The sequence below is a fragment of the Acinetobacter sp. YH12235 genome, assembly GCF_013417705.1.
Classification (GTDB): domain Bacteria; phylum Pseudomonadota; class Gammaproteobacteria; order Pseudomonadales; family Moraxellaceae; genus Acinetobacter.
This window is the reverse complement of sequence record NZ_VPDL01000010.1, coordinates 57,672-112,713: the sequence shown is the minus strand read 5'-3', so window position 1 is coordinate 112,713 and position 55,042 is coordinate 57,672. Positions and strand designations below refer to the sequence as shown.

The window sequence follows — 55,042 nt, the reverse complement described above, 5'->3', positions numbered from 1 at the left end:
AAGTGAAGGTAAAGAATGTTGAAGGGTGCAATCTAAATTTTCAGATAAAGTCATAAAAAAATGAGCGTATTTACATACACTCATTTTTACTACATTTTACTAATATTTGCTTAACTGACTGGCATTACTCTCTATGAGCGGTTTTTTATTGCAATATTATTAGCGAAGCATTTGAGGATTACTCTAGTAAAGACTCAAGTTAAGCTTTTCGGTAGTCTGGTTCCAGCCCCATTTTGGCCTCAAGGTGGTCATAGCACCACTGGAAAATAAAGGTATACACCAGAATACATAATGTCATCGCCAAATCCAGAAGAAAAGCCTGCGCCAGACTGATCTGCAATGCATAAGCTACCATCGGAATCGTGGCCAGCATCAAACCACCCTCAAATCCAATCGCATGAGCAATCCGCACTTTGATGGTTCTTTTCAGACGATGTTTGGCTTCAAACTTTTCAAAATAATGATTAAACAGCATATTCCAGAACATTGAAGTGACAGCCATCGCAATTCCGAGAGCGCCTGTGACCTCAAGCGGCATATGCATGAGCGTACTCAGTAATATGGCAATCACCACCAATAAAATGCCTTCATATAAGGTGGCATGAATCAGTCTTCTTTTTGAAATTAACATTTCAGTTCATCAAGTCAGGAGATAAGGGAATTTTATTTCTTTTAATTTGATTATTCGAGTTAGAATCTATCAATAAAAATGAAAGATGGAATGCATGAATATTAATCAAGAACAGCTACAGATGTTTAAACTGGTTATGGAAACTGGCTCCTTCTCTGCTGCTGCGCGTAAACTTGGTAAAGTTCCTTCTGCAGTGAGTATGGCCATTGCCAATCTAGAAATTGATCTTAATCTGGTGCTATTTGAACGCATTGGCCGTGAGCCAAAACCAACTGCACAGGCGAAAGTACTGTATGAAAAAACTGAGCAGCTTTTGGTTGAAATCAACCAATGGAAGCAACATGCCCTAGCACTTAGTTCAGGTCTTGAATCTGAACTGAATATTGTGGTGGTGTCTGAGCTCCTCCATACCCGCTGGACTGATTATATCGTTTTGCTGGAACGGGAATTTCCAGCGCTGCAAGTTAATGTCTTTAGCGCACCTCAGGAAGATGCTCATCACATGCTATTTGAAGGTTCAGCGCAGTTAGCGCTGATGTTTGAGCGGGAGCAATTAGAAACCCGTGAACAGTTTATAGAATTAAAGCGTGAGGTACTGGTTGCTGTGGCGGCCAAACAGCATCCATTAAGTCAATTTCACCAGGTCAGCTATGAACAGATTTTACAAAACCGACAGATTGTTGTTGCCAGTCGTGATCGTAGCATTAAGCCAGAACTGCTCTTTTCCCGGAATTACTGGCGCACTGACAATCATCATTCAGCCTGTAACATGATCCAGCAAGGTTTGGGCTGGGGTGTACTCCCTCTGGAAATGATCAATGAACAGCTACATTTGCAGGAGCAGCTACAGATCTTGCAGCTGCTCGATTTCACCCCAAAATTTGAATATTTTGTCGATCTGGTCTGGAGCCGGGAAACTCGACTGGGTACAGCTGCTCATTTTTTGATTAATCACTTGCGTCAGCAGCGAAAAACCGACCATTAATCACAGAAATTCAACGACAGTCTACTTGGTAAGAGGATGATTTATGATATATAAGAATGCATAAGCAATAACCATAGAACTAGATCGTAATGACATTAACTGCATTAAACCAATTAAAAAACTTGACGACTATTGTGGCAGATAGCAGTGATTTAAGCGCAATTGAGAAATTTCGCCCTCTGGATGCAACCACAAATCCATCTCTGATTACTGCAGCAGCGAAACAACCTGAAAATCAGGCATTGATTGAAGCTGCTTTTCAACAAGCCCAGCAAGAAGGCTATGTGAATAATGCCCTGATTGAACGCACGATTGATATTTTGACCGTCAAATTCGGTGTTGAAATTTTAAAACTGATTGAAGGTCGTGTTTCGACTGAAGTGGATGCCTCCCTGTCTTTTGATACTGAAGCGACCATCGCCAAGGCTAAAGAATTACTCGCGCTGTATGATCAATATGGAATTAATTCTGACCGCATCCTGATTAAGATCGCATCGACTTGGGAAGGTATTCAGGCAGCGAAAGCACTGGAAGAAGAAGGTATCCATACCAACCTGACCTTATTGTTTGGCCAGCATCAGGCCCATGCCTGCGCTGATGCCAAAGTGACTTTAATCTCGCCTTTTGTCGGCCGCATTCTAGACTGGTACAAAAAAGCGGAAGGTGTTGAGTCGTATCCAATTGAAAAAGATCCGGGCGTACTCTCAGTGAAGCGCATTTATGAATTCTATAAAGCGCATGGGATTAAAACTGAAATCATGGGTGCAAGCTTCCGTAGTATTGAGCAGGTTTTGGGCCTCAGCGGTTGTGATCTACTGACTGTTGCACCAAACTTGCTGGAACAACTTGAAAATGATCAGCGTGAAGTTCAGGCTCAGCTTTCAGCCAAAGATATTCAATCTCAAGGTGAACTGAGTCCAATCAGTCATGCCGATTTTGATGCACAACTGAAACAGGACCAGATGGCCAGTGAATTACTGCAAGGTGGTATCGATGGCTTTATCAAGGCACGTGAGCAACTGGCGGCTTTATTAAAGGAAAGTTTTTTGAGCACCACCTAAATTCACAGCGAATTTATAGAGTTTCTCCAGGCCGATGTTGCTATAATGCCGCATCGGCTTTTTTCATTTTTGCGAGTTCTTCGTGTTTGGTATCACAGATCTAACGACCTTTATTATTGGGACAACGTTAATTGTGTTACTGCCGGGGCCGAATTCCCTCTATGTCATGTCAATTGCCTCTCGTTTTGGCATCAAGACCGGTTATATGGGTGCCTTAGGGGTTTATACCGGTGACTTGATTCTGATCCTATGTACGGCGTTAGGCGCAGCCTCTCTACTTCATGCGTTTCCCGTGCTGTTTATTGCCCTGAAAATTATTGGTGCTGTTTATCTCAGTTATCTTGGGATCAAACTGATCATTGCCGCCTATCAGACTTTCTTTCCGAAACAGTCATCACAACGTGTTCAGATTAAAAAGACTACTCCTGAAACTGTCGGGTCGATTCAGCCCTTCCGTACAGCATTAACAATCAGTGTTTTAAATCCTAAAGCGATTCTGTTCTACCTGTCTTTTTTCGTGCAGTTTGTTGATCCTGTTTACCCTTATCCGGCACTGACTTTTGCACTCTTGGCTTTAATCCTGCAACTGATCAGCATGACCTACCTTTCAATCCTGATCTTTTCCGGGGTCAAACTCGCGAGCTATTTCAACCAGAATTATAAATTGACTGCTGGCGGGGTTGCTTCAGTAGGAATTCTCTTCTGCGGGTTCGGCATCAAACTGGCGACATCTACTTTCTAAGAATCAGCAGCTTTCTGGCAAGAGCAGCGCTTTCAAAAATTGTTAAAAACATTGTGTTGATATATGAAAAGCGTATGATTTAAACGCATTTAAAAATAGTGTCATGGATGATGCCTAAACTTTTACAAGATCTCTCCTTTCCTGCCATCATGGCGGGTTTTATTACCTGCATGATTGGGATCAGCGTATCCGCCGTACTGGTCATTGAAGCAGCCCAAAGCCTGGGTGCAAATGCAGCGCAAATCAGTTCCTGGTTATGGGCACTCGGCATAGGTATTGGGGTTTCCGGCTTTCTGCTTTCCTGGAAATATCGTTATCCGATTTCCACCGCCTGGTCGACAGCCGGTCTGGCGTTAATTATTGCCTCCGCAGGCCATTACAGTCTGGCCGAAGCGATTGGCGCTTTTCTGATTTGCGGTATCCTGATTGCCTGTCTGGGATTTTTCGGAATATTTGACCGGATTTTTCAGTTTATTCCACAAAGTCTGACCAGTGCCATGCTGGCTGGTGTCTTACTGAAATTTGGTATTTCAGTATTTGGCAGCCTGCAACAATCCTGGAGCTTTGTGCTTACCGTACTGGCCATTTATCTCATTTCCAAAAAACTGAGTACCCGTTATAGCATTGTCATTACTGTGCTGCTTGCAATTGCACTCTGTCCGTTCTTTATCGATTTTACGCTTCCACATTTGGACTGGAGCATCGCTCAGCCTGTATGGACCACACCAGAATTTAGCCTGCAAGCTATTTTAGGACTGGCTCTTCCGCTGATGGTGATTAATCTGGCTTCACAATATTTACCTGGCCTGGCCGTGATTAAAAGCTATGGCTATCCACCCAAGGTGAATCCAATTTTAGGCTGGACGGGCCTCACTCAGGCACTACTCGCTCCCTTTGGCTGTTTCAGTGTTAATCTTGCCGCGATTAGCGCAGCAGTCAGTCTGGATGCACAAGCCCATCCTGATCCGGCTAAACGTTATATCGCGGGTATGAGCTGTGGACTATTTTATATCCTGATGGGTTTCTTCGCTGCAACCCTGACCAGCTTATTGATGGCTTTTCCGGGTATTCTGATTACGGTTCTGGCTGGCATTGCCCTATTTGGTACCATTGGCCACAACATTGCACTGGCTTTTCAGGACACTCATGACCGGGAAGCCGCACTGATGACCTTTCTGTTCAGTGCATCCAATATCCAGTTTTTCGGCATTGGTTCTGCTTTCTGGGGCCTACTGCTTGGTTTGATGGTTTATTTACTATTTAAGCTTAAACCTCAGTTGGCTTAAATTTATAAAAGTAGAGATGACTTATGTCTATCTTTTTTTAATGCCCTGCTGCTTGAGAAAACATATTTATGACCACTACACCGGAAATAATCAGTGCAATACCAATAAAAGCAGGAAGATCCAGCGCCTGCTTAAATACAATATAACCGACAATGGCCGTGAGAATGATCCCGACACCGGCCCAGATCGCATAAGCAATGCCTAAAGGAATCACCTTAATCACCTGAGACAGCAAATAAAAGGCGATACAGAATAAAACAACCACCGCTAAAGAAGGCCACAAATGGGTAAAGCCTTCAGATTTCACCAGAAATGTAGAGCCAGTGACTTCGGCAATAATGGCCAAACCCAACAAAAAATATGCCCAAGTTGCAGGATTCATTTTTTCACTCTCCAAATTTATCTTTCCTAGACCTAAACTTAGTTATGGTCTTAAGAAATAAATTTTTTATAAGTTTATGCTGAGGGGCGAAAGCTGATGCAAAAAATCCAGCGTCTTGATAAAAGTCTGCTGACTTTCTTTCTTGCCCATAAAGAACTGATATTCATGAATCAGCCAAGCTTTAGATTCGGGATAAAAAACTTCTGTTACTGGAACCTGCTGCGCTTTTAAAGCTTTGATAAAAGGCAAGGATTGGGTGTCGGTCAGAAAATCCTTGTTGCCCCCGCTAATGAATACTGGCGGATAAGATGGCGTAATATACTGGATTGGAGAAATACGTTTTAGAAACTCGGTATCATTTTTACGGTCACCTGTATAAGCCTGAATCAGGCTATATACTCCCCACTCTACGATCTTCATTTCATCAGGTGCGGTACTGGCGAATGACTCCAAGTCATAAATACCACAGTGCAGAATCAGACCTTTAAGCTGGGAAGGTTGCAGATAAGGTTGAAAATCCGATTGTTTGGCAAAGGCGGGATTTGTTAAAAGTGCAGCATAGTGGCTGGCCATATTCGCCCCGGCAGAATCTCCGGCCAGATATAAATTTTCGGCATTAATCTGGTATTCGGCTGCATGTTGAGTAATAAACTCCAAGGCCTGATCAATCTGATGTAACTGGCTTGGATAAATGGCTTGAGGTGCAAACTGATATTGGACCGATACCACATTATAACCTTGCGCAGCCAGAAGTTTAAAATAACCCCGGGCATGTTCTTTGGAACCAGAAATCCAGCCACCACCATGAATCCACACAATGGTTGGTTGCGGGCCGATATTTTCGATATTTTGTGGTTGATACAGATCCAGAGATAGTTTTTGCTGCGGTTCATAGACAATATTCTGATGCACGATGACCGAACCTGGTGCATAGCGATCCATCACCTTTTGCTGCATCCCTGTGGTCAAATTAAAAGCACTGGCAATGACCCGGCTGTTCTGTACAGTATTTTGACAGCCTGCCAGAATAATTGAACAGAACAACAATAAATGAATAGCAAAAAACCTCAAAACCTTCCCCCTCGATCAGCCCAAAAATAAGCTCAGGCAGTTTAAACCATCCCCAGAAAAACAGCGTCATTTATCCTGTTATTTTTGATCAATAAAACCTGAATCCCTAGTTTTTTGCTCTGTTTTTTCTTTCATCAAATCTCTGCATTTATGTGAAAATACCTGTAATTTAAAGATTTTTTGCCATTTTTCAGCTTTTTGCAATTGCACCCATGGGTACATTGTGCTATCAATAAATCAGAGCGTAAAAAACACACAACATACGGAGAAAAATCATGGCTTACCAACATATTTTAGTCCCAGTAGACGGTTCAGATATTTCCTTTTCTGCAGTTCGACATGCAGCCAAAATTGCCAAGGCATTTGGCAGTAAACTTTCCCTGATTAGCCTGATTGCAGAAGACCCTTTTACTGAAGCTGACTTCTACTACAGTTCAACGATTATGAAAGAGTATTTTGCTCAGGCTCATGCCAATGCAAAAAATGCCCTAAAAGAAGCCACTGCAATTGCAGGCAGTGAAGGTATAGAAGCAGATTCCCGCATTGTGACTGGCCTGGTGAATGCCGAACATATTGCTGAGACTGCAGAGGAAACCCAGGCTGATCTAATCGTCATGGGTTCACACGGCCGTAAAGGCTTCCAGAAAATGATTCTGGGCAGCTTTGCACAGGATGTTCTTGGCGCCAGTCAAATTCCGGTGTTAATCGTTAAAAAATAATCTGATTTGCGCATCTTCAAGGTGCGCAATTTTTTCAGGCAGTGTTTCTGTCTGAACCCTTCTACAGTAAACCTCCATTTTCTAAATGATCATTTCACTGCATATTCTAAAAATGAGGAAGCACCATGCAAAACTATGAACATATTCTTGTCGCACTCGATGAATCCTCGATGTCCTATGCTGCAGCTGAACATGCCCGTGAGCTGGCCAAAGCTTTTAATAGTAAGGTGACATTGGTCAGTATTATTGCTGTAGACCCATTTAAAGGCGTGGACTTTTATAAGGTTGCTCCCGCAGTCACTGACTATTTCATGCAGGCAGAACAACATGCACTGGATCTTTTAAATGAGATTAAGGCAAATTTTGTGCATGATGGTACACAAGTCACGACCAAGATCATTCATGGTATGGCACCTTCTGAAGGAATTCTTCAGGCAGCGCAGGAAGTTCCGACCGATCTGATTATCATGGGATCACATGGCCGTAAAGGTCTGCAAAAACTGATGCTGGGCAGCGTGGCACAGAATGTCCTTTCCCAGTCCGAGATTCCGGTATTGATTGTGAGACCTTAACGTAACCCAGACAACAAAAAAGCCTGCGATGCAGGCTTTTTTTAGCGAACTTTTTGATTCAGTTCGTTCAGGAAGAGTTCAGCATCCAGCTGGCTATTAAATACTTTTTTGTATTCTCCAGCTTGCTGAATAGAATGCGGTGTATATTGAAGGGAGATTTCAAACAGACCAGTCGCAGCATTTCTGCTGACATGAACCGCAATAATATGCCGAGTATTTAAATAAAAACCATCTTCGATTTTCACTAACATCTTGAATAAGACCTCTAGTATATCAATTTGAAGATTTCTTCATGTTTAATAGAAAAGTATAGTTTTACTTTCCTGTCTAGCCTCTTACTGTAAACCTTTTATGTGACTGATTTCACATTATAGTATTTTAAATGCGCTTAAATTCACCATTTAAAATAAGTCAATAATAAAAAGCCGGATCAGTTGATCCGGCTTTTTACATAACGATCTTATACGCTTAACATACTGTTCAATGTCTCTGAGACATTTTTCGATTTCACCTGTGGTTTTAAAGCTTCAAGTTGTGCTTTGACTTCACTGCGTTGTGGTTCAATCAGGGTATACCAGCGTGAAAGCACCTGAAGTAGACGTGAACCGACAATCGGGTTTTTCTGATCCAGATATTTCGCCAGCTCGATATAATGCTGCACACCAAAGCTCCAGGTATTGACCGGATTGGCATTCAAACCGCCACTCACCGCACGGATACGGTTTGGCACTTTCAAGTCATAATCCGCATGCTCAGTGAGTGCTTTAATTGTTTCTGCAGTCGCTTTTGGATGAGCTGCTTGCAGCATGAACCATTGATCCAGTGCCAGTGCTTCATCTTTAAAGCGGTTATAGAAATCATCCAGGAATGCTTTGGCTTGAGGCGCATCATTCCATACCAGCACACGCAAGGCACCCAAACGTTCAGACATATTGCCTGTATTTTGGTATTGCTGCTCTGCCAGTTCAAATGCACTTTCATCACCTTGACGTGCAATCAGCATCAACATGATATTTTTCAGTGCACGCACACCCATCGCCTGAGAGAAATCTGACTGCAGCTCAGGATCCAGACTCAGATAGATTTCTTTAGCTGTTGCTCCAAAGGCACGTGCCAATTTATGCAGCAAGGCATCACGTTTTTCCTTGATCATGGCTGGATTATAGTCTGTATCAATACGGCTACCCAGGTAACCTTCAGCCGGTACATCAAACAGACGGGAAGCCAATAACGGATCTTTTTGAATCAGATCAGGCAAGGTATTTAGCATTGCCTCGATATAGATTTCAGAAGGTTGATCATCCAACAAAATGCGTTCTAATAAAGTCTGGGTCGCCTGCCACTGGTTAAAACCATTGGTTTCATATTGCAACAGGAACGCCAGTTCTTGTTCAGAGTAATCAAAATGCAGATCAACGGGTGCAGAGAAGTTACGTAGTAAAGAAACCACCGGCTTGCTGGTTAGACCGCTAAACTCGATGGTCGCTTCATCCTGATCAAACAGATACACCCCATCTTTGACGCCATTTTCAAATAAGGCATCAGAGTGCAGGCTCAGCTGCTCGCCTGTAGCCGCATCAAACAAAGCCAAAGCCACTGGAATCGGAACAGCTTTCAGATTCGGATATTTCGGATGAGCTTTCAGACTTTGCTTAAAGCGAAGACGATAAGTTTGTGTATCTGCATCATACTCACCTTTAGCGACCAGTTTCGGTGTACCTGGCTGGTTATACCAAGTCAGGAAGTTTGATAGATCTACCCCTGAACCGGCAGTCAAGGCAGCTACCCAGTCTTCAACCGTTACGGCCTGACCATCATGACGGCGGAAATACTCATCTGTACCTTGACGGAATTTTTCTTTACCGAGCAAAGTCGCCATCATACGGTTAATTTCTGCACCTTTTTCATACACGGTCGCCGTATAGAAGTTATTAATTTCTACAAAATGATCCGGACGCGGTGGATGCGATAAAGGGCCAGAATCTTCCGGAAACTGATGCGCTTTCAGGACTGCCACATCATCAATACGTTGTACCGCAGCAGATTGTAGATCTTCAGAAAAAGACTGATCACGGAATACGGTCAAACCTTCTTTCAGACACAGCTGGAACCAGTCACGGCAGGTAATCCGGTTACCTGTCCAGTTATGGAAATATTCATGGGCAATCACTGATTGCACACGCATGATGGCAACATCAGTTGTATATTCTTCATCAGCCAATACACATGAGGTATTGAAGATATTCAGACCTTTGTTTTCCATCGCACCCATGTTAAATGCGCTGGTTGCTACGATCATATAATTATCAAGGTCGTATGGCAGACCATAATGCTCTTCATCCCAACGCATGGAATGTTTCAACGCTTCCATCGCGATTTTGCATTTTGGAATGTCTTTTTCTTCGGCATAGATTTCCAGTGCGACATCACGACCCTCTGATGTGGTATAGCGATCTTTCATCACTGCCAGATCACCAATCACGCAGGCAAATAAATAGCTTGGTTTTTTGGTTGGATCTTGCCAAAGTGCATAGTGACGGTTTTCATCCACTTCACCAGTTTCGATCAGGTTACCGTTAGCCAGTAGAACCGGATACTTTTTGTCGGCTTCAACACGAGTAGTAAATACAGACAATACATCTGGGCGGTCTGGATAGAACGTGATTTTACGGAAACCTTCCGGCTCATTTTGAGTCACGAACAGATCTGAACTGGCCTGATACAGACCTTCCAGCATGGTATTGCTTTCTGGATGAATCTTGACCACTGTTTCAATAGTCGCCTGATCTGGAGCATTGCTAATCACCAGTTGCTCAGCATCTAGAATATAATCTGATGCATTTAGTGGCTGACCATTTAACTGGATTGATTGCAGTTCCAGGTCACGACCAAGCAATACCAGATCACCTGCTGTTTGACGCTGCATCTCCAGTTTGCTGCTGACCAGCGTATGATCGTCATAGACTTGAATATTCAGGTCGATTGAATCTACAACAAAAGAAGGTTTTTGATAGTCTTTTAAATAAATGGTTTGATCTGCTTCGATCACCGGATTCGCCGCGATATTCATATAATGTCCTGATCCTTTTTGCACAGCTTCTAAGGCAAAAGATTGTCAATGCATTGATCATACGCCTTGATCTTGAACCTGTCTGTGCGTTTCATTTGTATTGTATATGGGAATAATTACTGATCTTTTCAATTGAGCTACATCAAAATATACGATAATCGCCTTATATTTGCCCGATATCTAAAATCCCCATCTCTAAAACAACTTAAAGATAAAATAAAAAAAGCTTTCATCTGCACTGTATGATTCCTCTATGCATGATTCCTGCACATGCAAAGTATTATTCCAATATGAAAAATTACTGCCTGGGTTCAGGACAACCTTATATCTAATTTAGATGCTGGGCGCTGCAAAACCTGACTTCTAAAAGATTAAGTTCTGGTTAATCTGCGTTCCAAATTTCATTTTAAATGCACAAATGACATGCACCAGTTTGAATGCATTTTGCATCACCCAACAGCAATGGCAGGATTCAAAGAAAGATATATGCCAAGTTTTCGGCTAATATCATATTTTTTTACATTTTCTTATGTGCTTGATTTAAAAATATATAATTTATAATTAATAGCAATTCCGAAATATTGATTAAAAAATGAGCATAGTTTTTGCTACAGTTTAAGTGTGTTTTCTCCAAGCGCAAAGACTCCAAAAATAACGACAACAAAGAAATTGAGGTGAGCTATGTATTTAAAACAGCATGTGGTACGGATTGAAAATCTTAAAACACTTCAGGTTCTGGATCAGGCCAATATTGATCATAAAGTTATTGCCCTGTTCATGAGTTCTGAAGGCGTTCAGCTACAGGCGCATGAGGTCAGTGCGATTCTGAATACTTATGATGCACTCGGTGCCAAAAAGGTTCCATCCAAAAAAGTGCAGGCGTTGATTCAAGCGAAACATCAGGGAGAGGAAGACGAAACATTACCCTGCCCCGTTTAAAAACGATGATCTAGTTTTCTTGAATACAGGGCTACTTCGGTAGCTCTGTTCGTTTAAAGGCTCTCTTCTTCTGAAATCTGCTTTATTAAAAATATTGTCAAATGACGCGTGACTTTGATGAGCTGTGTATAATCGCAGTTTCTCTTTATTCTGGAGTTGTGCGCAATCATGGTATTCAACGTTCTGCAAAAACAGCTTGATGAAAGTACGCAGTGCCCGTTATGTAAGGCCTCCATGTACTGGATCGAGGCAGAACAGTATGATCAGGACATTACTTATCATGAATGCAGCCACTGCCAGCATCAGCTCTATACCGACCAGAAACATAACTGTTATTGCGATCAGTGTCTGGCTCAGCGTAAACGTATGCTGAAAGAAGTCCGTTTACAGGAAAACCGGAAATTTCATAAAAAACAGGATCGGCATGAATATGAGCTCAATCAGCTCAGCTTTATTAATAAACTGTTTCTGCTCTCGATTCTGGATGAACAGGTTCAGGAACATAGCCAGCATCAGGAATATATTGACTGGCATGCCATTAAATATTATTCCATCAGCCCGAATTACCTGTATCAGCATGGTCTGGTCAAAAATCTGCTGAAAGACCAGATTCTAGTTCCTAGAGATATTCAACAAGAGAATCAGCAGTACTATATTAATGTACGTCTGGATGGCTATTCTGAGCCAAGCCTGTTTAGTATTACCCAGCAATTGCGTTACTGGTTCTATGAAAATCTGAGCAAAGGCGTACCTTTTAAAAGTGCGGATGAAGTCAAAGATGCACTGTATTGTCTGCTGTATCAGGAAGTCATTCAATTCGCTCAGTTCTATTGCCGTAGCTGGGGTATCCAGATTGCGGGCAATCAAAGTTTTCAGGCTTTCTGCTATCGCCTGCTCGATGTTTTGGCTGTGGGACAGATTTATTATCTGGTGCAATCGGCCCTCGAATATCTGTATCAGCAGAAAGCTTTAAAACCACGAAATGAAAATTTCATTAATACCAATTTACTGAAAAAGACCCTACAGCAATATCGGGAACGTTCAGTGAATGAAAAATGGGAAACCTCTATCCTGCCTCGTCCACCGCAATTGCCTTTGAGCAAAATGAGCAGCATCCTGTTTTTCCGCTTCCTGGGTTATGATGAAAATATTTTCTTCCAGCCGGTCTGGCGTTCATGGCAAAAGATTGAACCACGCCTGAAATTTTATTCACAAAAACGCTGTATGCATTGCGGCTCACAAGAGCTTACTGTTGAATATGATGCCAGCGATTATGTCAGCCTGTTATGCCGTAACTGCAAACATCAAGACCATTATTTTACCCGCTAAGCATTTAGCAGCTCTATTCATATTTGAAAGATCAGGATGATGAATACTTCCGTGCAACAATTACAAAATACTCTTTTCGATCAGATCTGTGAAGCCTGGTCATTGCTTCAAGAGCAGCAACCCTTGGTGCATGTGATGACCAATGCGGTGGCCAGCAATTATGTGGCCAATATCTTGCTGGCTGCGAATGCTTCGCCCGCTATGATTGATAATCCTTTTGAAGCAGAGAGCTTTGTCAAAATTGCTGGAGCACTCAGTTTAAATTTGGGAACGCCGACTACCGAACAGGTCGAGGCGATGCAGATCGCTGCTAAAACAGCACACAGTATCCAAAAGTCATGGGTACTAGATCCTGTTGGTTATGGAAATGTACTGCATTGGCGTTCAGGTGTTGTGGATCAGCTCATGACCTATCAACCCACAATTTTACGGGGGAATGCTTCAGAAATTGGTGCTTTGGCAGGGAAAAATATTGAGTCCAAAGGCGTCAATAGCACTGTCGATAGCTCAGAAGTCTATCTACAGGCGCAGGCCTTACTGGAACAATGTGAATGTATCGCTATTTCAGGTGAGTCTGATTACATCATTTCCAGAGATTATCCGGTGATTCAGGTTTTAGGCGGTTCATATTTACAGCCGCGCGTCACAGCAACTGGATGTGCCCTAGGGGCCCTGATTGCAGCGTATAGTGCAGTAAGTTCTCCTGCGATCGCAGCGCTCTCTGCTCATGTTCATTTTGCAATCGCCGGTCAATTGGCTTTTGCCAAAGCACCGACCTTAGGCCAGTTTAATGCTGCATTTACCGATGAGATCCATCAATTGAATATAGAAACGATCCGTCAATATGCAGACTTTCGGATTTTGGCGGATTAAGCATCAGTCGGGTGTTTTATAATGAACACATAGAACACCCTATTACACTATTCAACTTATTTTTAGATAATTAAATTCAGCCCTAATCTGGCAAAAATAATTTTTCAAGCGCTCAAGCTGAGTATTGTGTAAGCTTTAGATGAGCTTTTGTATCTCGAATTTGACTAATATCTTTCAAAATTACGTGAAATATATATTTTACCACTTAGTCAAATTCACACTTATTTTTAAACTTTATTTAAATTTGTTTAATAATTCTAAATAAAGCATGTCTGGATTTTGATACTTCAGTAAGATTTATTACTTCTAAACCTGTAAAACCTATTACGCATTCTTGGCTTCCGAAATATTCAATACTCCATTTAGCCTGAAGAATAAGCTTAGGTGAGCATTAATATCTAAGTCATAAATAATATTCAATAAAAGAGTCAGTTGCCCTTAAGCAACTGACTCAAAAAATAATCAAGACAGGCGATTAACCCTGATAATGGATACTCACCGACTTAATCCGGTTATTTTCGATTTCCATTACCTTGAATTGAATACCTTGGTAGTTCAGTTCAGTGCCTACCTCGACCACACTATTGGTTTTATCCAGAATCAGACCGGCAACACTGATATAGCCTGCATCTTCATCAATCAGATCCAGCATACCGAGCTCAAGTTCTAACTGGTACAAATCCAGCATACCAGATGCAATCCAGTGTGTATCATCAACTTTGACCAGATCCAGCTGCTCATCGGCATCCGGGAATTCACCGGCAATTGCCTCAAACACATCTAGCGGTGAAATCAGACCTTGTACATGACCAAATTCATCGCTTACCAGCACCAGAGAGCCTTTTGAGGTACGTAAGGTATTAATCGCGTCAATCACCTTCATTCTTTCAAAGATATAGATAGGGCGATGACGCTTGATCAAAGCTTTTAACTCTTCCGGTTCATCCAGTACATCTAACAGCTCTTTGGCACGAACGATGGTAATCACCTTATCCAGACTGCCCCGACAAACCGGAAACAGGCTGTGGGGTACAGACAGGATTTTTTCACGGATTTGTTCCGGACTATCCTCCAGATCGACCCAGGAAATCTGACTTCGTGGGGTCATGATCGATGCTACAGAACGCTCTGCCAAGGTCAATACCCCGCCAATCATATAGCGTTCTTCATCCGCAAAGGTTTCCTGTGCTTCATGCTGAGTAGTACTGGTGGTTTCAAGCTTAGCGCCCATCAGTTGGAGAATACTGTTAGCAGTGCGATGACGCAACGGAATCTTGGCTTCATGTTTCGCAGCATTGCGCTGACTAAACTGGTTAAAGGCTTCAACTGCAATTGCAACGCCAATACCAGAATAGATGTAACCTTTCGGAATATGGAAACCGAAACCTTCTGCCATCAGGCTGATCCCGATCAGTAGCAGGAAGCTCAAACACAGAATCACGACCGTAGGATGACGATTCACAAAGTCAGTCAATGGTTTAGACGCCAATAACATCACGGCCATCGCGATAATCATGGCCGCCATCATGACATAGATATTATCGACCATACCTACGGCGGTAATCACCGAGTCCAGTGAAAATACGGCATCCAGTATGACAATCTGAGCCACAACTGCTGTAAAGCCTGCATATGCCACCTTGGTCGTAACCTGTATTTCAGGCTTGCCTTCAATTTTTTCATGAAGTTCGGTAACAGCTTTATAGAGCAGGAATAAACCACCAAAGAGCAGAATCAAATCCCGTCCGGAGAAGGTCCAGTTAAATAATTGAATAAGCGGTTGAGTCAAGGTGACTAACCAGGAGATCGCGAACAACAGACCTAAACGCATCAGCAAGGCTAAGGATAGACCGATCACACGGGCCTTATCACGCTGTTCAGGGGGAAGTTTCTCAGCCAGAATGGCAATAAAGACTAGGTTATCAATACCTAAAACGATTTCGAGAATAATAAGAGTAATTAAACCAACCCAAATTCCGGGATCTAATAAAAATTCCATTAGAACACCATCCCGTTTGAGTATGTAAGCAACGAATATGGAAGATCAACGCACGGCGAGGGATCCATTTAATTTAACCTTTTCGACTTAAGATGTATCTATTATGCATAAACTTATGATTTTTGAACAATAAAATTTATGAAAAACTGTTGCACCGCTTTGCCTCTCCTCATTCTAAAATCTTTTAATTTTCAAATCATTGGCCTGAATCTGTTATGTTCTACATAACTCATTACAAATTAAAGAAAATTTAGGCTTCTTTTTGACCCTAAGCGCATTAAATCTAACTGATAGAAGCCTGAGATATAAATTACTGTTTCTCTTAATATTCATATCTAATCATGCATCATAAAATATTGAATCATCCACTATCCGACTAAGTCCATTAAATCCACTTATCTAAAGACATATTTTAAATATGGATTTTTTTATTAAAATGGTTCATACACGTTATGAATAGTTAGTCGTGGGATCAAAAAGATGCATAAGTTTCTCATCCAAAACGGTTTTATTCGATGAGTGACCAATTTAAATGTACTCGCTCTAGCTTTCGGTCAGATTTGAGAAATCCGCATCTGCATCGTGCTACAGATTAAAAATGTATCAGAGCATTCATTTAAACAGCATCGATTTTGAATTGTATTTCTGCATACTCACCAAAAGTAAGATATGCGCAGGTCGGCCATTTATCCATATGGTTTGCCAACCCAGCTCTTATTTAGACTCTAAACCTAATCTGGAGCCTTAAGATTTGCATGTCATATCAATGCCATTCATCTGGATAAAGACAGTTACAATTTGCCCCGATTGAGCTACAACATGTAAATCGCCTGATTTTTTGATGTTAAGAAGATCTAACAAATGCAATCTCGTTAACATTTTAAAAATAAAGGTTGAAACATGTATAAACTTTTACATAAAATGTCAGTGCCCTAGAAAAATAAATAAAAGGAACATTTCATGACTAAAAAATATGCAAAATTTTTACCTTGTGCAGAAGACTTTAATTTAGAAAACTTTCCATACTACTGGGTGACTCAAGTCCATGCCCAATATGTCCTAAATGTAGATCATGCACTAAAAAAGTATGGTGTCGATAATTCACGTCGCCGTATCTTGCTTGCTCTTAAAGCCAAACCACATGCCAGCGTTTCTGACCTGTCAGAAATGGTCGTATCTAAAATGTCGACAACCACCAAGATCGTTTATCGCTTAAAAGATGAAGGTCTGGTTGAAACCTATTCCTGTGAAGACGATGCTCGTATTACCCGTGTCGTGCTGACTGAAAAAGGAATGGAAATGACACATAAAATTAATGACCTGACCAATGTTGTACTGGAACAGTCATTTGAAGGGCTAACCCCATTACAAATTGAAAAAACTATGGAAAGCTTACGCCATATCTTTAAAAATTTGGCTCGTTAAGTATTTTTTCAATTTTGAATTTAGCTGGCGAGATCAATAACACCTTTTATAATAATTAACGATCCGCCATTGCTTTCTAGGTTTTAGGAATCAAAAAAGTTCAGCTGTGGACTGGCTTTTTTGATTCTTTCTTTTGGTACATGTGAACATTCGAACTCCTCCACTGGAAATCCCTGTACAAAGCTACGAATATCCGGTTGCGTGAGATTCAGCCATTCATGTAAACGTTCGTGCGGAATCACAATAACTGAACGTTTAATATTCCCCGGCTCATGAAACTCTTTCATCATGGGATGGTCTATTGCATCCATCGTAATCATACTAGCCGAACGTACGATTTCATCCTGCACCCGAGCAATTTCATACAGTGCCGCAATAAAGGTCGCTTTTCCATCTTTACGCCTGACGCCCCAGCGCTGTGGTTTATTATCAAAATACTTTGACTCATAAAATTCCGAGACGGGAATCACCCCAAACTTGCATTTGGCTGTCGCTTCTGCAAAGGTTGGTTTTTGCAGCAAAGTTTCATTTCTGGCATTGTAGGTTTTTGTCCCAATCGTTTTATCCTCTGCCCATTTGGGAATAAAGCCAAAGTTAACCGAGCGCCATTCCAGACCTTGATCAGATTGAAATAACAAGGGGGTAGCATAATTCGGATAGACTTCTTCCGGATATTCAAAGGGAATTTCCGGCAAGCCCAGATCATGTATTTGCTGTGAAGTTAAAGGCTTAAAGTTGGCACACATGCTTAATCAGACAGATCACTTGATGTTCTGATTATAGCTTGATGCCAAGCTTAAACCTGTATGGATTATGGATAAGTTTCTATCATTTAATATTATTCACTGGGTACAGTCAGCCAGTGAGTACGGGTGAATTCCTCAAAAATCCAGCGTCCATTAAAACGCCCAAGCCCAGAGTTTTTCTCTCCCCCAAACGGAGCATTAGCCTGATCTGCCACACTAATACCATTGATATGAGTCATACCGATATCCAGCTGTTCTGTAAAACTAATACCACGTTCAATATTCGAGGTACAAACCGCACTAGATAAGCCAAAACGGGTATCATTGGCCAGCTTTAAGGCATGTGCTTCATCACGAGCTTTCAGTACTGGCAGAATCGGTCCAAAACTTTCTTCCTGAGCCAGTGGAGATTCAGGTGCTACCCCAGTAAAGATATGTGGATAGACCAGATTACCTTCTATCCCCCCTTCGTATACCAGCTCTGCACCCTGCTCTTTTGCACTTTGAATAATCTGCTGATGTTTTTTGATCTGACTCTGATTGATGATCGGCCCAATGATGGTCTCTTCTAGATTTGGATCACCCACAGCAACAGTTTTCACTCGCTCTAAAAGTTTTTCCACATAGGCATCATGAATAGACGCATCGACAATGACCCGATTGGTGCTCATACAGATTTGCCCCTGATGCATAAAGCGTCCCATGATTGTCAGTTCTACTGCCAGCTCAAGATCAGCATCATCCAGAATCACCAGTGGCGCATTTCCGCCCAGTTCCAGCGCCAGACGTTTAATTCGAGGGCTGGCTAAGGCTTTACTTCCTACATTCTGTCCGACTTCAGTAGAGCCCGTGAATGAGATCATTTTTGGAATCGGATGTTCGACAAAATAATCACCGATTTCACTGCCTGCACCTGAAATCACATTGAGCACACCTGCGGGTAAACCAGCTTCTTCAAACAATTTGCCTAATAAGGTTCCACCTGTCACTGGTGTATCACTTGCTGGCTTGAGTACCACACTATTTCCACAGGCAATCGCTGTTGCTACCGAACGCATGGATAAATGAAATGGAAAATTCCATGGGCTAATGACACCAATCACACCCAAGGGTTTACGCAGTACCAGACTTTTACGTTGGGGATCTTTGCTCTCCAGCTGTTCAGTCTTGATCTGCTCCGGAAATTTCTGACTTTCCTGAATAATGGATAAAGCAGCGCCAACTTCCAGACCCGCTTTAAAACGGGTACTTCCAGACTCAAGAATTAACCAGTCAATAATTTCATCTTGGCGTGCCTGAATCACCTGTTGTAGTTTTTGCAGGATTTGCTGTCTTAACTCAACTGATTTAATAGCACCCTGTTGAAAGGCTTTATCAGCTGCCGCATAAGCCGCATCAACATCTGCTGTACTGGCAGCCTGCAAAGTAAAAATCGTATCTTGAGTATAAGGATTCAAATTCTGAATCATTTTCTGGGAACGGCCAGGTTGCCACTGACCCGCAATAAACTGCTGATCCAAATGTTGATATGCCATGCTGTTCTTCCCTGCAATTTATTGATTTGCTTTTACTTTAGCAGAGCCATTTCAGGATGGAAGTGACAGCGACGAATTGTTACGCTTTTATCTTTAACTTTATAAGTAAGTGGAACTTACTGATGCATGATTCTCTTTTATCGCAGTTTAAATCTTCCAGTACATCAGCCAAAATACGATTCTTAGAAATTAAAAATTGCGAATTAAACTGAGTCTTAAATATCACTATCCAAAGCTCTACAGCTACCCAGCATGAGGAACTGTAAACGCTCATAGGAATACCGACTGGCAGATATAAAGCTACTGTTTAACAGATAATTATTATTAAAATTTTCTTCTGTGACATTGTTCTGTTTTAGGTGTTCAGTCAGTTAGTTTACCTTCCAAAAGAACATTTTTATCCTTAGATCTTTTTTAAGAGCAATAAAAAAGCCTCCGAAGAGGCTTTTTTTCAAGTTACAGGATTAGTCACCTGTATAACCTTTAAGTTTTAAACGAGCTGCATGTAGAAGCGGCTCTGTATAGCCTGATGGCTGTTCACCACCTTTGAAGATCAGATCAGAAGCAGCCTGGAATGCAATGCTGTTGTCAAAGTCAGCAGCCATTGGCTTGTACAGTGGATCATTCGCATTTTGCTCATCCACAATTTTCGCCATGCGTTGCATTACTTCTTCAACCTGTTCACGCGTTACAATTCCGTGACGTAACCAGTTTGCAACATGCTGAGAAGAAATACGTAAAGTTGCACGGTCTTCCATCAAGCCCACATCATTGATGTCTGGAACTTTAGAACAACCTACACCCAGATCAACCCAACGAACCACATAACCCAGGATACCTTGGCAGTTATTTTCCAGTTCTTTCAGTTTCTCTTCTTCAGACCAGTTAGTATCAGTTGCAAGAGGTGGAGTTAACAAATCATCTAAAGGCAATGCTTCAGTTGCAAGAAGTTCCTGCTGACGGTTCGCTACATTAATTTGATGGTAGTGAATCGCATGAATCACTGCACCTGTTGGAGATGGAACCCATGCACAGCTTGCGCCTGCTTCAGGGTGCTCAGTCTTAGTCTTGTACATGTCTAACAGCATGTCTGGTTTTGGCCACATGCCTTTACCAATCTGTGCTTTACCACGTAGACCTGTTTGCAAACCTACCATGACGTTACGGTTTTCGTAAGCTGGGAACCATTTTTGGCCTTTGATTTCGCCCTTACGCACGAATGGACCTGCTTCCATGAAGGTATGGATTTCATCACCTGTACGATCCATGAAACCGGTGTTAATGAAGATGGTACGGTCTTTCGCCTGAGCAATACAGTTTTTCAGGTTAACTGAAGTACGACGCTCTTCATCCATGATACCAATTTTCAGCGTTTTAGCAGGTAAGCCAAGCGCCTGTTCAGCACGTTCAAACAGTTCAACCGCAAATGCAACTTCTTCCGGACCGTGCATTTTTGGCTTAACGATGTACATAGAACCGGTACGTGAGTTCTTGATCGTGTTCTCACCACGGATATCAGCCACAGAAAGCAATGGAGTGACCAATGCATCCATAATGCCTTCATAAATTTCTTCGCCATCTACAAGGATCGCCGGGTTTGTCATCAAGTGACCAACGTTACGAAGCAGCATCAATGAACGGCCATGAACCTTGGTCTCACCGCCTTCAACATTTTTGAAAGTACGGTCAGCATTTAGTTTACGGGTAATGGTCTTGCCATTTTTCTCGATAGACTCTTCAAGCGTACCTTTCATCAAGCCTAACCAGTTACGGTAGCCTTCTACTTTTTCTTCAGCATCAACTGCTGCAACAGAGTCTTCCAAGTCCTGAATCGTCGTTACAGCTGCTTCAAGCACAACGTCTTTTACGCCTGCAGCATCTGTTTGGCCAATTGGGCTGTTTGCATCAATCTGGATGATCGCATGCAGGCCGTTATTTTTCAATACAATTTCAGTCGGTGCAGAAGCTTCGCCATTGTAACCAACGAATTTAGAGCTATCCGCAACAGTTGTGGTAGAGCCGTCTTTCAGCGTTACAACCAGTGCATTACCTTCAACTGCATATTTGGTTGCATCAGCATGTGAACCTTGTGCCAGCGGGAATGTTTCATTTAAGAAGTTTTTCGCGAATGCGATAACTTTCTCACCACGTTTCGGGTTATAGCCTTTACCTTTTTCAGCACCATCTTCTTCAGAGATCACGTCGAAGCCGTATAAAGCGTCGTATAAAGAACCCCAGCGTGCATTCGCTGCGTTCAGGCAGTAACGTGCATTACGTACTGGAACTACCAGCTGTGGGCCAGCCAATAGTGCAATCTCTTCGTCTACATTTTCAGTGCTGATCTGGAAATCTTCTACTTCTGGTAATAAGTAGCCAATTTCAGTCAAGAAAGCTTTGTAAGCTTGTAATTCAAATGTGTTATTGCGATGCCATTCATCAATTTTAGCTTGAATATCATCACGCTTAGCCAAAAGTGCTTTGTTTTTAGGGCTAAGATCAACAACGACTTGTTCAAAGTTCTTCCAGTATGTTTCGCTGTCCAAACCAGAACCTGGTAGTGCTTCATTTTCGATAAAATCGTAAAGTTCTTTAGCAATCGCTAACTTGCCTTTTTGAATACGTGCAGTCATTGTCTTTCCTGATATTGCTACTTTTTATACAAGAGATTCTAGTATACCGATTAAAATCTAGCTGAATAGTACTATCACACCGCAAAATAATGAGCATTTTTCTAATAAGAATACCCTCATATTCTTATTAAATGATGTCACACACGATGCAATATCATCCTGCTAAATACCCTCATGACAGTGTATAAAGTTTTTGAAATGTAGAAATTAGACTTAAGTTCAGATTTTTGAATAAAAGTTGTCCGTTCTTTTTATACAAGGTCATATTTAGATCAAGATTAAGCCATGTTTGGCTGAGCTTGTCGATCTTTGACGCAATGGAATGCATAAAAAAGCGCCGGTCATGACCAGCGCTTGTTGTATTTATTCAGGCTCACTTGAAGCTATTTTCTCGATCTGGCGATGTTCTGAATGCAGATATTCATCTGATTGCATCTCTAGCAAACGTGAACGGGTCCGTTCAATTTCGAAAGCCAGTCGCTCACCTTTATAAAGATCAATAATATTATCTTCTGAAGTCAGCAGTAATTTGACTCCACGGTCATAAAATTCATCGACCAGATAAATAAAACGGCGTGTGGCATCATTTAGGAAATCGGTTAAATGCGGCACATTGCTGACCAATACCGTATTGTAGATATTCGCAATTTCAATGAAGTCAGCCGGACTACGCGGTTTTAGGCATAGTTCAGAGAACTCACACCACAACACATCTTCAGTATGTGCCACAGTTTCAACAATGCGGTTATTGATGATGATTGGTTCTTGAGAAGAGGTTTGGGTTTGAGTCAGTGCGGTATAGCGATGTGCCAACCAGTTTTTATTATCATGCGTTAGTGGATATTTGAATAATTGCGCCTGCTTTAAGACACGTAAACGGTAATCCACACCGGCATCTACATTCAGAATGACACAGTTTTTCTTGACCATTTCAATGGTTGGCAGAAAACGGTCACGGTGAATCCCATTTTTATATAAACCATCTGGTGCAATGTTCGAAGTTGCCACCAGCGTAATGCCACGCTCAAACAGCTTCTGGAACAGATCACTCAGGATCATGGCATCTGTCACGTTAGATACAAAGAATTCATCAAAACAGATCACCACAGCATCTTTATAAATCTGATCCGCTACCAGATCCAGAGGATTGCGCTGACCCGAAAGCTTGTTTAATTCACGATGCACATGTTGCATGAAATGGTGAAAGTGCATACGGGTTTTACGGCGAAATGGAATCGATTCATAAAACTGATCCATGAGCCAGGTCTTGCCACGACCTACTCCGCCCCACATATATACGCCTTTTGGCGAAGTCTGACGACGAAAACGGCGAAAGGCTTTTTTAGACGCTTTGAAGCGCTGAATTAATTCCAGCCAGGTACGATTCAGCTCATGTACTGCCATGGCCTGTGCATCATCAGGCATAAACTGTCCTGAAGACAAAGCCTGTGCATAACGTTCTGCAGGAGAGATCGGACTAAAAGCGGTGCTGTGCTGTGAATTAAAATCGGACATAGGTTTCGTACTATTCAGGATCTGTTTAATTATAGCGGAGTTTAGAACGCACACTATAACACTTTGGCATTAACTAACTTAGGCTATTTTATATATTGCCGAGGACTTTGCCCAAACCAACGCTTAAAGGCATGGTTAAAAGCAGCCGGTTCGGAATAACCCAATAACTCTGCAATCATTTCAATCGAATACTGTTTATATTCAATGAGTCGCAAAGCTTTATCTTTAATAATCTCTTCGCGAATCTGTTTATAACTGGTATCGAACTGCTGTAATTGATGGCGTAAAGTACGTTCTGGAATATTCAGAGCCTGAGCCGTTTCAGCCATACTCGGCATCAAACCGGTTTGCAGCTCCAGATAATCCTGTACTCGCTGTACCACAGTCGGGACATCAGCATCTTCCGCCAGACGTTCCAGTTCAGTCAGACACTTTGCTTCATAGACTGCAAAGGTCTCCGCATCTGCTGAAGGAATTCGGATATCCAAAATGGCCTCATCAAACCAGAATGCAGCTCTTGCAGCACCAAACTGTACCTGTGTTCCATAATAATCATGATAGATTTTCTGGGTAGCAGGTTGTTCCGGTGCGGCGAAAGGCAGTTCAATCTGCAAGTCAGGCTTGGACAAACCCATCATCTTGTAAATATCGCGAATGAACTTGAAAGTACCTGAAATCTCAGCTTGCGCGACCAGCATTCCCAGATGATCTTCCGTTTTCTTGGGATAATAGCAAAGCGCACTGCGGTACTCACTTTGCTCCACTCCCAACTGACCGGTAAGATGCGTCAATTGCTGAAAACGAATCACCTGGTGCATCGCATCACGTACAGTAGGACTGGTCACCAACAACATCAGCAAAGGCCCATAACCTGCCAATGCATAATGCTGGCCGATCAATAAACCCTGTTCTGGCTGGATATCCTGACCCACCACCTTGAGCACATCATATTCCACGCTTGGGTGAATAATTGAAGTCGGATCAAGCGCATCAACACGCAAGCCGATATTTTGCAGTTTTTGATCGACCTCTATGCCAGCCTTGCGCATGCCCTGGATCAGATACATCAGACTGAGAACAGAACGTTTCATAACCATACAAATACAATGTGATAGCTCTAGTTGTACTATAAAAATAAGCAGTCGGCTATTGCCGTTTAGATCAATTTTATATCTAATGGCCAGTTAATAAATCAAGATAATTATCCATTATTAAAATAAGCAAGGAATGCGAAGATGCTGGACAATACAAGCCTTACCCACACTCATCCTTATACCAAAGTGGCCATTATCGGTGCCGGTTTTGGCGGGATAGCGATGGCAGTACGTTTACAGCAGCAAGGCATCCATGATTTTATTATTTTAGAAAAAGATAGCGATTTTGGTGGAACTTGGCGCGATAATCAGTATCCGGGAGCGGCCTGTGATGTGCAATTACATATGTATTCCCTTTCCTTTGCTCCCAAAACTGACTGGTCAAAACGCTATGCCGAAGCACCGGAAATTTTTAGCTATATTCAGGATTTAGTCAGTGATTATAATCTTCGGGCTTTTGCTCGGCTGAATACCGAAGTACTTGGGGTTCATTACCAGCAAGACCGATGCTTATGGCAGATCCATCTGCAGGATCAAAGCATTCTGGAAGCCCAGTTTGTAGTATTTGCCTCTGGCCCTTTACATATTCCTCAAATTCCCCATATTCCGGGCATTGAAAAATTTAAGGGCAAAATCTTTCATTCTTCTCACTGGGATCATCATTATGATCTCAAGGGAAAAAATGTCGCATCGATTGGGACAGGTGGCAGTGCAATTCAATATATCCCTGAAATTGCACCCGAATGCAAACAGCTCTATGTCTTGCAACGCACTGCGGTTTGGGTCATTCCACGGGATGAGCGCCTATATCATGACTTGGAAAAAAAGCCGTTTTCCAAATATAAATGGTTCCGCAAGTTACACCGTATTCGGCTGTACTGGTCCAATGAATCACGCGTGGTGCCTATCGTTAAACCAGCTGTCATGAAATATGCTCAGAAACTGGCTGAAGCTTATATTCGTTATCAGGTCAAAGACAAGGAAACTGCCAAGAAATTAACCCCAGATTACATCATGGGCTGTAAACGGATTCTGGTGTCTAATCAATATTTCCCCACCTTTAACCGTAAAAATGTGGAACTAGTGACTGAAGGCATTCGTGAAGTGACCGAAAACAGTATTATTACAGCAGATGGTAAAGAACGTCCGATTGACTGCCTGATCTACGGTACCGGATTTATTACTGATCCTAGAATTTATCTGAAAAATTTTGATTGCACTGGCTTGAATGGCATTCACTTGAATGATGTCTGGAAAGATGGTGCCGAAAGCTATTATGAAATCTGTGTGAAAGGTTTTCCGAATCTGTTCCAGCTATTAGGACCGAATACTGTGCTGGCACATAACTCAGTGCTTTTCATGATTGAAGCCCAAGTAAGTTATATCCTACAAATGATCGCTCTAGTGGATCAATCACATAGTGATGCAATTGTGGTCAAAGATCAGGTACAGGAAAAATTCAATCAGGATGTCCAACATATGCTGGATAATACGGTCTGGCAATCTGGCTGTGTCAGCTGGTATCAACAGGAAGGTGGGAAAAATTTTGCCTTGTGGCCCACTTATACCTGGAAATACTGGCTCAAAATCAAAACCCTTAATGCGGCAGATTACTATTTTTTAAATAAAGCCAGTTAAAAGCCCTTCACATACATAGTGCTAGCGATGGCATAATAAAGACTGATTTATCATACTTTTTTATTATGCAATCGCTTTGGTTAGTATCCCAACTTCTGGTCTGTTTAGCACTTGGCTTTGTTTTTGCGAAACGGCTTCCTGCTCCCTTCACAAAAATCTGCTTTAAGGTTCTTCCTTATTTTAGTTATATCTTACTGATTGCCATCGCTTTTGAGTTTTCTGAACTTTTAGCGGAATTACCTCATCCTGCTCAGATTCTAAATACCTCTATTACAATTGCTTTTCTCACCTCTATTGGGGCATTTGGCTGTTGTTATCTGCTATTTAAATGGGCAGATTTTCAACCTTCTTCTGGACGAGTCTCCACTGAGCTAGTGATTAAATCACTGATCAATATCAGTTATGCGTTCTTCGCCTTAGCCGCTGGCTACTTGCTGCATTATAGTTCCACTCAAATGGGTCTTTCTATTCAAATCAGCACCTGGCATTTATTACTGGTCTTTATGTTTCTGATTGGACTGGATCTTGCCTATTCACCACTTGATCGCTCATGGTTGAACTGGAAAATCCTGCTGGTTCCGGCAGGTTGTATTGCTGGTTCATGCGTGGCAGCAATTGTCTATTCTTTCTGGAATCCAGATATTCATTTAAAAGACCTGATTATGCTGTCGCAAGGTTATGGTTTTTATTCCATGTCGGGTGTTGTCGTCACAGAACTGAGAAATGCAGAACTGGGTAGTATTGCCCTGATGAATGACCTGTTTCGGGAAATTTTTGCGATTTTACTGATGTATTGTGCCGGCTGGCGTTACCCAAGATCAGCAATTTCTGCTGCAGGTGCGACTGCGATGGATGTGACTTTACCCATGGTCAAACAGGCCTGTGGCAATGATTTTATTCCACATGCCATGGTGAGCGGTTTTATTTTATCTGTATTGGCGCCAGTAGCGGTAAGTGTGTTGGCGGTAATTTAAAAATCCCTCCCGACCTCCCTTTTTTAAAGGGAGGAGAAGTCCCCCTTTCATAAAGGGGGATTTAGGGGGATTCAATTAGAAATAAAATAAACTACGGAATATTAAAAATTCAAATCAACCCTACTCAATGAATCTCCTACTGTCTCCATCATCTCTGAAGCGAGTTCTACAATATCTATGCTATCAAGGCCTGACATCCAGTCCCATGAACCCGACTGTGCCTGTTGTTTATATTTTTCCTGCTGTTCGAACTGATCTGCTATTTTTTCCATCTCCAGCCTTTGTTCTAGCATCTTTTGTTCTGGTGTCTTTATTATTCTCATTTGAAATTCCTTTTTATTTTTATACAGCTTTTCTTAATGTATAAAAAAAGCCTTTCATATGAAAGGCTTTTCATCAGGTAACCGGAATTACAATGTTGCCAGAATATCTTTTAGGGTTTGACGAGGATTTTCAGACTTGGTAATTGGTCGACCAATCACCAGATGTGTTGATCCGTCCAGCATTGCCTGCTTTGGTGTCACAATACGTTTTTGATCGTCTGCATTTGAACCTTCAGGACGAATCCCAGGAGTGACCAGTGCAAAGTCTTGTCCAATGGTTTCACGCAGCATTTTCGCTTCTTGTGCGGAACAGACCACCCCATCCAGGCCACTGTCTTTGGTGAGTTGAGCCAGACGTTTTACATGTTCATTAGGCTCGATATCCAAGCCAATATCTTTCAAGTCTTCACGCCCCATTGAAGTCAACACAGTTACCGCAATGAGTTGAGTCTTATAGTTACCTGCTTTTAAACGCTCAACACAGGTCTCCATCATTTTACGACCACCTGAAGCGTGGACATTGACCATCCACACGCCCAAGTCTGCCGCAGCACATACCGCTTGTGCAGTGGTATTCGGAATATCATGGAACTTCAGATCTAAAAACACGTCAAAACCTTTGTCTTGAAGTGCTTTTACAATGATAGGACCTTCATGAGTAAATAACTCTTTGCCCACCTTTACTCGACATAAGGCAGGATCGAGCTGCTCTGCAATCGTTAAGGCATCAAATTGACTTTTAGCATCCAGTGCAACGATGATACTCATGAGAAGACCCTTCAAATTGACAAAATTAAACCATTATACGGATTAGCCCTATAACAACCAAGAATATTTTCGCAAAAATGATTTTTTGATTCAAATTAAGTCATTTATTTATATAATTTTTATATATTTTTTCTAAATATAATTTAACAATAAAAAAACGCCTTAGAAGCTAAGCTAAAAGGCGTTTAATCAAAACAGGCGAAGTAAAAAAATCAGTAGATTACTTCGACTTCTCATTTTTGTCTAAAGCGGTGCCGATGGCCTGTCATTAGAATTAATATCTAATACTGTTTTCTCATGTCGTGTATGAGCTGCCGCTTCTGCTGCCATCATCTTGGCAGTATTCAACTGTTCCTTACGTAGATGTTCAATATCTTTACGTAGTCGTTTAATTTCCCAATTACTCTGAAAAACGCGGAAAACCTGCACACCGAGTAACAAGCCAACCACTATTCCTAAGGAAAGAGTCAAAAGGAGCAATAACCCTAAGCGCATTGCAGGAACTTGAGTAAATAACAAGTCCACTGAGACCTCAGTCCCGTTTTGCAACACCAAAGCTAATGAATAGCCAAAGACGAGCAATAAAAGAATGACCAGAACGTAACGCATGAACACCCCGTAAATATCTTGTTTATTTGTTTGCAGATTCGTTTACTGCATCACGAAGTGCTTTACCTGGCTTAAAGTGTGGAACAGCTTTTGCTGCAACTTCAACAGATTTACCAGTTTTAGGATTACGACCCACACGAGGCTCACGATGATGCAATGCAAAGCTGCCAAACCCGCGAATCTCAATACGGTTATCAGATGATAAAGCTTCAATCATTTGATCAATCATAATTTTAACTGCTTCTTCCACTAAAGGTTCAGCCAAATGCGGATTCTTTAGCGCGATGCGCTCTATTAAGTCAGACTTATTAAGTGCTTCAGTAGTCATCTGCGACCTCTTTAATTATCAAGCTACTCGGGATCTATTTTCCGATAATAACCTGTTTAAATACAAAACGGTAGCGCAATAATTAAATACTACGCTACCGTTTACAGTATTTGTGTAAAAAGTATTACTTAACTTACATTAACAATACAATTCACCATCTACTCTTAGTGATTCATTTGCGCTTTGATCAAGTCACCAATAGTTTTAGGACCATTGTCTTGACCAGCAGCAGCTGTTTTCAGGTTAGCAACAGCTTCTTTCTCTTCAGCTTCGTCTTTCGCTTTGATAGACAAGTTGATAGAGCGAGATTTACGATCTACATTGATGATCTTAGCTTCAACTTCTTGACCAACTTCTAGGAATTTAGTCGCATCTTCAACGCGGTCGCGGTTGATTTCAGATGCTTTAAGAGTTGCTTCAACTTCATCAGCTAACTTAACAGTAGCGCCTTTAGCGTCAACTGCAGTTACAGTACCTTTAACAAGCGCACCGCGTTCGTTAGCAGCTAAGAAATCGTTGAACGGATCGCTGTTCAATTGTTTGATACCAAGGCTGATACGGTTGCCTTCAGCATCTACAGACAGGATAACTGCTTCAACAGTGTCACCTTTCTTGTAACGACGGATCGCTTCTTCGCCTTGTTCGTTCCAAGAGATGTCAGACAAGTGAACTAGACCATCGATACCGCCTGGTAAACCGATGAAGATACCGAAGTCAGTGATTGACTTGATAGTACCTGAAACTTTTTCACCTTTGTCGTGGTTCTTAGCAAACTCTTCCCATGGGTTAGCACGAGTTTGTTTAATACCAAGAGAAATACGACGACGCTCTTCGTCTACTTCAAGAACCATAACATCAACTTCGTCACCGATCTGAACTACTTTAGATGGGTGGATGTTTTTGTTAGTGTGGTCCATTTCTGAAACGTGTACTAAGCCTTCAACGCCTTCAGCGATTTCTGCGAAACAGCCGTAGTCAGTCAGGTTAGTTACGCGAGCTTTAACGATAGAACCTTTAGGGTAACGGCTCATGATCGCTAACCATGGATCTTCACCTAATTGTTTAAGGCCTAAAGATACGCGGTTACGTTCGCGGTCGAATTTAAGTACTTTAACAGTAACTTCTTGACCCACTTCAACAACTTCTGATGGGTGCTTGATACGTTTCCAAGCCATATCAGTGATGTGAAGAAGACCGTCGATACCGCCAAGGTCAACGAATGCACCGTAGTCAGTAAGGTTTTTGATAGTACCAGTAACTGTTTGACCTTCTTCAAGCTGAGCAAGAAGAGCTTCACGGTCAGCTGAAGATTCAGCTTCCATAACAGCACGACGTGAAACAACAACGTTGTTACGTTTAGCGTCAAGTTTGATTACTTTGAATTCTAACTCTTTACCTTCCAAGTGAGTAGTATCACGGATAGGACGAGTATCAACTAAAGAACCTGGAAGGAACGCACGAACTGGACCGATGTCAACAGTGAAACCGCCTTTAACTTTACCAGAGATAACACCAGTAACGATTTCGCCGTCTTCAAAGATTTTTTCAAGTTTAGTCCAAGTCTCAGCGCGTTTAGCTTTTTCGCGAGAAAGAACTGTTTGACCCATACCGTTGTCAAGTGCTTCAACAACTACGTCTACAGTGTCGCCAACTTGAACTTCAAGTTCGCGCTGTTCATTTAAGAACTCAGCACGGTCAACAACGCCTTCAGATTTAAGGCCAGTGTCAACAGTTACCCAATCAGAGTCGATGCTTACTACAACGCCTTGGATGACTGCACCCTTTTCAACGTTGAGGTTTAATTCGCTTTCTTCAAAGAGGGCTGCAAAAGATTCGGTCATGATATATCCGATAAAGTCAGCGGTCTTGGATCAGACAAGGCCGGTTTAATTAAGCATCTACATAGTCCATATAAAACTGATCAAGCTATGCGTCTGCTGAAATAATAGGGTTATTGAGCTAATTGCTGATCCACATATGTGGTCATCAGCTTGAATACTTCATCGATATTCAAATCTGAACTATCGATAATGTACGCATCAGCAGCAGGTTTGAGCGGAGCGACAGTGCGTTCCATATCTCGTTTATCCCGTGCTTCGATATTAGCTAAAATGTCGTTTATTTTAACATCCAGCCCCATACCCTGCAACTGCTTTACACGTCTTTGCGCACGGGATTCAGCCGAAGCTGTCAAATAAATCTTGGCTTGTGCATCTGGGAAGATACTGGTCGCCATATCGCGGCCATCTGCCACTAGACCAGGAGCTTGAGCAAAAGCATGTTGACGGGCCACCAGAGCAGTTCTAAGTTCAGGAATTGCAGCAACTTTTGACGCATACTCACCGACCCGTTCGGTACGGATAGTTTGGGAGACATCTTCACCATTCAGCCATACCTGAACACCTGATTCAGTGCTGACAAATTGGATATCCAAATTTGTTGCAATTTGTACGCATTCAGCCAGTTTAGTATCCAGTTCATCGAGTAAATTATGGTGATGCAATGACAGTCCTAATAAACGATACAAAGCCCCTGAATCCAGTAAATGAAAATGGTAATGTGCTGCCAGTTTTGCAGCCAGTGTGCCTTTGCCAGATCCACTTGGACCATCAATGGTAATAATTTGAACTGTCATTACTTTCCCGTTATTTATACAGATTTTGCAAGTTTTGCGAGGCCTAGTTTAATCCCTGTCTTGAGCTGTGCAAGAATTAATTTACTGACAAATGGAAGACGTGCCTGCAATTCTATCGTATAAGTCACCAGACTTTTGTTATCGTCCAATGCTTCAAACGCAATAATACCCAAATGATGTTTAATCAAAGGATTTTTTACGATCTTGTATTCAATACGGGAGTTCGGCTCTAGCAAGGTAATTTGCTCTTTTAGCGGCTTGACTGGACCTAAACCCATGCTACGCACAGAACCCACACCATCTGGGCGCTCAGGGTCTGCCGAATCCTTAATCCGTTCCACCTGCATTGGTGCAAAAGCCACGTTATAAGCATCGTGTTTAGACAGCAATTCAAAAACCTTATCAATCGCTGCTGGGAATTCTTTTTTTACCTGAATCGCATTTTTCATTTTTCTTTTTCCTGAAAATAAATGATTTTAAAGTGAGCAAAGTTTAACGAATTAGATTCGATTTATTTATGAGCATTCAGTAATTTTTCTTGCAATTTCAGCTGGCGTTTCTGTTCACGGCGTAACTTGAAAAATGCACTCAACTGCTCAGCACATTGCTGCTGCATACAGCCCGAGTCAAATAGAAATACATGATTATAGTAACCAGTCTCAAAAAGCTTGCGTGCACTCACCAAAGAACCTGCTTTGGGCTCAGTTGTACCAAAGACGACCCGTGAAATACGCGAATGCACCAGTGCACCCACACACATGGTGCACGGTTCCAGAGTTACATAGAGGACAGCATCTTCAGGCAGGCGGTAGTTTTTCAGGTTCTGACAGGCTTCACGTAATGCTACGATTTCAGCATGGGCAGTCGGATCATTTAAAGAAATAGGCGCATTGTAGCCACGGCCAATGACCTGATTTTGACTGACAATCACCGCACCTACAGGAATTTCACCCTGCTCAGCAGCAAGTGCAGCCTGCTCATAAGCAAGCCGCATCCAGTATTCATCGGTAAATTGTGTTTCGGACATTCAGACTTAAATCACATCATAGTGCTTGAGTAGCTCATTCCAGCTTTCAATGGTGGTTACCGGTGGATTCTGAGACAGAATGCCTTTCAGGCTTAAATCACTACCCTTTTGCCATTCTGGAGACAGATCTTTATCAACCAGTCGTGCACGTACACCTTCAACAAAATCAGGATGACGGATTTTCCAATCTGAAATCTGGGTTTCCAGTTCAAAAATTTCATTCCATGAATGAACCTGTTTACCCCATTGCCATAATAACCAGCTTAGAGCAGCGGTTGCAGGTGAACCTTTTTGCAGGTTTTCGCTGGCCTGACGCAACCAGTCACTGCGCGCATCACTTAAACCAATAATCGATTCATAATCGTGCTCGAAGTTTACGCCACGACATACACTGTGGATTACATCCAGTGAGTTTTGCAAAGGACCCGGGCCTACCGGACGGTGCATGCTGTTCAAGGTGTCATCAATCGCACGGAAATCCCCAGCTGGATAATGTTCCCAGTCTATATTTACGACCTTATCTAATACTGAATCACGCTGTGCATCACAGATATGAGTCGCCCAGCCAATACCGTAAGCACCCGCAGCAGTCATAATGGAACCCGTTAAACCTGTAAACAGGCCAATCGCTCCACGGTCTGCTAGGAAGCGGGTCGCACCCACATCTGGATATAAACCAATATTAATCTCAGGCATGGCCAGACGTGAATACGGCGTCACCAAACGGAATGGAGCCGCCATAAACAGGCCTAAACCACCACCCATAACATAACCTTCACCCCACACCAATACCGGCTTGGCATAGTTATGCAGCAATAGATCTAGCGCATATTCCTGTTCAAAAAACTTATTAGCGGTTGCCACTTCATCATTAATTACTAACTGACGCAGCTTACGTACATCGCCACCGGCACAAAATGCTTTCGGGGTAGTTGAATCCAGCCAGATCGCTTTTACGCTATCATCTGTATGAAAGTCCTGAAAAACTTCCAGTAGTGCAGAAACCAGAGATTCATCTAAAGCGTGTAATGATTTTGGACGATTCAGGCGTACAATGCGCCAGCCATTGTTGGCTTGTTCAACAATCAGGTCCGGATGGTAAGGTTTAGTTACAGGAGAATAAGTCATGCGTCCAGCTGCCAATCTATAGGCTCAATGCCATGTTGTTTGAGATAATTATTCGTTTTCGAAAAAACTTTACAACCAAAAAAACCACCCCGGTTTGCTGACAAAGGCGAAGGATGTGCTGCCTTTAAGACCAGGTGTTTATTTTGATCAATGCGCTGTCCTTTACGCTGTGCGTATGCGCCCCAAAGAATAAAAACGATATGCTCACGTTGTTCATTCAATACATCAATGACGTGATCTGTGAATTCTTCCCAACCACGTTTCTGATGTGAAGTTGGCTGTGCTGCCTCTACGGTCAGTACAGCGTTGAGCAGAAGTACACCTTGTTCCGCCCAATGAGTTAAATCACCATGTTTAGGGATTTTTACGCCTAAATCATTATGTAACTCATGAAAAATATTACGTAAAGATGGAGGTAATGCAACCCCTTTTTGCACCGAGAAGCTTAAACCATGCGCCTGATTCGGACCATGATAAGGATCCTGACCAATAATCACCACTTTAACCCGGTCTAATGGCGTCGTATTCAAAGCATTAAAAATCAGGTGATTCGGTGGATAAATCACCTTGTCTGCTTTTTTTTCTTCAATTAAAAACGTTTTTAACGCATCCATTTTTGGACTCAATAAAAACTCACTGAGTCCATATTTCCAGCTGTCATCTAACTGAACTTTATTCAGTTTCGCAATTTGCTGTTCATTTAAAGACATGCTTCAATCCTAAATCTATGTCAGTCTGCGTTTATATTCGAATTTTTAAGGCTGGACTTGCAGATCCACAGCCGGATTATGAAATGGAAGACCCTGTTTCAGTTTCGCAAACATCTCTGGATCTGTCCATTCTGCACGCACCTGCTCCGAGAATTCAATCTGTTCCAGGCTAAGTGGACCCATCTGTGTATTTTGAATATCTTCCAGGAAGCTTTGCGCATAGCCGGTATCAGTTTCATGGACAATTACAGAGTAAACTTCAACATCGCCTTCACCATTCTGAGTAATGGTGGATGCCAACACCTGTTGAGCCAGAAAGAAGAAAATACGTGAAAACTGTTCTGCAGATGGCGAAACCGGCAAAGATACCCAGCGCGCGCTAAAATTCTTGCATGCTTGAATATATTCAGGATCATCTTTTTGCCAAAAGCAGATCGCATGGTCAAAAGAATCAAAGAAATCCTTAATCACCCCTTTGAGCAGACCAAAATCATATACCATCTGACCATGATCCAACTTCGACGCTTTCAGCAATAACTCAACTTTATAACTGTGACCATGAATCGAACGTTTGCAGCGATCCGAGGTGCAGTTACGCACAATATGAGCATTTTCAAACTTAAATAACTTACGAATTAACATATGCCGTAATGTCGTCAAAAAATAGGTGAATTAATTTCAATTATAAAGCAAAAGTAAACCTATGAGGATTAATTTTGCAGTTCGTCATGATAGGGAAAAGGGATTAAAGCGAAAACAGATTAAATTCAAGAAATGAGAGCATCCTTAAATGGCGGTATTTTAAAAAGGCGCCATGCTTCGATAGGCAACATAAACCTTCTTGTCCTGCCGCACCAGATCACTACTAAACTGACGTTTACGTTCACTCAGCATCACTTCGATACGTGCTTTAAAGTGATTGGATTGCACTCCAAGCAGGTTATTAAACAGGTTGTGTTTGGCTGCATCCACCTGAGCAAAGGGTTCTAGTGTCCAGAGATCAGCCACATTGGAAAAATATTCCAGATTTGCCTGACGGCGATCCAGCAATTGCTGCACCGTATTCACATCCAGCTTTTCATCCATGCTCGCCAAAAGAAATGCAGATGCGGTATTAATATTGACCATAGTATCTGCTACAGGCGCAGTACTGAGATAAGGTGCAATTAGTTTGTACTTATTTTCTTCAAAGCCTCGTACCAGTTTCAGCTCTTCAACGCTATGAAATTTGGCATTCGGAGGTAGAGAACCATTCGGCAAGCCCTGATAATAATTAGATTCTGCACCCATTGGGCCACTTGGCATTTCATCTTCATCCTGCCAGTCAATCACAGCTTCACTCAACTGCTCTGGCAATCCAGCACGTTTTAATATCAGCTCGAACCAGGCTTTAGCATTTTCATTCACCGTGCCTTCTGCTGTAATCAGGCTATTTAAATTAAACTTACCTGACTCATCTTGCAGTATTCCCGAGACATAACCATCTTCAACCGGAAAAGCCGGCATTGGCTGCGCCCAGGTTTCATTTAAATGATCAACTTCCGCTGCATTCTCTGCGTCATCGACCAGCAATTCAGAAAAAAACGCTTCAGCACTTTTGGCATACATCAAAGACTGGTTTTGTCGCATTAAATAGGCGGTGCTTTCAGCAGTTGCGGCCTGACGTTTAGCAATAGTCGCAGCCAAAATAGTTGCAAGTGCCACCATCACTAGAATGGTAATCAGAGCAATCCCCTTCTGCTGTTTGATCATCATTGCTTTGTTCATCTGCATTTTATTATTCTTTGTCAGGTTAACTTTTGGGTTTCAAGCAGGAAATCTGTATTCAATAAACTGAAAATCCACTCATAACTGACCCCATTAACCATTAAGTTAATTTTAATGCCTTTGGGTAAACGCTGTTTTTGCTCAATCTGATTTAAATCAAAAGATGAGTCTGGCCATTGGGTCATTTCATTTGGATTAAGTACTACGATCTGAAACTGCTCAACCTCGGACAACAACACACTGGATTCAGGTTGATCACGCCCGGTCTGGTTTAAATTCCGGTATTTCAGGCGATAGAGTTTTTGTTCATCTGCCCGGTACTGATATTCAACCCGTTCATCTGGAGAAATCCCCTCTTCCAGAGGATCGGTGACTCCAGTCTTACTAAAGTTAAAACGTCCGTTTTGCAAAACCAGTGCCGGCTGAATATCACCATTAATATTGGCCGTTAAAGGCACCGCCTGCACCGTATCACGCAAGATCTGCTGATAAGTATCTTGCAACTGACTTAAGCGCTGTTCATGCACTGCATTACGGTCTTTGGTTTGTACAATATAATCAAATACTTTCCAGCCTAGAGCAGAGAGTACGGCGAAAATAGCAATAGCAACCAGTAGTTCGACCAGCGTAAATCCCTTAGACTTCATGGCGCTTCATTCATCCGGTGATTAAAGAACATCAAGCTGCTAATTCCATTTTCTGCCTGACCGGTTTCAGTGTTGACCAGACTCACCTGTAATTCAATGCGTTGTACATTAGGACTTACAGTGGGTTCACTGCGCTTATCAATTTGCCAGGTTTCGCCCTGTTGAGTGAGTTGTTTAGATTCTGTACCAGTAAGCCACTGCTGATTAATTTCCATCAGTGCCGCTTCATTCAAGGCAACAAACTGGGCTTGGGTTCTCAAAATGGCATTCGAAGTCGATTGGGTATATTGCATAGCAACTTTAGTCAGGGTCATGGCTGCTGTGGCAAAGATCGCCAGCGCGACCATCACTTCCAGCAAGGTAAATCCTGAGGCACGATTAAGTCGAGTAATCCTCGACCTGAGCGGCATTATCGCGCAAAAAAGTCCGAAAGCTGTGCTTGAGGAGCCGCGATGAGTGAAACGCTGTTTCACCGCTGCGCAAGACGAAGAGCTATACTCGGATTGCGCACGATCAGCATTTGACTTAAATGGCTTGATTACATCAGCTCCGGCACTCTGCTTGAAAACCCTAGCTTTCATGGACTTTACCCAAGTGATCAATTTCAATCGGATTGCCTACTTCACGATCTTCCAGATAGAACTGAATTCTGACCGGTTTAACTTCACCATTGCCTAACCAGATCAGCTTGGGTGCATTGGCTTCAGTAAGATCCCGATTTTGGGCATTATTATAACGCTGCTCTAAAGACTGAATCCGGAAAGAGACCTGCTCCGGTAAACTGCGCAGATTAAACTCCACATAATTTTGCCATTTCTGCTGATTTAAAGTCGATTCTGCCTGATTAGGTGAACGATATTCCACGATCCCGTAGCGAAATGGTGAAACATCAGTGGCAGCCTGAACATCAAGCGCAAGAATACGGGATTGATCATTAGCTTCCCGCAAGATTCTTTGCAAATCCAGTAACAGGACTTCTCGTGCCTGCATTGCCTTGCGCTGATCTACTCCACCAATATTCAATACAACTAGTGATGCCATAATACTCATAATCACAATCACCACCATCACTTCGATTAGAGTGAATCCACGAATGGAGGCGTGATGTGATCTGATCATAGGCAACTCTTAGGCGAACTGCTCGGCAGGATGGACCTGTTTCGGTAAAGCTAAAGCTTGATCAATAAGGGCAACGCGCAAGGTATCGCGTGAACCGAGATAGCGCTGATAAAAACTGGAGTTCAGAATCGCAGCTGCACCATGGGTCATCGACCAAATTGAGGCCAGATAATCACGCACCGACATGCTGCTATTGATTGAAGCCAAATAGCTTTCAGTCATACGGATAATCAAACGTAAGCGCTGTTTGCGCACCTGATAAAGTTCGCTAAACAGGTGCTGAATTCCAACACCTGTTGTAGAAAGACGTTCTTCAATCTGATGAAAAAGGACAGTACGTTCAGGGTGATGCAGATGATGCAACATAAAGAATGCCAGATGTTCAGGAAAAGCCTTATCACTATCCTGGATCATTTCCAGCAACATGCGCTCATTACGGATAATCAGCAATATGTACAATTCATCTTTACTCTGGAAATGCTTATAAAGAGTGCCTTTGGCCAGATCCAGTTCTGCTGCCAGTGCATCCAGGGTCATCCCTGCTTCACCATTTCCTAGCAGTAACTGTTCTGCAACTTGAAAAATCAAGGTTTCTCTTGCTCGAAACTGAGCCTGACGATCCATCTTCACCCTATAACTCTCTTGTACTCTTATCTAACTTTACTTACTTTGAATTCAGAAGATTCTCAAAGTTCTGCTTTGTGATATAAGCCATTTCTTCTAGCGACTTATCATATACATCGCAAAGCGCTTTGGCTACATAAGGAACGTATTTTGGTTCATTAGATTTGCCACGATATGGCATTGGAGCAAGGTAAGGACTATCCGTTTCGATTAAAACCCGATCAAGTGGAACCTGTTTGGCCACGTCACGCAAATCCTGGGCATTTTTAAAAGAAACAATACCGGAGAAAGACACATAGTAACCGCAGTCTAAAACAGCTTTAGCGGTTTCCCAGTCTTCGGTAAAACAGTGCAAAATGCCATGGGTAGATTTCTCTGCACGGATAATATCAACAGTATCGTGCTTGGCAGAACGGGTATGCACGACGACAGGTTTTTTCACAATTTGTGAGGCATGGATATGACGGGCAAAACAGTCTTTTTGCTCGGCAATAAAATCGGTGCTGTGATAATAATCGAGCCCCGTTTCACCCAGCGCCCAGACTTTTTCTGGCTGTGCCAGTTCAACCAGATATTCAGTAGTCGCACGCGCCATCGTTGCCGCATCTTCGCAAGGATGTACACCGACGGTATAACCGACATCAGGATGACGGGCCGCGATTTTAGCCAACTCGATATGATCATCCAGATCCACCGAGATACTCATAAACTTGGATACGCCTGCTTCACGGGCCTGAGCGAGCGCCTGATCCAGATCACCGTTATAAGGTGTTAAATCAAGCAGCGTTAAATGGCAATGAGTATCTACAAACACAATGAGTTCCTACCAAAGGTAAATTAACTACATAGTGTAACTTTTACGTCCATCAGATTTAAGACCCGCAACCAGACGATCTGCTTCATTTTTGAAGAAAACGCCTTTTTCACCGGTGAGCTGAATCCCAAAACCTTGTGGCTTGATGCCATTCTGCTTTTGAGATATCCAGATTACTTTTCCGGTTAATGGAATTTTCTGCGTCTGTTCAGGTAAAGTCGTCAAAACAAAAACTTCTTCACCTAATTTTACTGGCTGCTTGGAAGGAATAAAAAGTCCACCACCTACAACATATGGCATATAACTGGCAAATAACGTTTCAATATCCGGAATATTAGCCTGAATAATACCGCCCATACGTGGTTGCATCTTGTTTTCCCCTTAAACTAAAGATTCATCAGCTTGATACACAATTCATCGAGCACCAGATTACTTTGTACGTTCTGCTCAAGATATTGTTTGGCTCGCTGAAAATCCTCATAAATTTTAAAAAGTGTTTCCAATGAATATTGTTCGGCCAATACATTAAAGTCCAGATCAATGTTTTTTACGGCCTGATTTAGCTTGACACAAATTAAATCGGACAACAAGTATTCAAACATTTGACCAAATTCACCAAAACTCAGGCTTTTATTCCATTTGGTCGCAATTGCCATTGGCATATTTTTTTGAATGACCAGTTTTTTCCAGTCTTCCATGAATTCCTGACGTAATGGCAACCAGGAACTTTGTGCAACCTCAATCGCTTGCAAAGGCATCTGATTGGATAAATTCATTAATAGCTGCTGCTGGCTCGAACCTGCTTCAGGTAACTGCGCCTCTACATATTCACTAAATTGCGCTGATGAAATCCGGTCTAAAGCAAAATGCTGTAAACGGCTGCGAATAGTTGCAGGCAATTTCAGATAATGATCCGCAAGCAGAATAATGACAATATTTTCACCCGGTTCTTCCAGAGTTTTCAGCAAGGCATTAGAAGAAGCAATATTTAATGCTTCAGCGGGTTCAATGACAATGACACGCCAGCCATCGACGGTCTGCTGTACAAAAGGCAGAAGATCACGGATCTTTTCAATTTTAATTTTGGCATTCTGTTTTTTATTGTCTTCATCAGTGCCGATATAGACGTAATTCGGATGGGTATCCGCTTTCAGCCACTGACAACTGCCACACTCACCGCATGGCCCCTTAGGCTGACGGTTCAGGCATAAAACCCAGGCCAGAAACTGCTGGGCAAAGGCTTCTTTACCACAGCCTTTTTTTCCATAGAACAATAAACCATGCCCAAGCTTAGGAAAACGCCCGGTTAGCGTTTCCCAAACCTGTTGCTGCCATGGATAAATCTGTGCATTGACATCAAGCGGCATGGAGAATTCTCAAATTAAGCAAAAGAAGATGGATCCATCTGGTTCAAGCGATCCAGATCTTCCTGCGTATCGACACCTGGCGGTAAATTGGCTTCTGCCACAGCAATGGCAATACGGTGACCATTTTCCAGGACACGTAACTGTTCTAAAGATTCCAGTTTTTCCAGCACACCCATTTCCCAAGTCACATATTCCTGTAATAGTTTCACGCGGTAAGCATATAAGCCCAAATGGCGATAAGCCTGATCATGCAGTTTCTGTTCAGCCAGCTTGGCACCATCACGGTCATAAGGAATCGTAGCACGACTAAAATACAATGCCTGATTGTGCTTAGACATCACAACCTTAACAATGCTGTCACGCTTGAATTCCTCTAAATGATGAATTGGCTCACACAGAGTCGACATTGAGCAAGCCGGTTGATCTTCTAAGAGTTGCGCGACCTGTTTAACTAACTGAGCTGGCAATAAAGGTTCATCACCCTGTACATTCACAATAATGTCATCACTCGCCCAGCCCTTGATTCGAGCTACCTCGCTTAGACGATCGGTACCTGATGGATGATCTGCTGAAGTCAGGACCACATCAACACCTTCAGCACGGCAAACTTCGGCAATACGTTCATCATCTGTTGCCACACACAGGTCATCAAAGCCCTGTACTTTTTTGGCCTGATCCACGACACGCAGAATCATCGGACGACCATGGATTTCCAGCAAAGGTTTACCCGGCAAACGTGAACTGGAGAAGCGTGCAGGAATAACTATATGTTTCATCGTAAATAAACCTTAGGAAATAGAAATACCCTGTTGCTCTAATTGCTGCTGCAATATTGTATAACAGGCAGGTGACAAGACTGCATCGACCGGCACCACCCAGATATCCCGCTGATAATCTGGATACTGTTTGAGTAATGCCATAATTTTAACTGCATCTTTTTCAGTAGTAATGATCGGACTATTGTCATCGAATTGCAGATCTTCAATTTCATAATCATGATGATCTGGAAATTCATGACACTGAAATTGCTGCAGCCCCAGATGTTCTAGTGTTTGATAAAAACGCTGTGGAAAACCGATGCCGACTACTGCATAGAAAGCCGCAGTTGGATCAAAGCTTTTGATAACATCCTGATTTAATAAATACGGCTGAGAGGCTGCAAGATGCATATGCAAAGGCGAAACTGGATTTGCTGCATGTTCAATCACGGTACCTTTTTCCAACCGGGTAACGGGTTCACGCAGATAACCTTCTGGTAAAAGTTTCTGGTTGCCCAAGCCTCGGTTATTATCCAGCACAATCCATTCAATCTGACGATTTAAAGCCCAGTGCTGCAAACCGTCATCACAAATAATTAAATCCAGTGCATGCTTTTCTAGCAGAAGCTCAATGCTCTTTTGACGATTTGGCCCTACAGCCATCGGCACACCAGTCGCTTGGACAATTAAGGCTGGTTCATCACCTACCACTTCAGGCAAGGTATTTAAATCTACATAAGCAGGAAAAGGACCTTTACCACCATAACCTCGACTGATTACACCAATCCGTAGGCCTTTTTCAGTGAGGTAATCCACCAGATGAATCAGTAAAGGTGTTTTACCACTCCCACCTACGGTAATATTTCCAATCACCATTACTGGAATAGGTGCGGTATAGCTTTTTTTAATCCCTTTACGGTAAAGCCAGTGGTTACTGACAAAACCCAAGCGGTAAAGCCAGGACAAAGGACGCAGCACAACCAGCCACTTTGCCTGTGTATTCCAAGCATCCTGAATGATCTGTGCCAAAGCCATGACTTAATGTTCCTCGAAATTACGTTGGTGCAGCTGATAATAAGCACCTTGACGTGCAATCAGCTCAGCATGATTACCCTGCTCTATAATACGACCTTGATCCATTACTACAATGCGGTCGGCATTTTCAATTGTTGATAGACGGTGGGCAATCACAATCGTAGTCCGATCTCGCATCGCCTGATCAAAGGCACGCTGAATAAAGTATTCAGATTCATTATCCAGCGCACTGGTCGCTTCATCCAGAATCAGAATCGGTGCATTTTTCAGAATAGCACGGGCGATCGCAATACGCTGACGCTGACCACCTGACAGATTCAGACCTTGAGCACCTAGTGGCGTATCATAACCTTGTGGCAAGGCCATAATGAAATCATGTGCATAGGCAGCTTTTGCCGCTGCAATGATTTCTTCATCACTCGCATTTTCTAGCTGGCCATAAGCAATATTTTCACGAACAGTACGGTTAAACAGCACTACCTGCTGGTTTACCATCGCGATCTGGGTACGTAAAGCAGTCAACTCATAATCAGTAATCGGTTTTTGATCCAGTAAAATTTGCCCGGATGAAGTTTCCTGATAACGTACCAACAGATTCACCAGCGAGGTTTTACCTGCTCCTGAACGCCCAACCAATGCTACAGTCTCGCCCGCTTTCACTTCTAGGTTAAAGTCATGAATCGCATGGTGACCATCACCATAAACCAGATTGACATCTTTAAATTGAATGTTGCCTTTTAAGGCATCATTGAGTTTGCCGGTATTATGCTCTTCAGGCATATCTAGCAATTCAAACACAGAATGTGCGGCCGCCATACCACGCTGAATTTTTTCATTCACATCAGTTAATGTCTTGATTGGTCGCGCCAACATGCCAGCAGCTGTAATATAAGCAACAAATTCACCCGCAGTCGTATCTCCCAAAATTTGTGGGCGCAATGCAATATACATCACGATACTGAGTGAAACTGACATGATCAGCTGTACCACTGGACTGTTCAGCTGCTGTACTGCCACCATTTTCAAGCCACGGCGTAGATTTTCCAAAGAATTCTGTTTAAAGCGTTCCTGCTCATAAATCTGACCACCAAAACCTTTGACAATCAGATTGGCATTTACCGTTTCCTGAACAACATGGTTCACATCACCCATAGTGTCCTGAACCTGTTGTGATAGCTTGCGCATCCGTTTTGAAGCTTTACTGATCACAAAACCAATCACGGGTCCAAAGATCAGAATACACATGGTTAAACGCCAGTTGGTATATAAAAGATATCCCAATAAGGCAATTGTGATCAGACCTTGCTGAATGATCGTTCTAAGTGCTTCAGTTGAGGCTGCGGTGAGCTGCTCAACGTTATACATAATTTTGGCCGTAATATGACCGCTGGTATTGTCCAGAAAATATTGCGCAGGCAAACGCAATATTTTGGCAAAGACTTCCTGACGAATATTAAATACCAGATTACGGGAGATGACCGCCGTATAATACCCACCGAGGAATAGGCCTAGCCCCCGGAAGAACATCAGTACTACCACTAAGAATGGGAAAAGTAAGGTGAAACCCTGGTCTCTGTTTTGTATCGCCTCAATGATATATTCCAGTAATTTGGCCACAGAAACTTCTGTCGCCGCATTCATAGAGAAACCAAGCAGGACAATTAAGGCTGTGCCCCAAAATGGTTTTAAATAGCTTAAAAGGCGAAGATAGACCTTAAAATCGTGCTTCACTAATAACCTCGAGTTGGTACTTTCGTACTGATGTTGACATTAACAAAGCCAAGTTGCCCTGCAACGTCCATGACACGAATAACATCCTGATGTGTCGCTTTTGCATCAGCGGCAATGACAAACATTAAATCACGACGTTCATTCGAAATCTGTTTAATTGCCGTATTTAAATCTGCTGCATCTTTACTGGCAATAGACTGACCATTCACGGCATAGTGGCCATTGGAATCCACAATCACTTCAATTTTCTGATCAAAATTCTTGGGCGGTACACCTTGCGCATCTGGAAGCGTCAGGTTCATTCGGCTCATCTGGTTAAACGTGGTTGAAAGCAGCAGAAAGACCAAAATAAATAGCAGGCAATCAATCATGGGCGTCAGATTGATATGTACATCTTCCACCTGGTTACGTTTAAATTTCATGCCCCTGCTCCTAGCTTGCTTTCTTGATGCGTTCTTCTACATCATCTGAAGCATTTAAATAGAACAGGTTGGCATGAAATAACGTTGCTTGCTGCTCAAGTTCCGCTACATATTCCTGAACCAGACGCTGGAAATAACGATGTGCAAATAAAGCAGGAATAGCAATCAGCATACCCGCTGCTGTCGTGATCAGTGCTTTGGAAATACCCGGCATCATTAATACTGGGTCACTATTAGTACCGACATCAATCATTAAAAATGATTCAATAATTCCAATCACTGTACCGAGCAAACCGAGTAGAGGTGCTACTGCACTCAAAGTACCCAGAAAATTAATATTCTTTTCCAGATAGCCAATTTCCTGTGAAGCTGCCACTTCCATCTGGGCACGAGCATATTGCTCAGACTGGTGACACGCTTCAAAACCAGCAGTAAATACACGACCCAAAGTACTGTTTTTCAAAGCTGAACTTTGTTGCAGCTTTTGCATAGCTTGGTCTGCATTTTGTGCAGGACCCATCAGAAGTGAGTTGGGCAGTACCAGACTCTTTTTTAAACGAATGAAGCGCTCGACCGAGATCGCTAGCATAAATATCGAACACAATACCAGCGGCAGCATCAACCAGCCGCCTGCTTTAACCAATTCCCACATCTGATTTATTCCCCAATAAAAACAAATTTTAAATTAATTATTCATCGCCCAGGATCGAAAGAATCCCGTCCAGCTCTTCTAAAGAATGATAGCTAATGACCAGCTTGCCTTTCCCTTGCTTGTTGTAGTCAATTTTAACATCCGCACTAAAGCGCTCAGACAGGCGCTGAGTCAACTGCTGAATGTCTGGCGCAATCGCTGCTTTTGGTTTTTCTGTTTTCGGTGCATTGTAGTCGCGTACCAACTGTTCGGTTTGGCGTACTGACAGACTCTTTTCAATGACCATCTCAGCAACTTTAAGCTGATCTTTAGCCTTCAAAGTCAGGATGGCACGTGCATGTCCCATATCCAGCAGGCCCTGCTGCATAAAGTCTTTTACTTCTTCAGCCAGAGTTAGCAGACGCAGTAGATTACTTACTGTAGTACGTGCCTTACCGACGGTATCGGCAATTTCCTGATGGCTTAAACCAAACTCGTCATGGAAACGCTGCAAAGCCATCGCCTGATCAATCGGGTTCAGGTCCTGACGCTGAATGTTTTCGATTAAAGCTAATGCAATTGCGACCTGATCATTCAGCTCACGCACAATCGCAGGAACTTCAGTCAGACCTGCTAACTGTGCCGCACGCCAGCGACGCTCACCGGCAATAATCTCGTATGGATAGCGTTCATCATCGACCGGACGGATCACGATTGGCTGCATGATGCCATGCTTCTCAATCGATGCGGCCAGTTCCTGCAGATCCTGCTCATTGATATAACGACGTGGCTGATATTCACCACGTTTCAGCAGATTGACATCAATCTGTTTCAACTGACCATGATCAAGACCTTGTGCTTCGAGTTGTAATTTTTCTTTTTGAATTGATCCCAGCAAGGCATCTAAACCACGACCTTTGGCGAGTCCACGTTTCTTGACGGTCATGCTTTACTTCCTTTTTTCACTTTGCTTTTCTTTAATACTTCAGCTGCCAGATTTAAGTAAGCAACTGCACCCTTTGAACTTTTTTCAAAATAAATAACCGGTAGACCATGTGCCGGCGCTTCAGCTAGACGGATATTACGTGGAATCACGGTTTCATAAAGTTTTTTACCAAAATATTGCTCTAACTCTTCTGAAACATCACGGGTCAAGGCATTTCGAGCATCATACATGGTACGCAATACACCCACGATCTGCAGGTCTGGATTAAGTGCTTGCTGAATGCGGTCAATGGTTTGTGTCAGATCAGCCAGGCCTTCGAGAGCATAATATTCGCATTGCATCGGAATAATCACGCCATCCACTGCTGCCAGTGCATTCACGGTAATCAAGCTTAAGCTTGGTGCACAATCAACAATGATATAGTCGAATGAGGATTCAATTTCCTGCAAAGCTTCACGCAAAATAAATTCACGGCCTTTTTGCTCAGCAATCGCCAGCTCCACACCAGCCAGGTCACGGTTTGCCCCTAAAACCTTGTATCCAACTTCAGCCTTGGTGATCGCAGTTTCAATCGGCACTTCACCCAGCAATACATCAGTCACTGAATACAGCAGGTCATTTTTCTGAATCCCCGACCCCATGGTCGCATTTCCCTGAGAATCCATATCCACAAGCAAAACGCGTTTTTTTAGCACAGCGAGAGATGCCGCCAAATTTACTGCGGTTGTGGTTTTACCGACACCACCTTTCTGGTTGGCAATCGCAATAATTTGTGCCATGTTGACCCCGATCCTTCAAAAATTTTAAATACGTTTTAATAGAAGTAAATGACGTTGTTCGTCCAAGCGCGGAACCTTCAGTTCAATAATCTGACAGCTAAATTCATCTTTTAATGCTGCCACTTCCTCTTCAGGAATCAAACCTTTCATGGAAGCAATAATACTCTGCTCATGCATATACGGTTTAGACGCATTCACAAAATCTGTCAATGAAGCAAATGCACGACTGGTAATCACATCAAACTGACCCAGCTCATTGATACTGTCTTCATTTTCCACACGGGTTTGTACTGCAATGACATTTTTTAATTTTAGGTCTGCAATAAACTGCTTGAGGAAACGAATTTTTTTACCATTTGAATCCAGTAGTACGCAATCACGCTCAGGCTGACATAAAGCAATGATCATGCCCGGCATACCACCACCAGTCCCAATGTCGAGCAAACGACCTGCAGGCAAATCCTTTAGAATGCTTAGACTGTCAAGCAGATGCTTAACTAGCATTTCCTTAGGATCACGGATTGCAGTCAAATTGTATGCTTTATTCCACAGTACCAAAGCATCCTGGTACTTGAGTAATAAATTTAAAGCTTCATCCGACAGCTCTAAACCTAAAGCCTGGCTACCCTGCTTTAGTTCTTGAAAAAACGTGTGCATAAACAATCAACGCTCGAAAAAGTTAAGTGGAAGTATACCGTTTTCTCTATATTGGCACAGTAGGGAGTGCTTAGTGAATATTCACTTAAGCAGACTTCCCTTCACGGATCATTGAATCCAGTGCATTCAAACGCTCAGGCGTTCCTACATCTACCCAAATGCCTGTCAATTTAGAGGCAGCAATCTTATTTTCCAGCATTGCTGCTTTTAATAATGGTGCCAAAGGACGCTTTCCAGCCTCTAAGCCTGCAAACATTTTCGGATCAAGTACGGATACACCGCTAAACGTCAGGTTTTCACCACTGATCTGCTGATCAAAGGTATAAGCCTTGCCGTCTGCAAGTGTGAAATCACCGTTTGGATGCTGTTCCGGATTTTGTACCAATACCAGATGTGCCAGATTTTCACCCAGCTCAACATTCAATAAAGGTGCAAAGTCCATAGTCGTCCAGACATCGCCATTGACCAAAATGAAAGGCTCATCACCAAGCAGTGGTAAAGCATTAATAATGCCACCGGCTGTTTCCAGACCTTCACCTTCATGTGACCATAAAATCTTGACACCAAACTGTGAACCATCACCCAACGCCTGAGCCAGTTTTTCACCTAACCAAGCCGTATTAATGACAACTTCATTCACGCCCATCGCAGCCAGTTTTTCAATATGCCAGACAATTAGCGGCTTACCACCCACTTCTAGTAAAGGTTTTGGGGTATGCAAAGTTAAAGGACGCATGCGGTTGCCCAAGCCAGCCGCGAGAATCATCGCTTTCATTTAGGCCGCTACCTCGTATGAACCATATTTTGCTTCAAAAGCTGGCATCACTTTTTCATGAATGAACTGCATAAATGGCTGTAATTCAGGATAGTCTTTGGTTTCTTCCAGCAGATACCACATCACACGTGGCAGGTCTTTTAGATAGCCAGATTTACCATCTCGCTCAAACAAGCGGACAAAAATACCTAAAATCTTGATATGGCGCTGAATGGCCATCATATCCGCATCTTTTTTGAACTGTTCGAAATCACGGTCCTGTTTTGCCGCTGCTGGTAACAGGTCATAGAACACTTTAAACCAGCGATACACCCGATCTGCATTCCACTGCACATAGGCATCACGGGTAATCGAAATCAGGTCATAGGTATCAGCACCGATTACTGCATCCTGAAAATCAATCACACCCAGTTCGGTTTCATTTTCGATTTTCATCAGGTTACGGCTATGGAAATCACGATGCACAATGACTTGTGGTTGTGCCAAAGCAGCATTCGCCAGTATCGCAAATGTGCGCTTGATCAGAGCGGACTCTGATTCTGTTGGCTGAATTTTTAGAGCAGGCAGCATCCAGTCAGTCAGCAGCTCCATTTCAGAAATAAGCTTCTCATAAGAATAAGCAGGAAACTGACCTTCTCCAGGAATGGACTGCAGCTGAATCAGCTGTTTAAAACTTTGCTCATAATAGGCATCAACTGTCTGATCATTTAGCAGATTTGATAACAGCACATCACCAAAATCTTCGAGCAGCAAAAAGCCATTTTCCAGGTCTTTGGCCACAATGTGTGGAACACGTACGCCATGGGCATCAAAAAATTCATCAATCGTCACAAAAGGCACACAATCTTCTTTTTCTGGTGGTGCATCCATGAGCATAAATGTTTTATTATTCAGTTTGATTCGTGCATAACGACGAAAACTTGCATCGCCTGCTAAAAAATGTGTTTCAAATTGATCTGAACCGAGTACAGAAGCAATCCAAGATTGTATCAATTGTTCGCGTTGAGTATTCATTTGCAATAAATTCTAGTACAGGCTGAGTTTTTAAAGTGCTAAGTGTAGCTACTTATCAACTTTTTCTCTATGATGCGACAATAATTAATTGCGATAAAAGCATGATTGGTTAATGAGACAAATGAAGCATCACTTTAAAATAAACCCTCTAGCGACTGCGATCTTAACCCTTTTATGTAGTAGCTCGGTCTCAAGCTATGCTGCATCAAATGACTCATCCAATGTAAATGCGGAACAACTCAAACAGCGCATTAATGAGACCTATCCCGGTGAAGCATTCTTCTCACAATATTATGTGGATAAATCTTCACCAGAAGCACAGCAGCGTCAAGGTAAATATCTCAGTTCAGCCTATTGTGAAGGTGCCTGGGTCACTCCTATTGCACCTGATGCACCGACGATTGACCCTGAACAGGCAACTTCAACCATTACTGCAGACTATGGTCATTATAATCCGGCCGGTGATTCCTACTTAGAAGGCAATGTGGTCATTGATCAGGAAGGTCGCCAGATTCGTGCGGAACGCGTGACGATTGATCAGACTCAAACTTATGCTAAGGCAGAAGGTCAAGTCCAATTGGCTCAAGGTGGCTTGATTTCGCAAAGCGATGATATCAATTACAACCTGAAAACCCAGCAAGGTGACTTAAACAACAGTTTCTTCATTGCCGAAGAACAGCATGCGCATGGTCGTGCTGAAAAGATTGCCAAAACCTCTGACGATACGCTTGAACTGGAAAATGCCACCTATTCCACCTGTCCACCTGAACAGAAACCGACCTGGAAAATTCAGGCAGATCAAATCAAGCTGAATCAGGAAACCGGTCGCGGTGAAACCCGTAATACCAAGCTCTATGTGAAAGATGTTCCGGTACTCGCTGTTCCTTATTTTAACTTCCCAATCGATGATCGCCGTACCACTGGGATTCTGACGCCAACTTTCGGATTTACCAATGATGGCGGCCTGGAATTAGGTGTGCCGGTTTATCTCAATTTGGCACCACAATATGATGCGACCATTACGCCACGTTATATTAGTGACCGTGGTGCGATGCTGGATGGCGAGTTTCGTTATCTAACAGAAAACTATGGTGAAGGCCGGATTTGGGGTGGCTACCTGCCATCTGATGAAAGTTATAGCAATAAAGACCGTAAAGACCTGCACTTCCTGCATAACTGGCAAATCAACGATCAGTTCTTAACAAATCTTGAATATAATTACGCATCAGACAAGGACTTTTTTGCCGATCTGGATAATAACCCAGATTCAAAAACAGACCTGAACTTGCGCCGTGCTTGGGAAGTTAATTATAAAAATGGTATCCCCGGCTTAAAAGCTCAATTTAAAGTTGAAGATTTCCAGACGCTTGATCCTGCCGTTCTGGATGAAGACCGCCCTTATGCGCGTTTGCCGCAGCTTTTGGTGAATTATAAGACCGGTAACCCACTGGGTTTACAATACGAATTTAATAACGATACAGCTTATTTCCAGAAAGACATCAGAAATATCGAAAATATTGATACCGGTGATGAAGCCATCTATCAACCAAGTGGTACACGCATCTATAATGATTTCTCGGTACGCTATAATCACTTTACCCCTTGGTCATTCTTCATTCCTCAGGCAACATTACGCAATATCAATACTTTCTATGATCAAGATACTATTGATCGTATTAATAATAATCAAACCAGCTCATCAAGTGAAAATCATTCTATCGTAGTGCCACAATTTACGCTGGACACCGGTTTAATTTTTGAAAAAGATGGTCGCTATTTACAGACCTTGACGCCTCGCCTGTTTTACGCTTATTCACCGTATGAAAATCAGCGCAATCAGCCAAACTTCGACTCTGTCGTAGCCTCAATTAATTATGACCAATTATTTAGTGCACGCCGCTTCTATGGTAATGACCGCTTAGAAGACAATAACTTCGCTTCTTTAGGTCTTAGTTACAGTTTATTTAATGAAGAAGGTTTAGAGCGATTACGCGCCAGTGTGGGACAAAGTTTCTTCTTTGAAGATCGCCGTGTCACATTAGATCGTGAAGCAGATGAATTTGACCGTGAAAGCCATACTGGACCAGTTATTCAGCTTAAAAGTCAGTTAAACAAAAACGTGCATGTCAACCTGAATTCTAGCTGGATGTCGAATGGCTCCAATGCCCAGCGTGATGTACAGGTTTATTATACGGGCGATCAGGGCAATCTGTATAACGTAGGCTATTTCTATCGTAAAGATATTCCAAACCGCCAGGAAAGTTATGATCAGGTGGTTGGCTCATTTATCCAGCCCATTGCCAATAACTGGCGTCTGGTCGGCCATGCGCAATTTGACCTGGATAATAGTGTCGCACGTGAATATTTACTTGGCGTAAACTATGAGTCATGCTGTTGGGGAGTATCTGTCTATGGCCGCTCATACTACAATGACCTAGACGATATCAATGACCCAGATGTGAAAGCGAAACGTGCAGTAATGGCTGAAGTAACGCTTAAAGGTCTTGGCGGGTTGAGCAACAAGCTAACCTCATTACTAGAAAATCGTATTCTAGGTTTTAACAATATCAATCAAACTTGGACAGAACGTTAATGAAGACAAAACAGTTAAAACAAATTTTTAAAGCGACCGCACTTGCGCTATGTCTTTCTTCAGCGATGACGACTTTTGCTGTTGCCCAACCTAAAGATGAAGTTGTAGCTGTTGTCGACAATAGCGCTATTCTGCGTAGTGATCTGGCACAAAGCGTTGCTGAAATTTCTCACCAATTGCAAAAGCAAAACAAGCCTGTTCCCCCGCAACCTTATCTTGAACAACAAGCACTTGAACAGTTAATTGTACGTCAGGCTCAACTGGAACAGGTCAAACGCTACAATATCCGCCCAGATGAAAAATCTTTAAATGAAGCAGTGCTTAAAGTAGCACGTGATTCAGGCTCCCCTAGCTTAGAAGCTTTTCAGCAAAAACTGGATGCTATCGCGCCGAATACGTATGCCTCTTTACGTAACCGTATTGCTGAGGATTTAGCACTTAGCCGTTTACGCCAGCAAGCCGTAAATTCACGTATTCAAATCAGTGATCAGGATGTGAAAAACTTCCTGAATACACCGCAAGGTCAAGCTTTGTTAGGCAGCCAGGTACATGTTCTGCATTTACGTATAACTGGAGAAAATGCACAGCAGGTTGCAGCACAAGTAAGAAATGATTTAAGCAGCAGTAATGATATTCAGGCGATCAGCAAAAAATATTCAACTGGCGATATTAAAGTAGATGCGTCTGATATGGGCGTGCGAAATTTATCAGAAATCCCAGGCGAACTCGCTGCACGTGTTTCTACTTTGCAAGCGGGTCAAACATCTGAACTGATTCCTGCGGCAGATGGCGTGCATGTCCTGAAACTTTTAGAGCGTAAAGGTGGTGAGCAGAAAGCATTGGTTCCTCAGTACCAGACCCGTCATATTCTGATTCAAACATCAGAAGTGGTTAGCCCAGAAAATGCTAAACAGATGATTGATAGCTTATATACGCGTCTTAAGCAAGGTGAAGATTTTGCAGTATTGGCGTCTACTTTCTCTAATGACACAGGTTCAGCGCGTGATGGCGGAAGTTTAGGCTGGGTCAGCCCAGGTGTCATGGTACCTGAATTTGAACAGCGTATGAAAAGTACGCCAGTGGGTCAGATTAGTGAACCGTTCCAGTCACAATTTGGCTGGCATATCCTGCAAGTGACCGATACACGTCAGCAAGATATGACTCAGGAATATCAGGAACGTATGGCACGCCAGATCCTGGGTGAACGCCAGTTTGATGCTGAGCTAGATAGCTGGTTACGTGAAACCCGTAGCAATGCCTATGTAGAAATCAAAGATCCTCAGCTAGATCCTAAACGCGCTCGTTAATTTAAGAAAAGAAAGCCAGCATAATGCTGGTTTTTTAATGGCTCAATTCTTTAAGCAATAAAAAAGCCTCTTATTAAGAGGCTTTTTTATTTCAGATCCGATTAACGATTGTTTTCGTCGTCAGAAGAATCTTCAAATTTTGAATCGTTATCAAAACCAGCGCCTTGACCACCGAAACCAGCGCCTTGACCACCAAAGCCAGCACCTTGACCACCGAAGCCACCTTGACCGCCGAAGCCACCTTGACTACCGAAGCCACCTTGACCGCCGAAGCCTTGACCACCGAAGCCAGCGCCTTGACCGCCGAAGCCACCTTGACCACCGAAGCCACCAGCAGCGCCTTGACCACCGAAGCCACCCGCGCCACCTTGACCACCGAAGCCCGCACCTTGTGAACCAGCAGGAGCACCAGCTGGACGAGGGTTACGTGCAGGTACTACTGTAGAAATCGCGTGTTTGTAAACCATTTGGCTTACTGTATTTTTTAATAATACAACGTATTGGTCAAAAGACTCGATGTGACCTTGTAATTTGATACCGTTTACCAGGAAGATAGAAACTGGAATACGTTCCTTACGGAGAGAATTCAAGAATGGATCTTGTAAAGTTTGACCTTTAGACATGTTATAACTCCAAAAATTTAAAAATCAGCGCAAAAAACTATCTCTATTTTTCAATTAAAAATTATAAAAAAGATAGTACTCAAATTTTGCTTTATCCGTGACAGTTTCGCAAGTCTTCTTGGGCCTGCTCGAGCGTAAAATATGTTGTAAATTTATGCTTTTCTTGCAAAGATCTCAACCAGGTATATTGACGTTTGGCAAGTTGTCGTGTCGCAAATAAAGCCTTATCCTCCATTTCCCGTTGTTTTTCATGACTTAGGTCACCTTTTTTTAAGAATTCTATGGCTTGGCGGTAACCTACTGAACGCATTGAGGGTAAATTTTCGTCAAAATCGTATTTTCCCATTAATCCTTTAACTTCATTTAAAAATCCGTTTTTCCACATAATTTCAAGACGTTTTTCAATACGTTTGTGCAATTCTAACCGATCGGGCATTAAGGCATAATTATGGAAATTGTAACGATATGGTAAATTTTTTGGTTGTTCTGCTTGTAGTTTTGTAATCGGCTCACCTGTTAGCTTAAAAACCTCTAATGCACGGATAATTCTCTGTTTATCACTGACTTTAAATTTCTGGCCTGCTAAGGGATCTACCTGACATAATTCAGCATACACCGCTTCCCACCCTTCACGAGCGGCTTTCTCTTCGATCTGGGCACGTACTGCGTAATCTGCACTTGGCAAATTG

At 42.5% G+C, this 55,042-nt stretch carries 57 protein-coding genes (1 of these 57 running past the window's edge); 14 read left to right on the top strand and 43 right to left on the bottom strand.

Translation table 11 applies throughout. The features are described 5' to 3' along the window. Positions 1-199 precede the first annotated feature (199 nt). On the bottom strand, positions 200-631 hold the full coding sequence (aceI, locus tag FTV13_RS07335) for a chlorhexidine efflux PACE transporter AceI (protein ID WP_034170552.1): 432 nt from the start codon (positions 629-631) through the stop codon (positions 200-202). Between the two features lie 94 nt (positions 632-725). On the opposite strand from aceI, the gene FTV13_RS07330 reads away from it, so the two are divergent. From FTV13_RS07330 to FTV13_RS07315, 4 genes are all read left to right on the top strand, one after another. Next, entirely contained in the window at positions 726-1,616 is an 891-nt protein-coding gene (locus tag FTV13_RS07330) for a LysR family transcriptional regulator (RefSeq protein ID WP_179992455.1), read from the top strand. 89 nt (positions 1,617-1,705) lie between these two features. Further along, complete coding sequence (gene tal / locus FTV13_RS07325) at positions 1,706-2,677, top strand: transaldolase (RefSeq protein ID WP_179992454.1); 972 nt, start codon at positions 1,706-1,708, stop codon at positions 2,675-2,677. Positions 2,678-2,759: 82 nt separating this feature from the next. Continuing rightward, complete coding sequence (gene leuE, locus FTV13_RS07320) at positions 2,760-3,419, top strand: leucine efflux protein LeuE (RefSeq protein WP_179992453.1); 660 nt, start codon at positions 2,760-2,762, stop codon at positions 3,417-3,419. Positions 3,420-3,529: 110 nt separating this feature from the next. Further along, complete coding sequence (locus tag FTV13_RS07315; RefSeq protein ID WP_180011521.1) at positions 3,530-4,705, top strand: benzoate/H(+) symporter BenE family transporter; 1,176 nt, start codon at positions 3,530-3,532, stop codon at positions 4,703-4,705. A 37-nt stretch (positions 4,706-4,742) separates the two neighbouring features. Here the strand turns inward: FTV13_RS07315 and FTV13_RS07310 are convergent, their stop codons facing one another. The 3 genes from FTV13_RS07310 to FTV13_RS07300 form a co-directional block, all read right to left on the bottom strand. Next, positions 4,743-5,087: an SMR family transporter gene (locus tag FTV13_RS07310; protein WP_180011519.1), complete on the bottom strand. Its 345-nt coding sequence runs from the start codon at positions 5,085-5,087 to the stop codon at positions 4,743-4,745. A 66-nt stretch (positions 5,088-5,153) separates the two neighbouring features. Next, positions 5,154-6,158 carry an alpha/beta hydrolase gene (locus tag FTV13_RS07305; RefSeq protein ID WP_180011517.1) on the bottom strand — a complete coding sequence of 335 codons (1,005 nt, stop codon included), beginning with the start codon at positions 6,156-6,158 and terminating at the stop codon, positions 5,154-5,156. A 78-nt stretch (positions 6,159-6,236) separates the two neighbouring features. Beyond that, complete coding sequence (locus FTV13_RS07300) at positions 6,237-6,380, bottom strand: hypothetical protein (RefSeq protein WP_166135019.1); 144 nt, start codon at positions 6,378-6,380, stop codon at positions 6,237-6,239. 53 nt (positions 6,381-6,433) lie between these two features. Here FTV13_RS07300 and FTV13_RS07295 point away from each other — a divergent pair, with 53 nt between their 5' ends. Continuing rightward, positions 6,434-6,877, top strand: a complete 444-nt coding sequence (locus tag FTV13_RS07295; RefSeq protein ID WP_125279008.1) for a universal stress protein — start codon at positions 6,434-6,436, stop codon at positions 6,875-6,877. A 125-nt stretch (positions 6,878-7,002) separates the two neighbouring features. Then, positions 7,003-7,449: a universal stress protein gene (locus FTV13_RS07290; protein ID WP_104425970.1), complete on the top strand. Its 447-nt coding sequence runs from the start codon at positions 7,003-7,005 to the stop codon at positions 7,447-7,449. A gap of 41 nt (positions 7,450-7,490) precedes the next feature. Here the strand turns inward: FTV13_RS07290 and FTV13_RS07285 are convergent, their stop codons facing one another. Together FTV13_RS07285 and pepN are read right to left on the bottom strand one after the other, a co-directional pair. Further along, complete coding sequence (locus FTV13_RS07285; RefSeq protein ID WP_004783945.1) at positions 7,491-7,700, bottom strand: hypothetical protein; 210 nt, start codon at positions 7,698-7,700, stop codon at positions 7,491-7,493. A gap of 209 nt (positions 7,701-7,909) precedes the next feature. Then, on the bottom strand, positions 7,910-10,519 hold the full coding sequence (gene pepN, locus FTV13_RS07280) for an aminopeptidase N (RefSeq protein WP_179992449.1): 2,610 nt from the start codon (positions 10,517-10,519) through the stop codon (positions 7,910-7,912). 681 nt (positions 10,520-11,200) lie between these two features. Here pepN and FTV13_RS07275 point away from each other — a divergent pair. From FTV13_RS07275 to thiM, 3 genes are all read left to right on the top strand, one after another. Continuing rightward, a complete protein-coding gene (locus tag FTV13_RS07275; protein ID WP_004783954.1) occupies positions 11,201-11,458 on the top strand; it encodes a hypothetical protein in 258 nt (85 codons plus the stop codon). A 168-nt stretch (positions 11,459-11,626) separates the two neighbouring features. Further along, a complete protein-coding gene (locus FTV13_RS07270) occupies positions 11,627-12,787 on the top strand; it encodes a hypothetical protein (RefSeq protein ID WP_179992448.1) in 1,161 nt (386 codons plus the stop codon). A gap of 39 nt (positions 12,788-12,826) precedes the next feature. Then, on the top strand, positions 12,827-13,660 hold the full coding sequence (thiM, locus tag FTV13_RS07265) for a hydroxyethylthiazole kinase (RefSeq protein ID WP_166135031.1): 834 nt from the start codon (positions 12,827-12,829) through the stop codon (positions 13,658-13,660). A gap of 475 nt (positions 13,661-14,135) precedes the next feature. On the opposite strand, the gene FTV13_RS07260 is transcribed toward thiM, so the two are convergent. Next, the gene (locus FTV13_RS07260) at positions 14,136-15,659 is read right to left on the bottom strand and encodes a TerC family protein (RefSeq protein ID WP_179992446.1); all 1,524 of its coding nucleotides are present in this window, start codon (positions 15,657-15,659) and stop codon (positions 14,136-14,138) included. 960 nt (positions 15,660-16,619) lie between these two features. Between FTV13_RS07260 and FTV13_RS07255 the strand changes: the two genes are divergently transcribed. Beyond that, positions 16,620-17,084: a MarR family winged helix-turn-helix transcriptional regulator gene (locus tag FTV13_RS07255; RefSeq protein WP_179992445.1), complete on the top strand. Its 465-nt coding sequence runs from the start codon at positions 16,620-16,622 to the stop codon at positions 17,082-17,084. Positions 17,085-17,167: 83 nt separating this feature from the next. Here the strand turns inward: FTV13_RS07255 and FTV13_RS07250 are convergent, their stop codons facing one another. The 5 genes from FTV13_RS07250 to FTV13_RS07230 form a co-directional block, all read right to left on the bottom strand. Continuing rightward, a complete protein-coding gene (locus tag FTV13_RS07250) occupies positions 17,168-17,830 on the bottom strand; it encodes an SOS response-associated peptidase family protein (protein WP_004783965.1) in 663 nt (220 codons plus the stop codon). Positions 17,831-17,922: 92 nt separating this feature from the next. After that, positions 17,923-19,365, bottom strand: coding sequence for an aldehyde dehydrogenase family protein (locus tag FTV13_RS07245; protein WP_179992444.1), 1,443 nt, complete (start codon positions 19,363-19,365; stop codon positions 17,923-17,925). Positions 19,366-19,829: 464 nt separating this feature from the next. Then, entirely contained in the window at positions 19,830-21,995 is a 2,166-nt protein-coding gene (locus tag FTV13_RS07240; protein ID WP_034702314.1) for a malate synthase G, read from the bottom strand. A gap of 363 nt (positions 21,996-22,358) precedes the next feature. After that, the gene (gene zapE / locus FTV13_RS07235) at positions 22,359-23,510 is read right to left on the bottom strand and encodes a cell division protein ZapE (protein WP_104425963.1); all 1,152 of its coding nucleotides are present in this window, start codon (positions 23,508-23,510) and stop codon (positions 22,359-22,361) included. An 83-nt stretch (positions 23,511-23,593) separates the two neighbouring features. Next, positions 23,594-24,601, bottom strand: a complete 1,008-nt coding sequence (locus FTV13_RS07230; protein ID WP_166135051.1) for an AraC family transcriptional regulator — start codon at positions 24,599-24,601, stop codon at positions 23,594-23,596. A 144-nt stretch (positions 24,602-24,745) separates the two neighbouring features. On the opposite strand from FTV13_RS07230, the gene FTV13_RS07225 reads away from it, so the two are divergent. After that, on the top strand, positions 24,746-26,242 hold the full coding sequence (locus FTV13_RS07225; protein ID WP_180011515.1) for an NAD(P)/FAD-dependent oxidoreductase: 1,497 nt from the start codon (positions 24,746-24,748) through the stop codon (positions 26,240-26,242). A gap of 65 nt (positions 26,243-26,307) precedes the next feature. Then, on the top strand, positions 26,308-27,216 hold the full coding sequence (locus FTV13_RS07220; RefSeq protein ID WP_179992442.1) for a lysine exporter LysO family protein: 909 nt from the start codon (positions 26,308-26,310) through the stop codon (positions 27,214-27,216). Between the two features lie 101 nt (positions 27,217-27,317). Here FTV13_RS07220 and FTV13_RS07215 read toward each other — a convergent pair whose 3' ends face one another. From FTV13_RS07215 to FTV13_RS07075, 29 genes are all read right to left on the bottom strand, one after another. Continuing rightward, the gene (locus FTV13_RS07215; RefSeq protein ID WP_005236122.1) at positions 27,318-27,539 is read right to left on the bottom strand and encodes a hypothetical protein; all 222 of its coding nucleotides are present in this window, start codon (positions 27,537-27,539) and stop codon (positions 27,318-27,320) included. Between the two features lie 87 nt (positions 27,540-27,626). After that, positions 27,627-28,307 (bottom strand): orotidine-5'-phosphate decarboxylase, encoded by a 681-nt coding sequence (gene pyrF / locus FTV13_RS07210; protein ID WP_166139453.1) that lies wholly within the window; start codon positions 28,305-28,307, stop codon positions 27,627-27,629. Between the two features lie 243 nt (positions 28,308-28,550). Continuing rightward, the gene (locus FTV13_RS07205) at positions 28,551-28,916 is read right to left on the bottom strand and encodes a lipopolysaccharide assembly protein LapA domain-containing protein (RefSeq protein WP_005236124.1); all 366 of its coding nucleotides are present in this window, start codon (positions 28,914-28,916) and stop codon (positions 28,551-28,553) included. 22 nt (positions 28,917-28,938) lie between these two features. Then, positions 28,939-29,244 carry an integration host factor subunit beta gene (locus FTV13_RS07200; RefSeq protein WP_005097312.1) on the bottom strand — a complete coding sequence of 102 codons (306 nt, stop codon included), beginning with the start codon at positions 29,242-29,244 and terminating at the stop codon, positions 28,939-28,941. Between the two features lie 164 nt (positions 29,245-29,408). After that, the gene (rpsA, locus tag FTV13_RS07195) at positions 29,409-31,085 is read right to left on the bottom strand and encodes a 30S ribosomal protein S1 (protein ID WP_004783987.1); all 1,677 of its coding nucleotides are present in this window, start codon (positions 31,083-31,085) and stop codon (positions 29,409-29,411) included. Positions 31,086-31,195: 110 nt separating this feature from the next. Then, positions 31,196-31,879, bottom strand: a complete 684-nt coding sequence (cmk, locus tag FTV13_RS07190; RefSeq protein WP_179992441.1) for a (d)CMP kinase — start codon at positions 31,877-31,879, stop codon at positions 31,196-31,198. Between the two features lie 14 nt (positions 31,880-31,893). After that, the gene (locus FTV13_RS07185; RefSeq protein WP_180011512.1) at positions 31,894-32,328 is read right to left on the bottom strand and encodes an SRPBCC family protein; all 435 of its coding nucleotides are present in this window, start codon (positions 32,326-32,328) and stop codon (positions 31,894-31,896) included. Positions 32,329-32,390: 62 nt separating this feature from the next. Then, a complete protein-coding gene (gene tadA, locus FTV13_RS07180) occupies positions 32,391-32,906 on the bottom strand; it encodes a tRNA adenosine(34) deaminase TadA (protein ID WP_180011510.1) in 516 nt (171 codons plus the stop codon). 6 nt (positions 32,907-32,912) lie between these two features. Continuing rightward, complete coding sequence (locus FTV13_RS07175) at positions 32,913-34,034, bottom strand: enoyl-CoA hydratase/isomerase family protein (protein ID WP_180011508.1); 1,122 nt, start codon at positions 34,032-34,034, stop codon at positions 32,913-32,915. Continuing rightward, positions 34,031-34,744, bottom strand: coding sequence for a uracil-DNA glycosylase (gene ung / locus FTV13_RS07170; RefSeq protein ID WP_004783992.1), 714 nt, complete (start codon positions 34,742-34,744; stop codon positions 34,031-34,033). Before ung ends, FTV13_RS07175 begins: the two co-directional genes overlap by 4 nt. Positions 34,745-34,789: 45 nt before the next feature. After that, positions 34,790-35,386, bottom strand: a complete 597-nt coding sequence (locus FTV13_RS07165; RefSeq protein WP_180011506.1) for a 6-carboxytetrahydropterin synthase — start codon at positions 35,384-35,386, stop codon at positions 34,790-34,792. A gap of 159 nt (positions 35,387-35,545) precedes the next feature. Continuing rightward, positions 35,546-36,517 (bottom strand): type II secretion system minor pseudopilin GspK, encoded by a 972-nt coding sequence (gspK, locus tag FTV13_RS07160; protein WP_180011504.1) that lies wholly within the window; start codon positions 36,515-36,517, stop codon positions 35,546-35,548. 14 nt (positions 36,518-36,531) lie between these two features. Beyond that, positions 36,532-37,158, bottom strand: coding sequence for a type II secretion system minor pseudopilin GspJ (gene gspJ / locus FTV13_RS07155; RefSeq protein WP_166139440.1), 627 nt, complete (start codon positions 37,156-37,158; stop codon positions 36,532-36,534). Then, complete coding sequence (gene gspI / locus FTV13_RS07150; protein WP_171521873.1) at positions 37,155-37,739, bottom strand: type II secretion system minor pseudopilin GspI; 585 nt, start codon at positions 37,737-37,739, stop codon at positions 37,155-37,157. Before gspI ends, gspJ begins: the two co-directional genes overlap by 4 nt. Next, on the bottom strand, positions 37,729-38,277 hold the full coding sequence (locus FTV13_RS07145) for a Tfp pilus assembly protein FimT/FimU (protein WP_179992436.1): 549 nt from the start codon (positions 38,275-38,277) through the stop codon (positions 37,729-37,731). Before FTV13_RS07145 ends, gspI begins: the two co-directional genes overlap by 11 nt. Before the next feature lie 9 nt (positions 38,278-38,286). Next, entirely contained in the window at positions 38,287-38,901 is a 615-nt protein-coding gene (locus tag FTV13_RS07140) for a TetR/AcrR family transcriptional regulator (protein ID WP_180011502.1), read from the bottom strand. A gap of 40 nt (positions 38,902-38,941) precedes the next feature. Beyond that, the gene (locus tag FTV13_RS07135; protein ID WP_004783999.1) at positions 38,942-39,715 is read right to left on the bottom strand and encodes a TatD family hydrolase; all 774 of its coding nucleotides are present in this window, start codon (positions 39,713-39,715) and stop codon (positions 38,942-38,944) included. 27 nt (positions 39,716-39,742) lie between these two features. Continuing rightward, on the bottom strand, positions 39,743-40,084 hold the full coding sequence (locus tag FTV13_RS07130; RefSeq protein WP_005236142.1) for a PilZ domain-containing protein: 342 nt from the start codon (positions 40,082-40,084) through the stop codon (positions 39,743-39,745). A 17-nt stretch (positions 40,085-40,101) separates the two neighbouring features. Continuing rightward, positions 40,102-41,082, bottom strand: coding sequence for a DNA polymerase III subunit delta' C-terminal domain-containing protein (locus FTV13_RS07125; protein ID WP_180011500.1), 981 nt, complete (start codon positions 41,080-41,082; stop codon positions 40,102-40,104). A gap of 14 nt (positions 41,083-41,096) precedes the next feature. Further along, a complete protein-coding gene (gene kdsB, locus FTV13_RS07120) occupies positions 41,097-41,858 on the bottom strand; it encodes a 3-deoxy-manno-octulosonate cytidylyltransferase (RefSeq protein ID WP_104425952.1) in 762 nt (253 codons plus the stop codon). Positions 41,859-41,870: 12 nt separating this feature from the next. Continuing rightward, positions 41,871-42,875, bottom strand: coding sequence for a tetraacyldisaccharide 4'-kinase (gene lpxK, locus FTV13_RS07115; protein WP_125279030.1), 1,005 nt, complete (start codon positions 42,873-42,875; stop codon positions 41,871-41,873). A gap of 3 nt (positions 42,876-42,878) precedes the next feature. After that, complete coding sequence (gene msbA / locus FTV13_RS07110) at positions 42,879-44,606, bottom strand: lipid A export permease/ATP-binding protein MsbA (protein ID WP_166139429.1); 1,728 nt, start codon at positions 44,604-44,606, stop codon at positions 42,879-42,881. Continuing rightward, positions 44,606-45,028, bottom strand: a complete 423-nt coding sequence (locus FTV13_RS07105) for a biopolymer transporter ExbD (RefSeq protein ID WP_159124000.1) — start codon at positions 45,026-45,028, stop codon at positions 44,606-44,608. Before FTV13_RS07105 ends, msbA begins: the two co-directional genes overlap by 1 nt. A gap of 10 nt (positions 45,029-45,038) precedes the next feature. Next, positions 45,039-45,680: a MotA/TolQ/ExbB proton channel family protein gene (locus FTV13_RS07100; protein WP_179992432.1), complete on the bottom strand. Its 642-nt coding sequence runs from the start codon at positions 45,678-45,680 to the stop codon at positions 45,039-45,041. 37 nt (positions 45,681-45,717) lie between these two features. Then, positions 45,718-46,605, bottom strand: coding sequence for a ParB/RepB/Spo0J family partition protein (locus FTV13_RS07095; protein ID WP_004784018.1), 888 nt, complete (start codon positions 46,603-46,605; stop codon positions 45,718-45,720). After that, a complete protein-coding gene (locus tag FTV13_RS07090; protein WP_004784019.1) occupies positions 46,602-47,384 on the bottom strand; it encodes a ParA family protein in 783 nt (260 codons plus the stop codon). Before FTV13_RS07090 ends, FTV13_RS07095 begins: the two co-directional genes overlap by 4 nt. 24 nt (positions 47,385-47,408) lie before the next feature. Continuing rightward, on the bottom strand, positions 47,409-48,041 hold the full coding sequence (gene rsmG, locus FTV13_RS07085; RefSeq protein WP_166139427.1) for a 16S rRNA (guanine(527)-N(7))-methyltransferase RsmG: 633 nt from the start codon (positions 48,039-48,041) through the stop codon (positions 47,409-47,411). Between the two features lie 85 nt (positions 48,042-48,126). Then, positions 48,127-48,816, bottom strand: coding sequence for an N-acetylmuramate alpha-1-phosphate uridylyltransferase MurU (murU, locus tag FTV13_RS07080; protein ID WP_180011497.1), 690 nt, complete (start codon positions 48,814-48,816; stop codon positions 48,127-48,129). Then, positions 48,817-49,830, bottom strand: a complete 1,014-nt coding sequence (locus FTV13_RS07075; RefSeq protein WP_159124004.1) for an aminoglycoside phosphotransferase family protein — start codon at positions 49,828-49,830, stop codon at positions 48,817-48,819. A 121-nt stretch (positions 49,831-49,951) separates the two neighbouring features. On the opposite strand from FTV13_RS07075, the gene lptC reads away from it, so the two are divergent. Together lptC and FTV13_RS07065 are read left to right on the top strand one after the other, a co-directional pair. Beyond that, entirely contained in the window at positions 49,952-52,423 is a 2,472-nt protein-coding gene (gene lptC, locus FTV13_RS07070) for an LPS export ABC transporter periplasmic protein LptC (RefSeq protein ID WP_179992430.1), read from the top strand. Continuing rightward, positions 52,423-53,730: a peptidylprolyl isomerase gene (locus FTV13_RS07065; RefSeq protein ID WP_004784026.1), complete on the top strand. Its 1,308-nt coding sequence runs from the start codon at positions 52,423-52,425 to the stop codon at positions 53,728-53,730. Before lptC ends, FTV13_RS07065 begins: the two co-directional genes overlap by 1 nt. A 101-nt stretch (positions 53,731-53,831) precedes the next feature. Here FTV13_RS07065 and hfq read toward each other — a convergent pair whose 3' ends face one another. Both hfq and miaA read right to left on the bottom strand, forming a co-directional pair. Next, the gene (gene hfq, locus FTV13_RS07060) at positions 53,832-54,353 is read right to left on the bottom strand and encodes an RNA chaperone Hfq (RefSeq protein ID WP_125279037.1); all 522 of its coding nucleotides are present in this window, start codon (positions 54,351-54,353) and stop codon (positions 53,832-53,834) included. 91 nt (positions 54,354-54,444) lie between these two features. Further along, positions 54,445-55,042, bottom strand: partial view of a tRNA (adenosine(37)-N6)-dimethylallyltransferase MiaA gene (gene miaA / locus FTV13_RS07055; RefSeq protein ID WP_179992429.1) — the 3' portion only. The gene runs 347 nt beyond the window's last position; only the last 598 of its 945 coding nucleotides appear in the window; its start codon lies off the right edge, out of view; the stop codon is at positions 54,445-54,447.

What these genes read in the sequence shown, in the direction of transcription:
- aceI (WP_034170552.1), bottom strand. Translation starts at nt 631, where the DNA reads ATGTTAATTTCAAAAAGAAGACTGATTCATGCCACCTTATATGAAGGC.
- FTV13_RS07330 (WP_179992455.1), top strand. Translation starts at nt 726, where the DNA reads ATGAATATTAATCAAGAACAGCTACAGATGTTTAAACTGGTTATGGAA.
- tal (WP_179992454.1), top strand. Translation starts at nt 1,706, where the DNA reads ATGACATTAACTGCATTAAACCAATTAAAAAACTTGACGACTATTGTG.
- FTV13_RS07315 (WP_180011521.1), top strand. Translation starts at nt 3,530, where the DNA reads ATGCCTAAACTTTTACAAGATCTCTCCTTTCCTGCCATCATGGCGGGT.
- FTV13_RS07310 (WP_180011519.1), bottom strand. Translation starts at nt 5,087, where the DNA reads ATGAATCCTGCAACTTGGGCATATTTTTTGTTGGGTTTGGCCATTATT.
- FTV13_RS07300 (WP_166135019.1), bottom strand. Translation starts at nt 6,380, where the DNA reads ATGTACCCATGGGTGCAATTGCAAAAAGCTGAAAAATGGCAAAAAATC.
- FTV13_RS07295 (WP_125279008.1), top strand. Translation starts at nt 6,434, where the DNA reads ATGGCTTACCAACATATTTTAGTCCCAGTAGACGGTTCAGATATTTCC.
- FTV13_RS07290 (WP_104425970.1), top strand. Translation starts at nt 7,003, where the DNA reads ATGCAAAACTATGAACATATTCTTGTCGCACTCGATGAATCCTCGATG.
- FTV13_RS07285 (WP_004783945.1), bottom strand. Translation starts at nt 7,700, where the DNA reads ATGTTAGTGAAAATCGAAGATGGTTTTTATTTAAATACTCGGCATATT.
- pepN (WP_179992449.1), bottom strand. Translation starts at nt 10,519, where the DNA reads ATGAATATCGCGGCGAATCCGGTGATCGAAGCAGATCAAACCATTTAT.
- FTV13_RS07275 (WP_004783954.1), top strand. Translation starts at nt 11,201, where the DNA reads ATGTATTTAAAACAGCATGTGGTACGGATTGAAAATCTTAAAACACTT.
- FTV13_RS07270 (WP_179992448.1), top strand. Translation starts at nt 11,627, where the DNA reads ATGGTATTCAACGTTCTGCAAAAACAGCTTGATGAAAGTACGCAGTGC.
- thiM (WP_166135031.1), top strand. Translation starts at nt 12,827, where the DNA reads ATGAATACTTCCGTGCAACAATTACAAAATACTCTTTTCGATCAGATC.
- FTV13_RS07260 (WP_179992446.1), bottom strand. Translation starts at nt 15,659, where the DNA reads ATGGAATTTTTATTAGATCCCGGAATTTGGGTTGGTTTAATTACTCTT.
- FTV13_RS07255 (WP_179992445.1), top strand. Translation starts at nt 16,620, where the DNA reads ATGACTAAAAAATATGCAAAATTTTTACCTTGTGCAGAAGACTTTAAT.
- FTV13_RS07250 (WP_004783965.1), bottom strand. Translation starts at nt 17,830, where the DNA reads ATGTGTGCCAACTTTAAGCCTTTAACTTCACAGCAAATACATGATCTG.
- FTV13_RS07245 (WP_179992444.1), bottom strand. Translation starts at nt 19,365, where the DNA reads ATGGCATATCAACATTTGGATCAGCAGTTTATTGCGGGTCAGTGGCAA.
- FTV13_RS07240 (WP_034702314.1), bottom strand. Translation starts at nt 21,995, where the DNA reads ATGACTGCACGTATTCAAAAAGGCAAGTTAGCGATTGCTAAAGAACTT.
- zapE (WP_104425963.1), bottom strand. Translation starts at nt 23,510, where the DNA reads ATGTCCGATTTTAATTCACAGCACAGCACCGCTTTTAGTCCGATCTCT.
- FTV13_RS07230 (WP_166135051.1), bottom strand. Translation starts at nt 24,601, where the DNA reads ATGAAACGTTCTGTTCTCAGTCTGATGTATCTGATCCAGGGCATGCGC.
- FTV13_RS07225 (WP_180011515.1), top strand. Translation starts at nt 24,746, where the DNA reads ATGCTGGACAATACAAGCCTTACCCACACTCATCCTTATACCAAAGTG.
- FTV13_RS07220 (WP_179992442.1), top strand. Translation starts at nt 26,308, where the DNA reads ATGCAATCGCTTTGGTTAGTATCCCAACTTCTGGTCTGTTTAGCACTT.
- FTV13_RS07215 (WP_005236122.1), bottom strand. Translation starts at nt 27,539, where the DNA reads ATGAGAATAATAAAGACACCAGAACAAAAGATGCTAGAACAAAGGCTG.
- pyrF (WP_166139453.1), bottom strand. Translation starts at nt 28,307, where the DNA reads ATGAGTATCATCGTTGCACTGGATGCTAAAAGTCAATTTGATGCCTTA.
- FTV13_RS07205 (WP_005236124.1), bottom strand. Translation starts at nt 28,916, where the DNA reads ATGCGTTACGTTCTGGTCATTCTTTTATTGCTCGTCTTTGGCTATTCA.
- FTV13_RS07200 (WP_005097312.1), bottom strand. Translation starts at nt 29,244, where the DNA reads ATGACTACTGAAGCACTTAATAAGTCTGACTTAATAGAGCGCATCGCG.
- rpsA (WP_004783987.1), bottom strand. Translation starts at nt 31,085, where the DNA reads ATGACCGAATCTTTTGCAGCCCTCTTTGAAGAAAGCGAATTAAACCTC.
- cmk (WP_179992441.1), bottom strand. Translation starts at nt 31,879, where the DNA reads ATGACAGTTCAAATTATTACCATTGATGGTCCAAGTGGATCTGGCAAA.
- FTV13_RS07185 (WP_180011512.1), bottom strand. Translation starts at nt 32,328, where the DNA reads ATGAAAAATGCGATTCAGGTAAAAAAAGAATTCCCAGCAGCGATTGAT.
- tadA (WP_180011510.1), bottom strand. Translation starts at nt 32,906, where the DNA reads ATGTCCGAAACACAATTTACCGATGAATACTGGATGCGGCTTGCTTAT.
- FTV13_RS07175 (WP_180011508.1), bottom strand. Translation starts at nt 34,034, where the DNA reads ATGACTTATTCTCCTGTAACTAAACCTTACCATCCGGACCTGATTGTT.
- ung (WP_004783992.1), bottom strand. Translation starts at nt 34,744, where the DNA reads ATGTCTTTAAATGAACAGCAAATTGCGAAACTGAATAAAGTTCAGTTA.
- FTV13_RS07165 (WP_180011506.1), bottom strand. Translation starts at nt 35,386, where the DNA reads ATGTTAATTCGTAAGTTATTTAAGTTTGAAAATGCTCATATTGTGCGT.
- gspK (WP_180011504.1), bottom strand. Translation starts at nt 36,517, where the DNA reads ATGCAGATGAACAAAGCAATGATGATCAAACAGCAGAAGGGGATTGCT.
- gspJ (WP_166139440.1), bottom strand. Translation starts at nt 37,158, where the DNA reads ATGAAGTCTAAGGGATTTACGCTGGTCGAACTACTGGTTGCTATTGCT.
- gspI (WP_171521873.1), bottom strand. Translation starts at nt 37,739, where the DNA reads ATGAAAGCTAGGGTTTTCAAGCAGAGTGCCGGAGCTGATGTAATCAAG.
- FTV13_RS07145 (WP_179992436.1), bottom strand. Translation starts at nt 38,277, where the DNA reads ATGATCAGATCACATCACGCCTCCATTCGTGGATTCACTCTAATCGAA.
- FTV13_RS07140 (WP_180011502.1), bottom strand. Translation starts at nt 38,901, where the DNA reads ATGGATCGTCAGGCTCAGTTTCGAGCAAGAGAAACCTTGATTTTTCAA.
- FTV13_RS07130 (WP_005236142.1), bottom strand. Translation starts at nt 40,084, where the DNA reads ATGCAACCACGTATGGGCGGTATTATTCAGGCTAATATTCCGGATATT.
- FTV13_RS07125 (WP_180011500.1), bottom strand. Translation starts at nt 41,082, where the DNA reads ATGCCGCTTGATGTCAATGCACAGATTTATCCATGGCAGCAACAGGTT.
- kdsB (WP_104425952.1), bottom strand. Translation starts at nt 41,858, where the DNA reads ATGAAACATATAGTTATTCCTGCACGCTTCTCCAGTTCACGTTTGCCG.
- lpxK (WP_125279030.1), bottom strand. Translation starts at nt 42,875, where the DNA reads ATGGCTTTGGCACAGATCATTCAGGATGCTTGGAATACACAGGCAAAG.
- FTV13_RS07105 (WP_159124000.1), bottom strand. Translation starts at nt 45,028, where the DNA reads ATGAAATTTAAACGTAACCAGGTGGAAGATGTACATATCAATCTGACG.
- FTV13_RS07100 (WP_179992432.1), bottom strand. Translation starts at nt 45,680, where the DNA reads ATGTGGGAATTGGTTAAAGCAGGCGGCTGGTTGATGCTGCCGCTGGTA.
- FTV13_RS07095 (WP_004784018.1), bottom strand. Translation starts at nt 46,605, where the DNA reads ATGACCGTCAAGAAACGTGGACTCGCCAAAGGTCGTGGTTTAGATGCC.
- FTV13_RS07090 (WP_004784019.1), bottom strand. Translation starts at nt 47,384, where the DNA reads ATGGCACAAATTATTGCGATTGCCAACCAGAAAGGTGGTGTCGGTAAA.
- rsmG (WP_166139427.1), bottom strand. Translation starts at nt 48,041, where the DNA reads ATGCACACGTTTTTTCAAGAACTAAAGCAGGGTAGCCAGGCTTTAGGT.
- murU (WP_180011497.1), bottom strand. Translation starts at nt 48,816, where the DNA reads ATGAAAGCGATGATTCTCGCGGCTGGCTTGGGCAACCGCATGCGTCCT.
- FTV13_RS07075 (WP_159124004.1), bottom strand. Translation starts at nt 49,830, where the DNA reads ATGAATACTCAACGCGAACAATTGATACAATCTTGGATTGCTTCTGTA.
- lptC (WP_179992430.1), top strand. Translation starts at nt 49,952, where the DNA reads ATGAAGCATCACTTTAAAATAAACCCTCTAGCGACTGCGATCTTAACC.
- FTV13_RS07065 (WP_004784026.1), top strand. Translation starts at nt 52,423, where the DNA reads ATGAAGACAAAACAGTTAAAACAAATTTTTAAAGCGACCGCACTTGCG.
- hfq (WP_125279037.1), bottom strand. Translation starts at nt 54,353, where the DNA reads ATGTCTAAAGGTCAAACTTTACAAGATCCATTCTTGAATTCTCTCCGT.